Source organism: Halobacillus sp. A1 (assembly GCF_024189295.1).
Lineage (GTDB): Bacteria > Bacillota > Bacilli > Bacillales > Halobacillaceae > Halobacillus_A.
Map to the genome: position 1 here is coordinate 1 of NZ_JAIZEN010000020.1, position 53,804 is coordinate 53,804.

Genomic DNA, 53,804 nt, shown 5'->3' on the forward strand with positions numbered 1-53,804 from the left:
TGCTTCTTAAATTCATCAGTAAAGTTACGGCGATTCCTTGGGGTCATGTTTAGTCTCCTTGATTGAAATATTTAGTAAAGTGTAACTGACCTTAACGAAACTGTCCAAACAAGTGTAACCTTTCCACCTCACCTAACCCGCGTATCCCACAGGAGTCTCACCGTTTCCCTACGCCCTTGCGATATGAATTTCTCGGAATAACTGTCATTCAACCCTACCCTGAAAGCTGATTTGCTTCCTTAGGCTAACGCACTCGGAGCTTCACCAATTCCTGTTATTCAACAGTAATCCGCAATTCTTACATTTATAAAATATTTTATACCTCAAAGAAAATGTTTCACGTGAAAAAAATTGCTCTTTTTGGAGAAACGTACAGAAAGATGTTATTTCGTATACTTCATGAGACAAATCGCTCGTAGTAATTCACTTTATTTCGAAGTGTTGGTTGGGAAACTAAGAGAAACTATTTGAAAAAGGGAATGCCTTCGTTCAGCGGCGTATGGACTGGACTGAGCTGGTTGAGATAAAGTTAGCACGAAGACTTCAATCTCAGGGGGTTCGTTCATTCCCTTCCAATGGGCTGGTCGGGAAGAAACTAAATTATCAGCTGTACCGTTCTCTTAATAAAGGGATCTCGTGAAATATCGCTTCGCTCAGTTGTTTCCGTTATTCTCACAAAAGCAAGAAGGTCTTTGAGTTTTGATTGTTTTGTGCACTGTGCCAGAGTGTTTGTAATATGATGAACTCTTTACAGGGTTAAAAAAGTCTTGTTTCTGACATTTTGGTAATGGGGTCTTGGAAATGGTGAGACTCCTGCGGGAATGGATGGACTGGCTAGACCCCGCAGAGCGTTAGCTCGAGGAGGCTGGCCGTCATCCCCGCGGAAAGCGATCCATTTCCAAGACCCCATTTCTCCAATCCCAAAACACACCGATTTCCGATGTATAACCCTCCCATAAAGTGGACAAACTAGCAACCGTATAACACACATCACAAGGAGGAATACAAAATGAAAAACGCTCTACTTAAACTATTGACAGCCATGTTTGTGATTTCACTTCTAGGCGCGTGTGCATCTGAAGAAGAACCAGCACAAGAAGAGAACCAGCAAGAAGAAGAAGACATGCAGGAAGATGAAGACAACATGGAAGAAGATATGCAGGAAGACGAAGACGACATGGAAGAAGACATGGAAGAAGACGAAGACGCAACAAACGAAGACACCATGGACGAAGATATGGACGAAGACACAGAAGAATAAACGATATTCAGCCGCTCTTACTCAAAAGAAGCGGCTCTTTTTTTTTCCGAACCTTGCAAAAAGACGGCCAAAGCAAAGACCGTCAGTCCACCCACCGTCAAAAAAGGTATGACAAACGCCGGCCGCACGAACCAATCGACGAGAAACAAAGCGATCCCTACATAGAAACAAGCAAGACCAAACAGCGCTAAACGCATAGACACCTGCTTCACACGGCATCCCATCTTTCATATAAAATACCAGACAGCTTAAAGCCGCCTGGTACTCTATTACCCTTTTACATCAATCTGAAGTCCTTTGGATGGGTGGGGCGCAGCCGATTCAGAGAGCATCTCAATCATATCCGCGCCCTTTTCCTCGGTCTGGTCCTTCACTTTGTCCATAACTGCGAGGCTCGTCTGCTGCTGAACACCTACCTGACTCATCGCCATCGAGACGGCAGCAATATCCATAGGTCCACGCTCCTTTCCCTTTTACCATCGACCAACTTACGAAAAAATCAACAGAGTATTGGCATTACACCGCCTATTTCTGTAAAATAAAAAGAAAGTCCTAAAATTCCAGCACATTTTCCGAAATTGAAGTTTTTCGATAGAACTTGTGTGGAATAAGGGAATGAGAGGTGATTTCCGATGAAGTACAGAACAGCTGAAGACTTGAAACCATTACTATTTGATGAACAAGAAAGAGTCGTTAACCAAATTCCGCGTGAAAAAGTGGACGTGTACGCGTATCTCAATGACAACTTTGATAAATCCTACGTACCGGACGACAGCATTTACCAATTCGTCTTCCGCCATTTCTTCAAGCTTGATAACCCGAGTTTGACGAACGAATTCGAAGAGAAATACTTTATATTGATGGAACAACAACGAGACTTAGAACGACCGAACATCGTCAAAATTACAAAAGAGCTCTATGATATTAAGAACCACAAAGGCAACCCGACGATGCAGTTTCCTCTCGCAGCCGCTATGCTGCATGCGATCAATCCAGTTTTTCCATCCTATGATAGCGACATCGCGAAAGCATTCGACTTTTCATCCACCTATCATCTGTCTGGATTCGATAAAAAGATGAAACGGTATATCGGACAGTACCAGCACACCTTCAACACCTACAAACAGCTGCTGGACGACGAAGGCATCAAGCCGCTGATCGAGCACTTCGACGAGAAATTCCCGGACCACGTGAATCTCCCCGAAGTAAAGAAACTCGAACTCATCGTCGCACAGCTCGGACACAGCTTACAATAACGTACATAACCGTCGGCCTCGTGCCGGCGGTTTTTTCAGTTGCTCCTCCATACAACTGTCACATTCATCCCCGACAAAACCTTGCATAACCTAACAAATTCTAGTAACATTTATTCATACTGACCACATAGTCACAACCGACAGAGAGGATAATTTACATATGAAAATAAAGATGCTCAGCCTCCTGCTGATCACCGCCGCCACACTGACCGCCTGTAACAATGACGAAGAAGACGCAGAAACCCAGGAAGAACGCACCACCCCCGTTGAAGTCGCTGAAATATCCGAAGGTGACTTTACCGTTGATCGAAAAATAGCGGGGAGGGCCGCGTCAGATGAGCCCACTCCCGTCCTTCCGAGCGCGCCCGGTGAGTTAGTTACGTTAAACGTAGCCAAGGGAGACCGTGTTGTCGAAGGGGAGACGATCGGCGTCGTCACCCCGACGACCGAAGGCAGCCAGGTCGAATTGCAGGAGATCGCCGTCCGTCAGGCAGAGTCCCAGCTTGATGACGCACAGACTCAGTATGACCAGGCTTTAGAGGGTGTAGAGAACGCAGAAGAACAAGTCGATACCGCCCGTGAAGCTTCAAGCTCTGAAATCGATCAGACGATTTCTGCAGCGGAGTCTCAGTTCGAATCCGCCCAGCAGCTGGCTCAGGAAACGCAAAATCTTTTTGACGATGGGATCATTCCTGAATCACTGAACCAGCAGGCGCAAGGCCGCGCCGATCAGGCAGAGAGCCAACTTAATCAAGCGTCCGACCAAGGCGGCATGTCCTCCTCTGCGGTAGCTGAAGCAGAAGCACAATTGCGTCAGGCTGAACAAGGGCTCGCCCAGGCAGAATCCGCCGTTGAACAAGCCGAACTCGGCCTTGAGCAAGCGCAAATCCAGCTTGAAGATGCAGAGGAAGCATCTGAAAACGAAGCGGTCATGGCCGATGAAGCGGGAGAAATCGCTTCTGTCAATGCCAGTGAAGGCGACAACGTAACCAATCAGGAGCCATTTGCAACAATCGTCAGCTTAAATCCGATGACGATTACAGCATCTGTGACGGACGCCCAGCTGTCTCTTTTTGAAGAAGGAGAAGAGCTCGAAGTCGAAATTCCGACCATCGAAGAAACGGTCACAGCGACAATCGATTACGTGCCGTCTGTGCCTGGTGATACGAACCTGTACTCAGTGGAAGCAACGGTCGATAATGAAGAAGAAAATATTAAGCCAGGCATGATGGCTTCTTTCCTATTGCCGGAGACGATCGTTGAGGATAGTTTGATTGTGCCGAGTAATGCCGTTGTCGAACAAGGTTCTGAAACGTACGTCTACCAGCTTGCCGGTGAAGAAGGAGAAGAAGTGGAGCGCGTCGATATAGAAATCCTCGAAGCTCAGACGGATCGGACCGCGATCAGCGGAGACCTTGAAAGCGATGCGGAAGTGGTGACGAGTGGACAGCTCACCCTTACAGACGGAGCGAAGGTCGAAGTCATGAAGGAGGACGAATAAGTGAAGCTCGTCAACCTTTCCGTTAAACGGCCCGTCGGTGTCATCATGGTCGTAGCGGCGATTCTCGCGCTCGGCTTTGTTTCGCTGCGGTCGTTAACGATCGATCTTTATCCAGAAATAGATTTACCGGTAGCCGTCGTTTCGACGAGTTACGATGAAGCAGCCCCGCAGGAAGTTGAACGACTCGTCAGTCAGCCTGTCGAATCGTCCGTCAGCGCCATAGAAGGCCTGGAAGTCCTGCAATCTCAGTCTCAGCCCGGCGCCTCACTCATTTTTATGCAGTTCAGCACCGGCACCGATCTTGACAGTACCCTGCTTGAAGTGCGGGAAAGCGTCGATCAGGTGACGGAAGCGCTGCCTGAAGGAGCTGGCGAGCCGAGCGTGCTGCGTTTCGACCCACAGCAGCTTCCAATCATGACGATCGGGTTATCCGGAGATTCACCCGCTGAATTACAGCGCGTAGCGGAAGAGCAGCTCATCCCGGAAATAGAACGTCAGGAAGGCGTAGCTTCCGTCGATGTCGAAGGTGGAGAAACACGGCAGGTCGAAGTTCTGATTGACCGCGCTCAAATGGCCGAATATGAACTCGACACCCAGACGATCACCCAGACGCTCAACGCCTCGAACCAGGCGGCTTCTGCCGGCTCGGTCAATAAAGGCGATCAGGAAGTGCAGCTGCGAATCGACGGGGAATTCGAATCGATGCAGGATATCGAAGAAACGATCATCCAGTCGCCATCGGGAGCCCAGGTGACACTTGATCAAATCGCTGATATCGAAGAAACCTACAATTCGAGCACCGTCTCCGAAGTGAACGGAGAGGCGTCCGTCGCTTTATCGATTTTGAAAAAAACCGACGCCAACACGGTGGAAACCGCCAATAACGTCCGTGACGCTATGAGCGAAGTTCAAGGCGACCTGCCTGAAGATACAAATGCCGACGTTATCCTGGATACGAGTGAATTCATCCAGGTGTCGATCAACAGTGTCGTGCTGAACATCATTATCGGAGGAATCATTTCTGTAGGGATTCTCCTTCTGTTTCTAAAGAGTCTTCGTGCGACGCTCGTTATCGGGATTTCCATGCCGATCGCGATCATTTCCACGTTTACACTTATGTATTTCACCGGTGAGACGCTGAACGTCCTTACGATGGGCGGACTTGCGCTCGGAATCGGGATGATGGTCGACAGTTCGATCGTCATATTAGAAAATATCGTCAACTACCGGAACCGCGGCTATTCGATGAAGGAGTCCGCCATTAAAGGGGCCTCCGAGCTCGCGCCGGCTGTAATCGCCTCGGCGACGACGACATTAGTCGTTTTCCTACCGATCATATTCGTGGAAGGGATCGCGTCCGAGCTGTTCACGCCGCTTGCCATAACGATATCCTTTGCTCTGATCGCAGCACTTGCCGTATCGGTGACGCTCATTCCGATGCTGTCATCCAAACTACTGTCGAAACCGCTGCAGATGAGCGGCCGCCGCTACTGGTTCGACCGCTTTTTAGCCAAAGTGAATGACAAATACCAGGGCTTGCTCCGCCGCGTATTGAAGTGGAGAAAGATGACGATCGCCCTGACGCTCGCCGCCATCGTCGGCAGCGTCGCGCTGATCCCGAACATCGGCACCGAATTCATCCCGGCCTCAGACCAGGGACAAATCGAAATCGACGTCGAAATGCCAGCCGCCACCTCGCAGGAAGGCACCCAGGAAACGACCGCCCTCATCGATGAACGTTTGGAAAACTTCAGCGATGACATCGAAGTCAGCTACCTGACGATCGGAGGCGGAGAATTCGGGGGAGATGTCGGAGGCGGCACCGCCGACAATGCCTCTTACACCATCCAGCTGGTCGACCCGGATGACCGGGAGAACACCACTCAGGATGTCATGAAGCAAATGGATGAAGAATTAAGTCAGGTACCCGGAGCGGAAATCGCCGTGACAGAGCTTGATGCTGGACTCGGCACAGGCGCTCCGCTGCAAATCCAGCTGAACGGGTCAGAATACGAAGTGCTCGATGAACTGTCTGAGCAAGTGACGTACGTCATGGAAGACGTGGAAGGCGTAAGCGAACCGACGTCTTCCACGGAAGAAGGACGTCCCGAAATGCAGATCGACGTCGATCGTGATAAAGCCTCCCAGTACGGCATGAGCGATCAAGAAGTGATCAGCCAGGTACAAACCGCCTTCACCGGTCAGGTGGCGACACGCTACCGCGAAGCCAGTGAAGAAATCGACGTGCAGATGATTTTGCCTGAAGAAGAACGCGAAACGATTTCTGACCTGGAGAATATGTCACTGCAGACACCAAACGGCGAAATCATTCCGCTCGCAACAATCGCCGACCTGGAACAAGTACAGGGACCGGTCAACCTGCTGCGTGAAGATCAGCAGCCGCAAGTTAACGTCGAAGCAGAAGTACTCGACCGCGACCTCGGAAGCACAACCGAAGACGTCCGCGCCGCACTTGAAACGCTCAATTTCCCAGAAGGATACAACTATGAAATCGGCGGACAGGCGCAGGATATGGAAGAAGCGTTCGGAGATTTGGGTCTTGCGCTCATCTTCTCAATCTTCCTCGTGTACGCGGTCATGGCGATCCAGTTTGAGAACTTCCTGTTCCCATTCATCATCATGTTCTCGCTGCCTGCAACGATTGTCGGCATCTCGACCGGACTATTCGTCACCGGCATGCCGTTCAGTTTACCGGCGTTTGTCGGGATCATCATGCTCGCCGGGATCGTCGTCAACAACGCCATCGTGCTCGTTGACTATATCAACATCTTACGAAGAAGAGGATACGACAGGTACGAAGCGATTCTTGAAGCCGGCCCGAACCGGCTGCGTCCGATCCTGATGACGACATTTACTACCGTCCTCGCGATGGTACCACTCGCCATCGGCATCGGCCAGGGCGCCGAAGCCCAGCAGCCGCTCGCCGTCACGATCATATTCGGCCTGACGATCTCAAGCTTCTTCACTCTCGTTTTAATTCCCGTCGTCTACACGTATTTTGACGACTTGTCGAATAAAATTACCGGCTTTTTCCGCAGAAGACGCGACAAAGCCTGATGCATTTAACCCCCTGCCGAATGCGGCAGGGGGTTTTTGTAATCAGCAATATGACAAGATTGCATAAGGATTGATTTCGAGATATGGGAAGGAAGGGGTGCACATGAGATTATTTAGAATTTAATCCTTCGAATACCGAGCACCCTGAACAGTGATTAAGTCTTTTGTACCACTATCTAAATTCCATGATTAACCACCCCGGGTCTGGTGGTACATATACCCAAGAGGGTTTATATTTTAAAAGGAGGTAGAAAAATGGAACAAACAGAAATGAATCACCAAGTACAAATGCCAAGAATCGGAGATGACGCACCAACTTTTAATGCGGCTACCAGTCAAGGAAACATCTCGTTGGAAGATTATAAAGGCAAGTGGCTTGTCCTATTTTCTCATCCATCAGATTTTACCCCGGTATGCACGACAGAGTTTGTCGGGCTTCAGGAAATCTACCCTGAATTAAAAGAAATGAACACAGAACTGCTTGGATTAAGCGTTGATAGTGTCCCATCTCATATTGCCTGGATTAGAAGTATCGAAGAAAACTTTAATACGAACATTGAATTTCCAGTTATTGCTGATCTTGATAAACAAGTGGCTATGAAATACGGGATGATTATGCCAGGTGAAAGTCAGGTAGAAACAAGCCGCGCTGTTTTTGTTATTGACGATAAACAGAAAATCCGGTCTATCATCTATTATCCACTGACAACCGGAAGAAACATGCAGGAAATCCTCCGTCTGGTGAAAGCTTTACAGACGACGGATGAACACGGCGTATCCACTCCTGCTGACTGGCAGGAAGGTGACAAAGCAGTTGTTTCACCACCGAAATCCCAAGAAGAAGCAGCTAAACGTGCTGAGGAAGAAGGCATTGAATATATCGACTGGTATATCTCTAAAAAAGATGTATAACCAGGGAGGCAGGCTGTCCTAGTGGGCAGCCTTTTCTTTTTTTTTGCTTAGTAAAAGGTTATTGTCTTGTTTCGCTATCGGGAGCAAATCTTGAATGAATAGTGGTTGGTTCCCTTTCTAAATATTTAGACGAAAATATTGAACTCTAACGGAGCATTTTAACTCATTAAGTTCGAATAAATGAATGTGTAGTAGAGGTGAAATCAGAGTGATACATCGGAAATCGATCCGTTTCCTGGAGCTCCTAATCTCCCATTATGTCTTGAAGCTTAATTTCCTTAATTGGACTTGTCGCCTGAAACTTAAAAGGGAAAATAATTAACAGAAACGTAACAATTTTTTTCTAATTATTTGTGTGAAAATGTAGTATGATAGAACATAGATTGTTAGCGAACGAGTGCTATTTGACAAAGAGCAGTAAAGGAAGATTAAGGTGCCCTTATTACCCTGAGCTCGGGAAGAAATTACTTTTTTTACAAGTATAACGAACGTCAGCCAAGTACTTGATCCTAGCCTACTTTAAGCATAGGGGACACGTATATGATGAAAAACTTTTTGAAAGACTCACGCACATTCCTTTTATTCGCGCTCGTACTTATCGGCCTTCTCGCATTCAAACAAACCGACGTCCAGCCCGTTGAAGAACGTACCATCATCGAACACTTCGACAGTGAAGAGAGCGTCTACATGAAAGAAGAAATCCTTATTCAAAACTAGATACATACTCCACCCTGCATCTGCTTAGGCGATGCAGGGTTTTTTTATCGGACGGCTCCCATAAAGAACTGGAGAACTATGTATCGGATAAACTTATCCATTTCAACCATATGGCGGACCGCTTCCAGTGAGTGCGTTAATATTAGGAAGGTCGGACCTTTCCTATACTATTTCGGGGGAAATTTTTCTCCGCCCCATCGCTCAAAAAAACCGTTGATAGCAGCCTAAACGGTTTTTCTGCTGCAAGAAGAATCTTTCTTTTAGTCTAACCAGTTATGATCTATAGTTCCGCATCCTGCCCGAGAAAGCATCTTCCTTCCAAAGAGAAAAGGCCCTCTATAGAAGAGGACCCACCTTTCTTTCTTTTATGAAATAAAGAAGCTTATAACAAGAGTGATACTAAACCCGACCAGGGCGATAATCGTTTCCATTACCGTCCATGACTTTAGTGTGTCCTTCTCTGATAAACCAAAGAAGCGGTTAACCATCCAGAACCCAGAATCGTTCACGTGGGAAGCAATGGTTGCCCCGGAAGCGATCGTAATTACGAGCAGGGCTAGCATAGGGCCTTCTATACCGAGCGTATCGATAATAGGCGATATCAGACTGGCGGCTGTTACCATTGCAACCGTAGCTGAACCTTGGGCAATACGTACGGCTGATGCAACAATGAAAGCAAATACAATGATCGGCATGTTAAGATTACTCATCGTATCAGCGAGCACATCCCCGATTCCAGCTTCAACCAGCACTGTTCCGAATACACCGCCGGCGCCGGTAATCAAAATAATTACACCGGCAGGCTCCAGGGATTTCGTTGCAATTTCCTGAATTTCTTCCTTAGAGTATCCTCGGCGTGTACCTAATAAATAGAAAGTGACGAGTGCTGTAATAGTCAAGGCTACACCTGGGTCACCAATGAAAGTAAAGATAGATACCCATGTGCTTTCCTCCGAAAGTAGAAGAGACCCGAACGTATTCAGCAGGATTAAAAACAACGGCAGCAAAATCAGGCCGGCAATCATTCGGAAGCTTGGCAGGTCTTTTTCATATTGCTTACCTTTCGCTTCCTCTGCCATATTTCTCATCATCTCTTTTGGCACAGTCGCATGAATTTTCTTAGCGATATATGTACCAAAGATCGGCCCCGCAAGAATCGCTGCGGGTATACCAGCTATGAAACCGAATAGGATTACCCAGCCAATGTTAGCTCCAAGCAGGGAAGCCACTGAAATAGGACCCGGTGTAGGGGGAATGAAGCTGTGGGTAACGGCTAACCCGGCCAACAGCGGAATTCCATAGTACAAGAGGGATTTACCTGTTTTCTGAGCCAGGCTGTACAGAATCGGTACTAAAATTACAAAAGCGACATCAAGAAACACAGGAATGGAAATGATAAACCCTGTCAGAACCATCGCCCAGTTTATACGTTTTTCTCCAAATTTATTCATAAGCGTCAAAGCTAAACGTTCTGCTCCGCCGGAAGCTTTCAGGATCTCACCGAACATGGCGCCAATCCCGATAATGATGGCAACTTCAGCTACGGTTCCTCCCATACCTTCCGACACGGCATCCAATACTTCTCCAGAACTCATCCCAGAGAGAAGACCTACAATATAACTGACGAGAATCAAGGCGATAAACGCCTGTAACTTTGTTCTGATCACAAGGAAAAGTAATAGCGCGACACCGAAAGCGGCAAGCAATATTAATCCTGCTGCAGACATGTTAATCCGCTCCTTTCAATAGTAATGTAATTAGTTTCATAATCTGGCAGTTTATCATCTTTACCATTCGGCGACTGTACCATCGGCATGACGCCAGATTGGATTCTTCCATTGATGTGCTTCTTTGGAAGCTTCTTTCACCCGTTCTTCATTAATTTCAATTCCGAGACCAGGCCCCTCAGGCATATTGACAGCTCCGGATTGATAGCGGAACACGTCCGGATCCACCAGGTAATCCAAAAGGTCACTGCCTTTGTTGTAATGGATGCCGAGGCTTTGTTCCTGAATGATGCAGTTCGGTGTACATGCATCCACCTGCAGGGAAGCGGCCAGGTTGATCGGGCCAAGCGGGGCATGCGGAGCCACCGCTACATCAAACGTCTCGGCCATCGAAGCAATTTTCTTAGTTTCTAAAATACCGCCGGCGTGAGATAGATCCGGCTGGACGATATCCACTATTCCATCCATCAGCATCCGTTTAAATCCCCAGCGCGTATAATTTCGTTCTCCTGTCGCAATCGGCGTCGTCGTATGTTTGGCGATTTCCTTAAAAGCTTCAAGATTCTCTACGAGGACGGGCTCCTCGATAAACATCGGACGATAAGGCTCTAATTCCTTCACAAGAATTTTTGCCATTGCTTTGTGAACGCGTCCGTGAAAATCAATCCCGATTCCAAAATCATTCCCTGCCGTCTCGCGGATCGCCGCCACCCGCTCAACCGCCGCGTCTACTTTTGTATAGCTGTCAATGTAATTCATCTCTTCGGTTCCATTCATTTTGATCGCTGTAAAGCCGGCGTCAGCTTTTTCTTTAGCAGCGGCGCCGACGTCATCCGGGCGGTCCCCTCCAATCCAGGAATACACCTGGATATTGTCACGTACAGCACCACCAAGCATTTCATACACAGGCATATCGTGATACTTGCCTTTTATATCCCAAAGGGCTTGTTCAATCCCGGAAATCGCACTCATCAGAATGGGTCCGCCGCGATAGAAGCCGCCCCGGTACAGAACTTGAAAGTGATCTTCAATTTGGCGGGGGTCCCTGCCTATCAAATAATCCATCAGTTCCGTAACACAGGCTTCCACGGTATGAGATCGGCCTTCAACAACAGGCTCTCCCCAGCCGCTGATTCCTTCATCTGTTTCAATTTTTAAGAACAGCCAGCGCGGCGGTACTTGATAGAGTTTAAAATCAGTAATTTTCATAGGTTTCCACATCCTTTATCGCTCTCACAAATTGTTGAGCGCGCTTTGTTATATTGTTCAGTGCCTCGTCGTCTATCGTTTGATTCGTATTCACAAGGGCGCTCCCTAGACCGGCGGCAACCGCGCCTTTTTCAAAATACTCCCTGACGTTCGACAAATTCACACCGCCGGTCGGCATTAATGGGATATGGGGAAGCGGGCCGTGGATATCCTTCATATAGCCCGGACCCATAACCCCCGCCGGAAAGACTTTAATCAGGTCGGCTCCATGTTCATAAGCGGTTAGGATTTCTGTCGGAGTCATTGCACCCGGAATACTGACAACCCCATACCGCTTCGTCATTCGGATCGTTTCTCTATCGACGGTTGGGGAAAAAATAAAGTCAGCTCCAGCTGAAATCGCTGCTTTCGCCGTTTCCGGGTCGAGCACCGTTCCCGCACCAACCACCATGTCCTCACCGAATTCCGCGCTTACCCGTCGAATTAAATCAATGCATTCCGGCGTATCCGCAGTAATTTCCATAATGTGAACCCCGCCTTCATGCAGTGCTCGGGCGATCTTCACAACATCTTCACCTGCCGCGCCGCGAACGACGGCAACCAGTTTATGATTCATCATTTTCTGAAAAGTGTTTCTCACAAAAAGCTCCTCCTATCGGTCTACATCTTCTTTACTGACCTGGTTTTGAAAGTCAGTCAGCCTCTTCTTGTCCGGCAGCCCTTCGACATCGCCGTCAACCATCGTCACCATTGCCCCAACAGCGTTCCCGCGTCTGGCAGCATCCTTTAGTTCTAATCCATCAAGCAGACCCGAGATACATCCGGCAGCGAATCCATCCCCGGCTCCGACTGGGTCTGCCACGTGGTTCACAGGAAATCCTTCGATGTAACCCGAAGTCTGCTCAGAGTATACGTAAGCCCCCTTTTTCCCAAGCTTCATCACTACAGCAGCGGCTCCATTTTCAATAAATTGCCGGGCTAAATCCTCATGGCTTGAACGGCCAAATAGGAATTCAGCCTCGTCGATTCCCGGCAGTACAATGTCTGCGAGACCGGAGAGCTTCAGCAAAACTTCGCGCGCCTTCGTTTCTTTCCATAACTTACGGCGCAGATTCGGATCAAAAACCACCGTCACTCCATTTCGTTTCGCGTAATCCACTGCTTTTAAAACGGTTTCATAACAGCTGTCACTAAGTGCCGGAGTAATGCCTGTGACATGTAAATAATTCGCTCCGGCAATGTATTCCTCATCTATGTCTTCAGGCCTCATACGACTCGCTGCCGAATGCCGCCGGTAGTATTTCACTCTGATTTCATCAGCTGACAGTCGTTCTTTGAAAAAAATCCCCGTGTCAGCTTCATCGTCTAAGGTAACCCGGCTGACATCCACTCCTTCCCCGCGTATAAAGGCACGTACTTTTTCTCCGAATTCGTCATCTCCCAGCCGGCTGACCCAGCCTGACTCATGACCAAGCCTTGATAAAGAGATCACGACATTGGACTCGGCTCCGGCGATTTTCGTAGAAAAATCACCCGCATAGCGCATAAGCCCGGATGATTTTGAGGTGAACAAGACCATCGTCTCTCCTAGCGTAATTACATCCACATTACCCTTCCTTTCTAGTATCCATTACGTTGTGAAATGACCTTCGATGTATGCAGCAATTCTTCCGCTATGAACGAATGCCTCGAAGATACCCTGCTCTTCGGACCGGCCACACTAACTGCCGCAATCATTTCACCGGCAGCATTGTAGATCGGAGCAGCCAGGCAGAATAAGCCGGTTTCATTTTCTTCATCATCGATCGCATATCCCTGTGCCCGAAATTGTGGAAACTGAGCCTGTAATACGACAGGATCTGTAATCGTATTATTCGTGATCGCTTCCATATTGATGGAGGACAGTATATTGTCACTTACAGCCTCCGGCAAAAATGCAAGAAACGCCTTGCCAAGTCCTGTACAATACAGCGGCTTTCTCATTCCGATTTGAGCACTCGTCCGCACGGATCGGTAGTTATCTACTTTGGCTACGTAGACGAGCTCCTTCTCCATCAATACAGCCATAAAGATGGTTTCTTCCACTTTTTCCATTAACTCCCTAAGTAAGGGCTGAGCCTCTGTATTGACATCGAGCGTCTCTAACGCCCGCGTGCCGATTTGAATCAACTTTGGTCCGAGCTTGTACTGCTTTCGTTCCGTCATCGTTAACACCTGTCTGCTATGCATCGTCTGTATTAAATGGAACGCACTGCTCTGCGGCAGTGAAAGCTTAGCAGCAATTTCCTTCAAAGGGAGTCCACCCGGGTAATCCTTTAATAAATTCATAATATCTATCACACGGCCAGCTGATTTAACCGACATCCCGCACTCCTCCTTAATTCATATATGTGAATATAATTCATATATATGAATAATTATCCATAACTCTACCACAATAAAACGCTTTCATCAATAGAAAACAATAAGAAAAAAGCAGTTCCTCATAAATTCCAGGAGCTTCAGGATACCTTGGATTTCCTTAACCCTCAGAGCAGAAATTTAGCACGATCTCCCAGATTTTTCATTGAAAAAAACAAAAAAAAAAAAAATCTGCAAAAAAAGTGATCCAAACTTTCCGCCCATTCGATAGCTACACAAGAACACCAACAAAAACTAAAGGAGAGTGACCGAAACATGAAAACAACCAAACGAATACTTATCACGATCATGGCCATTATGCTGCTTACCCCATCCCTGGCGATGGCCCATGACCACTCAGAACCGACGACAAAAACGCCAGCCTCTGATTTGAGATCAACGCTGGATCAGCTGCTATCGGAGCACTTCGCTTTAGCAACAACCGCGATGATGAAAGATTATGACGATGCCGAAGACGCCGAGCAGGCTTATGCTGCACTTGATCAAAATGCGATGGATATGACGCCGGCAGTAGCTTCCGTATACGGCGATGAAGCAGCCGCTCAATTCGAAGAGATTTTTGTGAACCATAACGATTATTCTCCAGATTTCGTCGAAGCTGCGAAAAGTGGCGACGAAGCGATGCGTGAAGAAGCGGAAGCAGAAGTGGATGAATTCGTAGAGGAATTCGGTGAATTTTTATCAACAGCGACAGAAGGTAATCTTCCAGCTGACGCAGCAAAAGAAGTGCTGGCTGCTCATGAGGAAGATGTGATCAGCACGTTCGATCACTATGTAAATGAAGAATATGAAGAAGCGTATGGTGCGTACCGTGAAGGCTTCCACCGTATGTTCGATATTAGTAAAGCCTTATCTACAGCCATTACGACACAAATGCCTGATCAATTTGAAAATACGAAAGCCGACACACCAGCCGCTGACCTTCGTTCTACGTTGAACAGTCTGGCTTCTGAACATTTTGCATTAGCCGCTCTTGAAATGCAAAAAGGATATGACCAGGCGTCTGATTACGATTTCGTCACGTGGGCTGAAAATATGCACACAGAAGATTTCAAAGCAGCGATCGCTTCCATTTATGGAGATGAAGGAGCTGCTCAGTTTGAAAAAGTTTGGCAGCAGGATCACATCAATGCACAGTCTGATATCATTACAGCTGCATTAGAAGAAGATGAAGAAGCTCGTATGCAAGCGGAAGAAAGTCTGCAAATGTTCGCTGAAGAATTCGGAGCGTTCCTTGGATCAGCAACGGAAGAAAACCTTCCAGCTGAAGCCGCGACAGAAGCTGTATGGCAGCATGAAGAACAAGTCCTTGCGACGTTCGACAACTATGCAGCCGGCGATTATGAAGCTGCTTATGAATCGTACCGTGAAGGATATGGCTTCATGTTTGGAATTGGTGAAACATTAGGTGAAGCGATTGTGACGCAAATGCCAGATCAGTTTGCCGGAGAAGAAATGCCTGAAGAAATGCCGAAGACTGGTTTCGGTGGAGCAACTGATGCAAGTACCACGTGGATGTGGGTTGCTTTTGCAGTAACAGCTCTAGCTGGTGCTGGTTTCATGATCAGAAAGAATGCTAACCAATAACATGCTACACTAGAAAGAGAAACTTTTTTTAAAAAAAGGAGCGGAGGGCAATGAAGTGGAAAATTTATTTTACCGTAGTGGGCTTGGTTGCCCTGCTGCTCACGGCCTATAGTACCGATGTATTTGCGAACTGGACGAACAGTTCCGAGCCTGAAGAAGATACGAGAGGGGAACTTTCTTCGCAGTCGGACGAAAACCTTACGCCTCCTGAGGAAGACGTCCCGCTCGATGAAGAGTTCACCATCTTAAATGATCAGGAAACCTTAGAGAAATTCCAAACTGAAAAGAAACAGGAAGAAGGCATCACCCCGACACACATAAAGATTCCAAGCATCGACGTCGATGCCCCGATTGAACAAGTCGGCATCCTCGATAACGGACAGATGGGTGTGCCGCAGGAAATGGAGAAAGTCGGCTGGTTCGAGCCAGGCACGAAACCCGGAGAAAACGGGAATTCCGTGTTAGCCGGTCATGTCGATAGTAAAACGGGCCCGGCGGTATTCTTTAAGCTCGATCAATTGGAAGAAGGTGATGACATCATCGTTTCTGATGAAGAGGGCACCGAGCTGACGTATACCGTGAAGCGGATGGAAAGCTATCCGTATACCGATTCACCGATCGATGAGATTTTCGGGCAGACCGATCAAAAAAATCTCAACCTGATCACATGCACCGGAACCTTCAACCGTGAAGCCGGCACCCACGATGAACGTCTCGTCGTCTACACCGAGCTTGTCGAACCTGAACAGCAAGAAGAGGAAGAAGAACAGGAACTCGACATCCAGTCACCGACAAACGTTGAAGTAAGCGGCACGTTCATCACCTGGCACGCGGTTCGCGTAGAAGGCGTCGCCGGCTACCGTGTCTATAAAAGCACAGACGGGGAAAATTACGAAAAAGTCGCCAGTGTTTCATCCCACGAACGCAAATCGTTCACGGATGAAAAAGCGGCCGATCACTCGTATTATGTAACGACGGTGTACCTGGATGGGACGGAGTCGGATCCATCGGAGGTTGCACCTGAATAATAGAATAATGAGATTGACTAAGCAGTTCCGTATGTTGCGGATCTGCTTTTTTTGTTATCTGGAGGCGGATTACTTTATTCGTCCGCATATAACTGGTTCTCAAAAACAAGCGGTGAGTGCGGCACAAACCTATCTTGATTACTCATCTTTTTCAAGGCAGGGTTTGATCGACCAAAGGCAGGATGGATGACAAGTAGGATAATGAACTCCTGGACATAACCTCGTAGGGATGAAAATAAAAAAAGCACCCCAGAAGAGGTGCTTTTTACATCCATAGATATTTCTGCTAGTAATCGTTATCATGGTTCAAGGCTTCCGTTACTTCTTCGCCAACATAAGGCGCTAGTGTTTTTGCGTAAGTTCTCGTCATGTGGTGCCCGTCCTGATAAACGACTATATTTCCGATAACTGGATGACATACATCCTCTTCACAAAATTTATCCGTCAAATCCGCGTAATATACATTGTCTAAGTCAAGATCATTGATGTCATCGGATAAATCCTCAAGGTCATTCTTAGTCTGGCATTCTTCAGCATGTTTACCATGTTCATCTATACAAGTCGGAATATCGAACTCCGCTCTTGGGTTGTCCTTGAGGGCAAACACGTTTATATCGTGGTCATCAAGTGTTTCCCACTGATCCACATACCCCTCTGGTATTCCTTCCCATTCGGTAGCGTCCGCCGTGGTATAGACTAAGTCGGGTTGTTTCTCGATTAATTCATCCATCACGCTTTCATTCCACTCTCCACAAGTTTCTTGATCGAGTTCCGTCGTCAATAAATAAGATTCGCTGGAGAATCGGCAGGCACTTCGGGTATAGTTCAGGATTTTAAGATCTTGTTCCTCCGCGTATATTTCCAGTGGAGCTAACCAATGAGCGCTATGAGAACCCCCGACTAAGGCGACCGTGTGCTCCGGTTCATCCACTTCTCCATATTCGCACAAGATGACTTCTGTCTCTTCCATGTTCTGGTGACATCCATCACTATAACTTTCCGGCCGATCTTCCTCTGCCTCTAAGACGGTGGGTCTTATGGGTTCCTCTGTACTAAATTCTTTATCCGGTTCCATCGCTAAGGCTCCGGGATATTCCGTATCTGTTATTTCAACATTGGAAGATGCCGTTTGAGTACCTTGTACGTAAAAATTCCAGGACCCGTTTAAAATCACAACGGGAACAGCGATTGCAATTAAAATTAAGGCTAATTTTGGTTTGGATTGTATGTTTTTGTTTCTGATCGGCTTCTCCAATACATTCGTGGTCACATAGGACAACAGGACGGCCAATCCGATGATCAATAAACCGTGCGTAATGGAAACCGACTCACTTCCCATCATGTTGTAATACAATACCAATAACGGCCAGTGCCATAGGTAGAAACCGTATGAAATCCCGCCGAACTTAACTAAAGGCGTGGCACTTAAAAGATGATGGACGCCATACTTCCCCCCACGATTACCCGCAAGTAAAATCAACACGGCGCACGTCACCGGCCAAAGAGCCGCATATCCAGGAAAGACAGACCCCACCTGTAGAATCAGCCCACAGCTGATTAAACCAAACAAACCGATCCAGCCAAACGTGAGACTTGTCCATTTATGTAAGGAAATATGGGCGATGACCAAAGAAAGGATGCCCCCTGCGGCAAATTCCCATACTCTCGCAAATGTATCAAAATAGGCCCACGGTTGACGAACGGCAGTCATATACACGGAATAGCTGATGGATAGGATAAATATACCCACGAATGTATAGAAAAAAGATGTCCGGATCTCCCAATTTAATTTCCTTGCTATCGCGATGACGAGGAACAATACGAAAGTCCAGATGATATAAAACTGAAACTGGGTGCTCATGGCCCAGAAGTGCTGCACGGGACTAGCGGCATTATTTTGAGCCAGATAATCAACTGAGTTACTAGCCAGCTGCCAATTCTCCACATAGAGTAAGGAAGCGGCTACTTCTTTTATAATGGTGACCCATTGCGTTTGAGGTAAGAAATAAAAACTCGTAATGATCACAAATACGAGGACCGCAAAGGCAATGGGAAACAACCGCTTGCCAAGTTTAAGAAGGAAACCAAACCCGTCGATTTTCCCCGTTCTTTCATACATATGTAAAAGCGACGTTGTGATTAAAAACCCGGAAACAACGAAGAACACATCCACTCCACCTGAAACATTACCCAGCCATATGTGATAAACAGCCACTAATAGTGCAGCTAAAGCTCGTAATCCTTCTATCTCCGGCCTGAACTTCCTAGTCGTTTCTTTGGATAGATTCATCGAAAGCCCCCGTATTATGTCGTAACGCCACATATTTTATCATGAAACGGAGGGTAATGTTATATATTTTAGCGAAATCTGGGAGTTCTTTCTTTATCCGCAGTTACCTATTTGAAATTAATCATTGGGAATCTCTGAGAAATGATTTATCTAAACACTCAAAAAACTTCATTCATTAAAACCATCCATTATAAGTTCGCGGATAACTTGCTAAGGTTTCTTCGTCAACAATAGTCAAAAAGGAAAAATCAAACAGGTGTCGAATTTAAATAATATAATAAGCAATAATTGAAAAGGCTTGTTCTATATTAGTGAAAAAGGAAAGGAGAGAGGAGCAGTGCCTAATTATTTAATTGGCTATAAAGATCCCGAGAAAAACAAGGGACACGAGGATTCGCTATTGCATGAATTTACGTATGGTGATGTGAATAGATCTGGGGAGAGACTTTTAGGTCTGAGTAAGGGAGATTATCTATTCTTCCATAAAACAATATATGATAAAAAGTTCATTACAGCATACTATGTAGTTGAAGAAGTACATCGAGTTAAGGATATACTTGAAGACGGTCTAATTGTAAGAAAATATAATAACCCTCATTTACTAAGAGAGCGAAGTGAACTCCAGCCGAAAGAAACAGTAGTTTTTGGAGATCCGATTCGGTCAAAACGCCTAGAGATTCCTTTGGAAATTACTGAATGGCTATTATTCAAATTATCTAAACGAACGAATCTTAATCCAAAACAAGATCCTTTAGCAGCAAAATCATCAGCGCTTCGTGATTGGAAGCTGCTGAACAATGATGATGTAACCTTTTTATTCGATTTAATTGATAACAATGAGCAAGAAGGACGTCTGGTTAATGATGCAATATCAACTACAGAGATTTTTGAAATTCTTGAAAGGGACATTGAAAAATTCATACTAAATGACCCCTCAGTTTTAGGTGAAGGACTTCAACTAAAGAAAAGTCAATACTTCTTTGCCGATGGATCAAGGTTGGACCTCCTGCTTTATCAACCGGATGAAGAGAAATGGATTGTTGTTGAAGTTAAAAAGGACAAGGTAGGCAGGCAAGCTAAGAACCAAATTAAACATTATATGAAATTATGCAATAAAGAACTCGGGTGAAGGAATGTAGAAGGAATAATAGTTTGTAGTGGCGTCCTTCCTTATTTCGAAGATGAAATGTATAACGCCAAAAGAGAGGGCATTAAAATAAAAACCTATGGCTGGAAATTCGAAATAAATTAATGACTGCACTCATTTCAATTTTATGGATAATAGGAGGAAGGAATAAAGTAAGCAACCTAGGTAATTATGATAAGAGACTTCTCAAAAGGAGATTTAACTATTGAGGAGCTTTTTACATTTGTTGTGCTACATTCAGGTGTGCTTTTGTTAGATTTGAACCATTCTTTTCTTTACAAGTGTATTATAAAGAAAAAAACCAAAAATAATCCAATATTACCAAAAAATACGGTATAATATGACTATGTTTATATAACACCTAGAGGAGTTGGGGGAATGAACCTTTATTATCACGCTCTATACGAAGACCCTAGAATTGCCACTAATATGGTTAATGCTGTATCGGATAACTTAAGTAAGTTTGATAGGTATTTAAATCTCGCAATTAAGTCATTAAAAGATAAGAAACATATAAAAGCTCGTTGGGATAAAGTAGAGGATCCAACTGTTTTAAACTTTAAACCACTGGTTTATGAAATTACTGTATCTTCATCGACTGAAATAGAAGTTTATATGGAAGAAAGATACTTAGAGTTAGAGGTAACAAACTCAGTTCCATTTGACCCTTCCCAGGGCATTAGACTTGATAATAATTGGGTCCCAATATTACCTGAGCAGTTTAAGTTAATTACACTTTCAAACAACAAGTACTTAATTAGTTTAAATGATTGGAGTATATATAAAGGCGAGAAATCGGCTTTAACAATTGATGGGAGTATAGCAAAGGTATCTGAGTTCGATATTAAGTGGTTAAGTCAAAAAGACAAACATGTTGACATTACAAGTCTAAGGTATGACCAATTACGGGAGTGCTATTCCTTTACTATAAAAGGCGATGTTGATGATGATGAGGATTTACTCGTAAGTGGTCTTTTTATCGATCAAAACAATTGGTGTATCGTCAGTTCCAATGTTGAAGAATATAAGAATGAAAAGGGCCAACTCTTACCTATAAAGGCGAAAGAAGTTAATAAGTTTTATATCGACAAGTCATTCCCTAAACCTCTAGAAGTGTACCAGGGCTCATCAAAGATAAACTATACAATTCGAGATCCTAAAGTTCCTAACCAATTGGGTAATGGAGAGGAAGAAATACATGTAGATTCTGATAGAGGTATTTTTACTACTCTAGGGAATACAAGTTTTTTAAAAAATGGATACGAAGAAATTCATCCCTTACTTGGTATCCCTTTATTTAGGGTTAATATACAAACCAAAAAAGTAACGAAGAATGGCCATGGAAAACTTGCTATTCGTTTAAGAGATGAAGATGATGAAAGTGAGTTCTTATCAAAGTCAAACATTGATTATTTTTTTGATCAAGATGTTGATGAATTAGAAGGCATTATCAATAGACAATTAATTAAGTTGCAAATCGTTCCTCCTAGTAATGAGGATGAACGGATTTTATATGTTAAAAGTGCATTTAACAAGGGGAGTTTTACATATGAAGATATTCCCGAAGTATTATCAATTCGAGTGAATACTTATCAGTTGGAAATGCAAATTAAATCTCTTCAAAAGCTTAGGAATAAGCCTTTACATGAGCATGAAGCACTAATAAAACTTTCACAAAAAAAATCAATGAGTCAAGTATGGCCGGACAGTAAATTAGAGGAAATAGAGACTTGGTGTGTATTAACCGATTCAGATCGAGAAGGAATTGAGTCGCAAAGAAATTTTGTGAAGAAGGCCATATCAACTCCTGACTTTGCCTTACTAGAAGGACCTCCAGGATCCGGAAAGACCACTACAATTCTAGAATTAATCTTGCAGTTAGTGAAGCAAGGGAAACGCATTTTACTCTGTGGGTCAACCCACGTTGCGATAGATAATGTATTAGAACGCCTCAAAGTAAATAAGTTGATGGATGGAATTTCGCCTCTTCGTATTGGAGATATGGGTTCTGTTAAAGAAAGTGTTCAAGAATTTTGTATTAATAATTATACAGGACATGAGTATGACCGTTTAATGATTGAGTCCTCTAATTTAGTTTGTGGAACAACAATTGGGATTCTCAAGCATCCATTATTCAATCTACAGAGCGACGAGCCCCCTGTTCCCTATTATGATTACTTAATTATTGATGAATCAAGTAAAACTACCTTCCAAGAATTCCTTATACCAGCTCTTTATACAAAGAAATGGGTATTAGTTGGTGATATTAAGCAACTCCCGCCATTTAATGACCGAGAGCAGATTATAGCAGGTATTGATGATAACGATAAGTTAAAGCCACCACTTAAAAGGGCTGCATTATTAATTTACCAGTACATTTATAACTTTAAAGTGAAGATGCCAGTTTGTATTGTTGAGTCTGAAGAAGTTATTAAGGAAGTACAGAAAGAGTTAATTGCAACAAAAACTGAAGACATAAAAAAAAGGATTGCCGTCATTGATAAAGAGTTTCTAAGCGATTCAGATGCTTTTGCGTCTATTTCTGAAGAGAATATTCAAAGGCAAGACCACATTTTATGGGGATTAAATGGGATAAATGTAATTTTCGTTAACGAAAAGATATTTAATCAAATTGAACTTTATATTCCGACAAATATGGTCGTGCTATCACAACACTGGGAAGATTCAGATCATCGTTATCAAGTAAATGCTTATTATGATGAGTATCCAAAGAACCTCAACAAAGCCCTTGAATTTACATGGAAGCATAATCGTCACAGAGATAAACTTCCAATTGATTTCTTATATGAACAGCAGAAATTTTTAAAAGAACGAAGTTGGTCATCTGAGTATGGCTGGCGTTTAGTTCGCATGTTCGAACTCGAAAATGTTGAGAATTCTAATACTAGAGAAAACTATAAGAAACAACTCGAGTTACTTGCACCGAAGTCTGCATCAGCATATAGCTTAAGTGCAATTAAAAACGTTAGTGACATTGCCCTCCCTTCTATATTACAAGCGCTTCAAGATGGTGTTGGAAAGAATAGAGAAAAGTCATTAGTGACAACTTTAAACTCTGGATTCAATGAGAAGGAGAAGTCGAGTCGCTTTGTTACTTTAGACTATCAACATCGTATGCATCCAGATATATCAGATTTCCCAAGGAAGCAATTCTACAATGAAACGTCACTATTAAATTCAAAGTTTGTCACACTCAAAAGACAATGGACTTATGATCGCTATCAATCTCGATCTATATGGTTAGATGTTAATGGAAAAATGAAAAGGTCTTCGAATGAAGCTGAAGTGAAGGCGATTATGAAAGAGTTACAACATTTTATAAGTTGGGCAAAATACCAATTTAATGAGGATCACGAAAAAGGTAGATGGGAAGTTGCCTGTTTGTCTTTCTATAATGGTCAACGAAAGCTGTTCGCAGAAAAGTTGAAAAAACTTTCAGGACAAACTAATAAAATATCAAACTTTCAGGTTGGCAATGTAGATATTAAGAACTACACCGTTGATAAATTTCAAGGGCAAGAAGCTGATATTACCTTCTTGTCTATGGTAAGAACAGAAAGAGGGATGGGATTCATGGATAACCCTAACCGTTTAAATGTAGGGATAACTAGGGCTAAATATCAAAGAGTAATTGTAGGTAAATATCACTATTTCTTAAACAATAACCGATCTGAACAACTTCAGGTACTTCCTAGAGAATCTGTACGTTTTACGAATTACTAACTTAGATAGGAGGTTCGGAAATGAGATTAACTCTTCGTAGGAAAGGACAAGTCAAATCATTTGAATCTATATTAACAATTGAATCGATGGTATCTAACCGACAAGATATAGTTGAGTTGGTGAAATTTATTAAGACAAATGGTGGCTTGGCGAACGAAACCCTTCTTCAATCCAAAATGGGCGAAGGAGTTCCAAAAATTTACATTAGTGGCATATTAAATCATCTTAAATCGATAGGGTTGCTAAACCCAAATGGCGAGCTATCTACAAGAGGATCTCGTATAGCTTCAACAGGATTAGTACCTGTTGAAGGGAGAGGACAATTTGCCATTTATTTTATTGAGGATGAGATTTTGAATCACTTAGTACTCTACCATGAACGAAGTAAAAACTTTAATAAAAGCGGTGGAACAAAATTAGATAGTGATCCTTTTGTGGGTAATTCTTATAGGTCTGTTATAGATTCTGCAGAATTTAAAATAAAGCATTTCGAATCAAAAAATCAATCCGCTTATCTAAATCAAGATAGCGGGATTTATGAGTTAGTTTGGGAAATTGATGTAGACCAGACTGTACATTCTAAAATTTATTTATCAGGCGAATTAAAATCCGTATCCAGAAACATTTTAAGGTATAGATCTCATGAATTAGAAGGAATGAATGATCGTACTACCTCAAAGTTAGTATATAAGCTAATTGAAGATCATAAACAAGAAGGAATGCGGTGGAATGATGTCACAGAATGTCTGGAAGTTCCTTTAGATGGTCTTAGTAAGGAACAGTATGAAAATTTAAGTCTATCCCTAAATATCCCGAGTCTTTCAATAAAAGGGTTAGGGGAATTTGAAGCAACAAAAATTCATTCGATTGCGATTGGCCCTAAACATGATCAAGATGCAAAAAAGTGGATCCTCTTATTGGTAGAGAAGTTTTTGGAGAATGGATATAAAAGCAGTCACGAGATACTCGGTTATCTTGATGAGTTGAGACAACATCGAGCTTTTATTAACTATCAATACATTCTTGACACAATTAAGATTGATGAATTGGCAAGAGAAGTAAAAGAACGAAAAAACTATAATTCATATTGGAATATACAAGCACCACTTGATTTATTCATGGATGTAGATGAACGATTTATTGTACGTAATAGAAGAGTGGACATTACCCCTGGAAAAGAACTATCAATGATGGAACTTGTTCAAGAAATAGTTCATGTTGAGAAACCTGAAACGCTTGTTTTTTCTTCTAAATTTGTGAAAAATCCCGCTCAGATTAAGAAGTTCATCTTATTTGTAGAATCCTTTAGATCCAAAGGAGTAAAAGATGTTTTATTAGTTACTAAGGAACCTGTTGAGTTAAATGATAATACCATTCAACTCAAGTTGTATGACGACGTGTATTCAGGAGTTATTCAGCCGCATGATCGTTATTTTGCTTACCAATCTGAGGGGGGTTGGCATCGATTTAAAATGACTGCTGAATTAGATCAATGTAGGTATAGGAGCTTATTAAACGTGGACATTCATACAAAAGGTGTTTGGCAGGATATTAGTTTTATGGAGGTTACGCCTGAAATATTTCCGGTGAAATTAAATGACAAACTTAGTGAAATTGAGGGGGTTCATCATCTGTGACTACGGACACCAGCTATATAAAACATTTTGAACAAAAACTTTCAAACAGCCAATTAACTTTGGAAAATATATGGGAAAGGCTTAACGAATCAAAGGTCTTTGTTCAATATGAACCACTTAAACAGACAGTAATTAGTAAGCTCCGAGATGCAGAGGAACTAGTTTGTATATGCAGCAGCAACAAAATACCTAAAGAAATACTACAAGAGATCCCAAAACTATCGAAAAGGGGAGTTAGGGTTTATATTCTCACAAGTTCCTATGAAGAATTTTATCAAGATTTCATTAGTGAAAAAGCTATTCTGCGAGTTGATACTAATGTTACGGGTTTCATGATTATGATAGACCCTAAACCTAAACTCGAAACTAAAAGTGGATATCTTGCAGGTGCCAATGGATTAGATGTAGAAGGTGGATTAGGGTATTTAGGAGCTTTTAATGGTGAACAGCTAAAGGAAGCATATCACTATTTTATTTGGAGGTTTTGGAATGCTTCAGAAGAGTATAGAGGCTATCGTGAGGCTAACACTGCGTCACTTCGCTCACCATTTGACATCTATCCTTTAATAGATCCTGATAGCTTTTTCTATAACGGTTGGGAGCAAGAGTATCTGTCGGAACGGATAAAGAGTGTTATTGAATCGGCGAATTTTGAACTGCATATAGGCATTTCCAACTATAGAGAGTATAACGATCTTATCCCTCTAGTTGTTAGTAAGGCCAGACTTGGTGTGAAAGTATCGGTTTATACAGACTTGGCAATTGATCATTCTTTTATAAAAGAGTTTGAAGACGTTGAAGGTATTCAATTTTATTCAATGAAGTCTTTTGATAGTTTTTTTGTTCTTGCGGATCAGCAAAAAGGAATTCTACTAAGTGGAAATCAATCAAAGCAATATGAAACAGGGATAGCGTTAAGCCCAAAGGGTGTAGGAGACTTAAGAAGTCGCTTAAAAGCTAGTAAAAGTGAGTTATGGATTTTTAGGAATCAAACAACTTTAGATCAAGTTTCAGGTTCTAAGGTTATCTTTGAGGGGTTTAAACAAAATTTAGAAGAAAAGAATATAAAGGAGTCAGAAGTTGTCGATTATGGGACAATTGAAGTAGCGAACCTTCGTAATTATTTTGAAGGTATTATTAAACCGGAATTAAATCAAGACAAAGTATTAGCACGAACAATTATCCATAAATGGAGAATTTCTCCTAAGATGCTAGACCCAAAAGCTAAGATTGACCCACTATATGCTAAGTGGGAAAAGGAAAAGGATAAGTTTATCAAATATTTGGAGCAAGTAGTTGAATATGCAGAAATGGTTAGTAATGAACGAAAAACGGTTTTTGCATCTTTACTTGGAAGATTTTTTCAAAAAGATGATTCAACTGACATTGACCAGATTAAAAAGGAATTAGAAGCGGCTTTATCTGAAATTAAATTAGGCGTGTATAACTGGCAGGAAACAAAGACACTTGTTGAAACTATTAAATCTTATTCAAATAGCTTGCTACAACAACAATTTGAACTACATGAAAAACAAGAATACTATGAGAAAAAAGAATTGTGGGAAAAAGAAAATAAGGAACTTAGTAAAGAACGGAAGCAACTTGACGTTGCTATCGATCAGAAGAAAGAAGAAATAGCTTTAATTGAATCTCAATTAACTGAAGTGGGACCTGAAGCAGCAAAACACCTAAAAGAACTAGAGAAAGAAATTATGCATTTGGAAGAAGAAATTGTAACAACCGAATTAGAAAACGAAGAATTGATTTATTTTAAACAAATAGAGCAGAAAATCTTGGATATATGTGCGGATCTAGATGATCGGATCAAAAAGTTTGGTTCATTAAAAAAGAAAGAAAAAAGAAATTACTACAATAATAAAGTTAAGCCTGGCTTAATAGAGAATTTCGAAGATCTTGGGGAAATAGAGTTATTCAATCAAATGATGGAAAATAATATTTCAGATTCAAAAGAAATAATGAAGTATATTATGAAAGAATTAGCTACTAATTCTAAATTCAGGGTAGATACTGATGAAGATCAGGAAGCAATTCTTATACAATATGAGCAAAACAAAACGGAAAAAATTGGACTAGAGAATAAAGTGAAAGCTATTCAGCAGCAAAATCAATTTGGAAAGAAAGATGTGCAAAAAAAACTTCAACAAACGCAAAAAGAATTGAACAAGTTGGAACATGAATTACAAAAGGTCGAGAAAAAACAGGAGAGAATAGGAAATGAGTTTTCATTTACACCTTCAAAAAGGCAAGATTTTAAGATTCCTTTTTCAACGAATTTCTCACTAAACTTTCCTAATGAAGACTTACCAAAGACTGGAACCCTATATCATATAGGGAATACAAGACAATTAGCCATAAAAAAACAAGAAGAAATCGCAATTGGGGAGCTTGAATCGGATCGACTAAATGCTGAATTAGTTCTAAGTTAAAAAACGCAATATAAAAACAGTCATTACCATCAATAGTATTGACTGTTTTTATATTGCGTTTTTCAGCTAACTTGAATAAGTATTTTTAACACTTATACCTAACTTGAGAAAAAGTAAGGCACCAGCAACTATGTTAATGCCAGGAATAGATAGCGCAGCAATTATAATTGTAACCTTTGATAATTTAGCACCACAATAAATAGTCATAAATTGAACATAGGTTTTTTTATCAATTTGTTTTTTTATGTAACGCTTAGTTAATGAAGCTCCAATCAATGCTATAGACCATGCAGATAAGTAAGGGATATAACCCCAAAGACTTTGGTCTTCTAATAATTGATCAACTGTATATTCTACATCAGCTGTGAGTTGTTCATTTGTTATACCGGAAGACTTGACGCCCATTTTCTCAGCGAGTTCCTCAGTTAGTATAACCTGGTCTGCACCTACACCTTCAATTGCATCATTGGCATATGAAGTGGAATCAGTTGCTTTTAATTGAAAGCTTGTAGAAGTTCCATCATCATTATTTACCACAATGTCATAATCCTCATGGTTTGTATCTTCAAACATGAATGCTTGTACCGTGTCCCCATTATCATTTTCAGCTTCTACATAATAGATTTCATGGGCAATTCCCTTAACGTTTGAAGCCAGACCAGGCAATTGGTCTTCATCTAACGATTGAACATAGCTATGCAAATCATCTAAATTTGCATCTTGTAAGCTAGAATTACTTTTTTTAAGTGCCTCTATTACGTACCCATGCTGTTCCATATCTATATCTTTTCCTTGAGTATAGAAGTGGCCCAGTGCGGTGGCGATTCCAATCTCATCCCAGTTTTTTTTGATAACCCTTTTAACCTTTGTCATTAAGGTCCTCCATTTGCTTTTTTACATCATCATTTGAAATGTTTTTCCCGGTCTTTTTACCCAATTTGAATGCATTAATTATATCACTTTTACTCGGCTCTCTTCCCTTAGCTTTTTCAATGAAATACAGATCTATTGCTTTTCCCAATCCAAATGTAAGTCCAGCAACTAGAGGGATTGTCATTAATCCACCTATCCCAGGCAATCCTATTTTGTAAAGGCCGATAGCTGTTTGTTGTGCTGCAAATCCCCCGCCAATTACCCCGCCAATATACTTTATAACCTCTTTTACACTTTCTTCTTTTAGATTAATGCCCCTAACCTGTGCAATCTTGTGACCCATAAATGCTTGTATGGGTGTCAGAATGAAAATGTCAGCAAATGGTATCGGTTGTATGGCAACAGCAGCGCATAAGATAGATGTGGTTGTAATAATTTTGGTGACTTTTTCATCTGACGTAAGAAGATTATTTTTTTCAATCTCTAAAAACTCTTTTGCTAGTTGAGCTTTATACTTATGGAAAATACTTTGTGCTTCTACTTTCTTTTGGTTCTCCATTATATTCCTCCTTTCCATGTTTCTAATTAATATTATAAGGTATACAACAGTACGATTGTGCCTTAACTCTTGTATTTCTTGTAAATTTATATCTTGTATGTTGAAAAACTAGGGTCCTTCTACATGCTCTATTATTGATCTGCTTTACACTGATTCTTGCCATTTTTTATTATATGGTTGAAAAGAAAAAAGGAGGAAGAACATTGAAAACCTACATCATCCTATTTATCGTCATCATCGCCATGCACGTCATGACATTCGTAAACACCACCATTTTTGACGGAGAATGGAACGGCATCGTATTAATGATCTCTAATGCCCTGTTTCTAATCGCTGCCATATTTTTTGGAACAGAATTTCGAGCGCGCAAACGAGTGGAGGAAAAACAGTAAAGGAATTCTCTTCCTTTTAGCGAATGCTATATATAGGAAGAAAGAGGGGGATTTATTATGAGTTCGATTTACATAGAAAAGCATGATTTGCAGGATACAAAGGCTATTGAAGCGAAGCTTGAGACTTTCGTTCAGCTGCCTTTCCATACGTTAGCCGACGTGGAATCGTGGCTGCTTGAGGTTTCGGATTTTTACGATGAGCTGCGGGAGGCTCTTGATGGGCACTACATCGATTTCCAGGCACATAATCAAGATGAAGAAGCGAAGCGGGCGTTTGAACATGATCAGGAGAAGATTGAGCCGTTAATGAAAACGTACACGGCGAAGCTTGATGATAAGCTGATGAGCTCGCCTTTTAAGGAGCAGCTCGATAAAGATAAATACGGCCGGCTTCTGCGCAGTAAAGAAAATGCGATGGAGCTTTTTCGTGAAGAGAATATTGGACTTGAGGTGGAAGAGGATCGTCTCGCTACCCGTTATTTTGAGCTGACGGGCGGCTTGTCAGCGGACTGGAATGGCGAGGAAAAAACGATTCCGGAGCTGTTTCCTTATTTAGAGGATCCTGACCGCAATGTGAGAAAGTCTGCTTTTGATAAAATCTTTCAAGCGCTGACGACGGTGGAGGATGAGCTGCAGGAGATCATGAGTGAGTTGATGGGGCTACGTGAGAAGAAAGCGGCGAACAGCGGTCTCGCGAATTATCGCGACTATATGTTCAAAAAATATGAGCGCTTTGATTATACGCCGGATGATTGCAAGGAGCTGGCGGCTTCTATACGCCAACATGTCCTGCCTGTAGCTGAAAAAATTGAAAAACAGAAGCAGGAGGAGCTGGGCGTCGAGGTGCTTCGTCCTTATGACCGAAGTGCTGTACCCAAAGGCCGCACGCCTCTGAAACCATTTTCCAAGCGGGATGAGCTTGTCGATCGCACGTCGAAAGCTCTACAACAAATCGATCCCCGTTTCTCTGAATTGATTGATCTAATGGATGACAAAGGAATGCTCGATTTAGAAACGCGTAAAAATAAGTCTCCGGGCGGTTTCTGCACCCCGCTGCCTGTATCCCAGCTTTCCTTTATCTTCATGAATGCTTCCCACACGCACGGTGATATGATGACGCTATTCCACGAAATGGGCCACTGCATTCATAACGATTTGAAGCTGCAGCAGCCGTTAGCCTACGATCGAGAAACGCCGATGGAATCATCTGAGCTCGCCAGCATGACGATGGAGCTGTTTTCGATCGATCAGTGGGATCACTTTTATTCAAAAGAGGAGCAGCGGCAGGCTAAGCTTGATCTGCTGCGCGACATCGTGACGTTCCTGCCAGGCGGGATCCGTGTCGATCAGTTCCAGCACTGGATGTACGAAAATCCGAAGCATACGAAGGAAGAACGGATGGAGAAATTCGCTGCCCTGTCCAAAGAGCTGTCTTCAGGAGTCGTCGATTGGAGCGGCTATGAGGACGCGCGCAGGAAAGAATGGCTGTTCATCCTTCATATCTTTGAAGTACCGTTCTATTATGTGGAGTATGTCATCGCCCAGCTCGGCGCGGTGCAAATGTATAAGCAATACAAAGAAGACCCTGAAGGAACACTGGACCGTTACAAAAAAGCACTGGCGCTCGGCAATACTAAATCATTAGCCGATGTGTACGAAGCGGCCGGCATTCGTTTTGATTTCTCTGGAGAGATGATTCAGGAGTTGATGGATTTTCTACAGAAGGAAATAGAAGAAGTAGAAAATATGCAGGTCTAGCACTATAGAAAAAGCAGTTCCGTAAGTTACGGAGCTGCTTTTTTGTTTTGTAGGATTAGCGAATAAAAATATATTGAAAGATTGCTTTAATTATCCATGATCCAACCGATATAAGATATAACATCAAGGAGGATGGTTAAGTGGCACTTGTAATTGGTAGAAATCCCGGTGAGAAGATCATTGTAGAACATAAAGGAGAAACCCTTGTGATCGAAGCGATCAAGACAGAGGACGGTTTACTAAGAATCGGACTCGAAGCAGCCTCATCATTTAAAATTGCTAGAGAAGAAATTCATGGTAGGAACTCATAACGAGTTTTTATAAATTAAAACGAGCATAAGGACGTGCTCTAAACAAACACGGAGGTAATGATAATGAGAATTAATCACAACGTTGCAGCGTTAAATACACACCGCCAAATGGGCGAAGCAAACAAAGGGCAACAGAACTCTATGGAGAAGCTATCATCAGGTCTTCGCATTAACAAAGCCGGAGACGATGCAGCGGGTCTTGCGATCTCTGAAAAAATGCGTGGACAGATCCGTGGTTTGGATCAGGCGTCTCGTAACTCTCAGGATGGTATTTCTATGATTCAAACGGCTGAGGGTGCTTTGAACGAGACTCATGATATTTTACAGCGTATGCGTGAGTTGTCCGTTCAGTCTGGGAACGATACGAACACGGATACAGATCGTAAAGAACTCCAAAAAGAAGTTGATCAACTATCTGAGGAATTGACTCGTATTTCTGATGACACTGAGTTTAATACACAGAAATTATTAGATGGTGAATTTGAAGGAACTCTTCAAATAGGTTCGAATGAAGATCAAAACATTGATATTTCAATTAAGGATATGGGAGCAGAGGCTCTTGGAGTTGCTGGAACTTTAGAAACTGAAGATCTAAGTTCTAATCCTATTCAAATTGATGGTGAAGAATTCACAGGTGATGCTCTATCAGTGAATGGTAATGTTGCTGCTGTTGATATAGATGGAACTATGTATGCGGTAGACGATGTGGAATTTGATGATTCAGATGCTGATGAAAGCAATCACGAATTTGTTGCTAAAGCAGGAGTCGAAGAATTCGAAGGTACTGCAGGTGACAGCTATGGTGGAATCAATATATCCACTCAAGAGGATGCTAACTCATCGATTGCAACGCTAGATGATGCTATTGAAGATGTATCTGCTGAGCGCTCTAAACTAGGTGCCGTACAAAACCGCCTAGACCACACCATCAACAACCTTGGAACATCTTCTGAAAACCTTACAGCCGCAGAATCACGTATCCGTGACGTAGACATGGCCGAAGAAATGATGAACCAAACGAAGAACTCAATCCTTGGACAAGCATCACAAGCTATGCTGGCTCAAGCAAACCAGCAGCCACAAGGTGTTCTTCAACTTCTACAATAATTAAGCACATAAGAAAAAGCCTGCTATTATTCGCAGGCTTTTTCTTATAATATAACCTTTCAATTTATAACTGCAAAACTGGTTCATGGGCTATTTACAGTTAGAGCTAATTCTCGCGGGAAAACCTAGATAGGACCTAGTTTAAACATCATCTTCCAAAAGGTATTCATAATCGGGGTGACTCGGATGAATATCTACATTTCCGTAATTATCAATTGGAATTACAGGTTTATCAGGCAGGGCGTCCATATCGATGGTAGCAGCAATATCATCTAGCTTTTGTTGTCTGATCATTCGATAGCGATTTTCTACATCTTCTCGAGCTTGTTTCGGGGATTGAGACTTAGGCATGTTTGGTCCTCCTTTTTCACTTAACCAATAAACACGCACTTATTTCTATTCAGTTTATGTGAAAAGTGAGTGAGGTACAAGTTTTTTCCATTATTAAGTAAATGTATTATCACTGCTGCGTTGTAAGCTGAGTCAATCAACCCTTAACCAAAGAAATTATCTCTGGTCAATCATCCTCAACATCCAACTCATAACTCGACCCATCTCTCCCTGGAGTAATCACCGAAACCCTCCACAAATCTTCCCCCACATCAAAAGCAACAGATTCAATAATTCGCACATCCTGCTCAACCTCTTCCAAAGCCCTTCTAATCACTTCATCCTCCGACAAATCTGCTCCCTCAGGCGCTTCCGTGGATTGAACTTCAACTTCCTTAATATCCGCCTGCCCGGGATAGGAGGTTTCCACTCCCTCTTTAACCCACACTTCTACATACTGTCCGATCTCTACGTCGTCAGGAGCATCCGAACCCCAGAGAGCATCATAATAATCGTCTTCTCCGTTTCCATTTGCATCTTCTGGTTCAGGATCAGTGACTAAAATTCGGTCATCTTCTTGATTGGTGACATACCCTTCGATTTCCGGCTTTCCTAAGTCTTCTTGTTCCTCATCGGAAGAACAGCCTCCCAATAAAAAAAGCACAGTAAACAACCCAGCCGTAACGTTCTTCATGAAACCCTCCTAAAGAGTTCTTTAAGTCAATCCTACACTCAAAGCATCTGCTGGTCCACCAACTCCCGGTACCGCTCATTCTCCCGGTACAATTCCTCATGCCTTCCTTGGCCCGTAATCATACCGTCCTCCAACATCAACAGCTGATCCGCATCAACCACCGTCGATAAGCGGTGGGCGATCACTAAAGTCGTGCGGCCTTCCATCAGCGCTCGCAGGGCATCTTGCACAGCAGCTTCGGATTCAGAGTCGAGATTCGACGTCGCTTCATCAAGCAGCAGCACCGAAGGGTCACGAAGCAGGGCGCGGGCGATGGCGATGCGCTGGCGCTGGCCGCCGGAGAGTTTGATGCCGCGTTCTCCGACCCAGGTGTGCATGCCGTCTTCCAGCTGAAGGACGAAATCATAGGCATTCGCCTGGCGCAGCGCGGCCTCGACCTGTACGTTGGCTGGGTTTCCTTTCAGCCCGTAGCAAATATTATCGCGGATCGTGCCGGACATGACCGGACTGTCCTGGGACACGTAACCGATCGATCGCCGCCATTCTTCCAGGCCGATCGACTCAAGATCCATATCGCCGACGGTAATCGTACCGTCTGAGGGTTCATAAAATCTCTCAATCAATGAAAATACCGTCGTTTTCCCGGCTCCGCTCGGCCCGACGAGTGCCACTGTTTCCCCGGGATCGACAGAAAAGCTCAACCCTTTCAAAATCACCCGTTCCGACCCGTGATAGGCGAACGATACGCTTTCAAACCGCAGACCTTCGCCGGTAATGTCGGTGCCTGGCTTCAACCGTTCGACAGGCAACTCATGCAAATATTGAATCCTCTCTGTCGCTCCCATCGCTTTTTGGAACGCGGTAAAAAACGTCGCCATCTGGCTGAACGGCACGATAATCTGAAACACGTAAATGATCACAGCAACCAACGATCCGGCACTTAACGCTCCTGAAGCGACGCGCACGCCGCCATAGCCGATCAGGACGACGAGCACGACCATAATGATTGTCGTGACAAAAGGGGAGATGATCGCCTGGATGCGGGCTTCCTTCAGTCCGTATGTAAACAGCTGTCCGATGCCGCGCGCGCCTTTATCGCTTTCCGCTTCTTCGGCATTGGACGATTTCACGAGCCTGATTTCACTGAGCACGCGTCCGAGGTTGGCACTGAAATCGGCCATTTCATCCTGCAGCTTGCGCGACACCCGGTACATGACGCGTCCTAACGGCATCAGCACGAACAGAGCGACAGGCACCGACGACAGCATGATCAGCGTCATCCGCCAATCGATCGTAAGCAGAATCGCCACAGCCCCGATGATCGTAATGATCCCGGTAATAAACGACACGAGATGGTTCGTGATCAAATTTTTCACCGTTGTCGTATCCTGTGTAATGCGGCTCATCGTCTCGCCCGATTCATGTTCGTCAAAATACGTCACAGGCAGCCGCAGAATATGATTCCACAGTTTTTGCCGGATATGGGCGACGATATGCTCTCCGATGTACGCCAATATATAGTAGGAAAATCCGCCCGACACCGTCTGAATTAAAAACGTCACCGCAAGAAACACAATCAGTCCGGTACTCAGCCCACCGCCGGCCAGCTGATCGACCAAATCACGGGCAAACAGCGGCACGATCAGACTCGCGGCCGTTTCCAGAAGACTGAGCAAAAGCGCGACAGCGACGAGCCACTTCGCCGGCAGCCCCGCTCGTATATAGGAAAAGAACTTTTTAACCGAACGCTTCTGATCACTCATCACCGGACACCCCGGCATCGACTTTAATCAAATCCCAAGCTGTCACAATCCCGAGCGGGGATTCATCGCGGCAGCCGCTTTTCGTCAGCAGCACCGCTTTTAATTTATGGCCGTTCGCATGGCTGCGCTCATATACATCCTCGACCTCAAAGACGGACTCATCCTCGGGCAAAAAGACGGCCTCACGCATCGATTCATCCTCGAGCAGGTCGCTCACTTTCACGCCCTCCATGCATACGGAACCGTCGACAACGTTATGGCTCATCCACCTGACGATCGCCGTGTCCGTCAGCAAGCCGAGAAACAATCCTTGAGGCCCTTCATAAATCGGAAACTGGGACACGCGATGCTCTCGGAACTCTTTCATCACGTCAAGCAGATCCGAGTCTGCATAGAAGAACATCACCGGACAAGACGCAATTTCCATAGCTAACGGAGGTTGGTCAAGCGTCCGTTTAATTTTCTCAAGCTCTTCGACGACCTCCTCGTGGGGGGAAGCGATATAATACCCATCACGCACCCGCTCATGAACGATCGCATTCCGCAGCTTCGCATACTGGCGAAGGGAATCGAAATGCTCCTTGATGATACTGCGGTCCCGCGATCGCTGCAGCAGTTCGACGAAATTATCATTTTTCGGGTAGCCGTTCATTTCCTTCAGCGTCTGATGGATTTGATTGAACGCCATTTCAAAACGCTTCACTAATTCACTCACGACCTTAACACCACCTTTATGATCTACTCATAGTATACCGAAACTCTCCACCACTCACACATGTAAACTATAACGAATCCATCAACCCATTGTAAAAAATCACAGAAATAGAAGAACACCCCTATCAATCGCCCAGCACCCGGATGTTCCTTGTGGATATACTATAGAACGAGTAAAATACGCAGAAAATTGGTAACAATTGCTCACAAAAAATGTCGTGCTTTAAATAGAACGTCTGAACAAAATATGCTACACTCTATATATACAGTGAAAGAAGGTGATAGGATGATCGGTGATCGCATCCAGCACATCAGAAAAAATCGACAATTATCGCTATCAGAGCTAGCCGAACGAGCAGGGGTCGCCAAATCCTATTTGAGCTCCATAGAACGTAATCTCCAATCCAATCCCTCGGTCCAATTCTTAGAAAAAATCTCTAGAGAGCTCGACGTTTCGATGAACTACCTGTTGCATGGAGACAACGCAGAGAAAGATGTTAACTTAGATGACGGTTGGATTGAACTCGTACAGGAAGCTCAGGACTCCGGCATCTCCAAAGAACAATTCCGCGAGTACTTGGAATTCAATAAATGGCGGACGAACAAAAAGAATTAATCGTAAGACGAATCACTTCCACAAACAGGGGAGTGATTTTTTTATGTCCATTCGACAAAAAAACAGAAAAACACGTTCCATTTTATGACAAACAAAAAACCCCTGGGGGTGATACGATGAAAAAAGAAATAGAAATATAAGAAATAAGGGGAGAACGAACGTGATCGATCTACATAGCCACATCCTGCCTGGAGTAGATGACGGGGCACAGTCTTTAGAGGAGAGTATGGCCATGGCTGAAGCAGCTCTGCAGGAAGGCATCGATACCATAATAGCAGCACCAAATCACTTGAACGGATCCTACGTGAATGACAAACCGATCATTTTGAAAAAAGTGAATGACTTACATAATGAACTTCAAAAAAGAAAGATGGGGCTCACCGTGCTGCCCGGACAGCTGACTCGCCTAAACGGAGAGTTACTGGATGACTTAAAAAACGGCACGATCCTCACCATCAACCGGACGAGTCCGTACGTATTGATCGAATTACCAGGAGATCACGTGCCGCAATACACAAACCATCTCCTATTCAACCTGCAGATGGAAGGCTATCAGCCAATTATCGCGAACCCTGAACGGAATGAATATATTCAAAAGCATCCGAACGCCCTCTATACACTCGTGAAAAATGGAGCATACTCCCAAGTGACGGCTGCCAGCCTATGTGGCAGACACGGCAGAGCCGTGCGTAAACTCGCTCACCAGCTGATTGAAGCGAATCTCGTTCATGTCATAGCATCTGACATTCATCAACTTCAGAAAAAGAAAGGCTTTCATATGAAAGAAGCGTACCGCCAAATCGAAAAAGTTCATGGCAGCTCGCACGTGTATTTATTGAAGGAAAATGCGCATTCCATAATAGAAGGACACGCTTTCATTACAAATCCGCCGGAACATGTAATAAAGCGTGAATTATTTTCCAATTTTTTATGATGGTATCGACATAATTCCGCTATTTGTGACAAACAATTAGGCATTTTTTCATAGCGTCGTTGCCGACCGAGAACTAAGTAGCAGGACAAACCTCATGATTATGAACTTCGATGGTGTGCATTATCATGGATTTTGCACAAATGTCATTTCTTTATAAGAAACGATAATTCGATATATTGGAATCATCGTTTGATTGTGATATTATAATAAAAAAGTCTTATGTATTTACCAACTTCTAAGTAGTTTAGCAAACAGAGAGACAGACGCATTAAAAGCAAAAGTAGGTGAAAGCAGTGATTGGTGATCGAATCCAGGCATTAAGAAAAAGCCGAGGGATGTCCATGTCTGAACTCGCGGTCAGGACAGGCTTTGCGAAATCCTATATCAGTTCGATCGAACGCGGTGTCCAGTCCAATCCGTCGATTCACTTCGTAGAGAAGATATCGGAGGTTCTCGGGGTTTCTGTGAACTACATCGTCCTTGGAGAAACAAATAACCCGGATATTCCGCTGGATGATGATTGGGTGGAGTTAGTGCTGGAAGCAATGAACTCTGGTTTATCCAAGCAGCAATTTCGCGAATATCTCGAATTCAATAAATGGCGTCTTCAAAAAGAAGACGAGTAACTATATATAGGTTTACATGATATCTTTAAAAGGATAAATTGAAAGAACCTTTAGACTTATAAGCAGGGAATATAAAAAGAGAACCCTTGCTTTCCAATATATTATCAAGGGAAGGGGCATTAGCAAATGATTGATATTCACAGCCACATTTTACCGGGGGTAGATGATGGTGCACAAACGATGGAAGAAAGCATTGAAATGGCGCAGGCCGCAGTAGAAGAAGGAATTACGACCATTGTCGCAACTCCTCATCATAAGAATGGAGAATACGACAACTACAAGCACGACATTATTATCCAAGTGAACGAGCTTAACCGTGTGCTGAAACAGAAAGGGATTGAGCTCAACGTATTACCTGGACAGGAAACAAGAATGAATGATTCCCTGATTGAAGGCCTTAGAAAAAATGAGGTGCTTACTTTAAATGTCGACAGTACGTATGTATTTGTGGAATTTCCAAATGACCATGTTCCACAATATGCGACGAAATTGTTATACAACCTCCAGCTGGAAGGGTACCAGCCAATCATCGTCCATCCGGAGCGGAACGTAAAAATACAAGAAAACCCCAACATTCTGTATTCCTTCATCAAAAACGGGGCCTTCTCCCAAATTACGGCGTCAAGCATCGCTGGAAAATTCGGCAAAACAGCAGAGAAAGTTTCCCAACAGCTCATTGAAGCCAACTTGACTCACTTGGTTGCTTCGGATGCTCATGACAGTAAACGCCGTACGTTCAATATGAAAAAAGCGTACAGCAAAATAGAAAAGCAGTATGGCTTATCATATGTTTACTTTTTCCAGGAGAATGCGGAATATGCTGTCTCTGGAGATACGTTGGCCAGCGATGAACCTATGCACGTGAAAAAGAAAAAGGTATTTGGCTTATTTTAATAGATAGAAAGAAGAAGGAGCTGATCATCAGCTCCTTCTTTTTTTGATAATGGGTGTAAGCGGATACGCCAAATTACCTATTGAAAACATAAAAAAGTTACAGTAAGTCTAAACGTTGGTATCATCCTATTTATCGTGTAAATTTTACAAAAATAGAGTTAATATAATAAATATTCCCTATAATTGAACGAATAAACCTGATATACTTATACCATTATAAACCATCATAGAGAACGAACTGTGAAAATTTGAAAATATTAGGAGAGGAGCCGGATTATTGATCGACATACATAGCCACATACTCCCAGGGATCGATGATGGAGCTCAGACGATGGATGATAGCATTCTCATGGCGAAAGCCGCAGTTGAAGATGGAATCCATACCATAATCGCCACACCCCACCATAAGAATGGGCAATATGATAACTACAAAACACAAATTATAGAACTCACCGCCGAACTCAACCACCAACTACACATACATCACATTCCATTAACCGTTCTGCCTGGTCAGGAAACACGAATTCACGGAGAGATGGTCGAAGGAATACGCTCGGAAGACATTTTGACCTTGAACAATCAAGGAAGTTATGTTTTCGTCGAATTTCCTTTTGATGCTGTCCCAAGATACGCGAAGCAGCTGCTGTTTGATATCCAGCTGGAAGGCTATCAGCCGATTATCGTCCATCCAGAACGGAATAGACAAATCATCGAACATCCCGACATTCTATACAGTTTAGTGAAAAAAGGAGCATTTACTCAAATTACTGCAGGCAGCGTGACCGGGCAATTTGGCAAGAATGTTCAGAAATTCACCCGCCAGCTAATCGAAGCGAACCAGACCCACCTGATTGCATCTGATGCCCACAACACCGAGAGCCGAGGGTTCTGTATGACAGATGCATATGAGGAAATAAGGGAGAACTATGGGGCATCCATGGTTTATTTGTTTGCGGAGAATGCAGAGTATGTGGTGAATGGGGAAAACTTGGCTTCGGATTCACCGAGTCATATTAAGAAAAAAAGGAAGTTATTTGGAGTTTTTTGATAGATTTTAATTTTATAAAAAAATGTACATATAAAAATAAGGAGTTAAAAAAATGTTAACTAAAGAAGAAAAGTCTAGTAGAATTAATGAAACCTCTATTACAGTAGATAGAGCCTTTTACGAAAATCATATTAATTACAAGGTTCAAATGTATAATCAATTAAAAAATATTATTGATCTTTTCATAGCGATTATCGGATTAATTATTACATCACCGATACTAATTCTAACTGCAATAGCAATTAAAATAGAATCCAAAGGCTCTGTATTTTATGCCCAAGAGAGAGTTGGTATTCATGGAAATACTTTTAAAGTTTTAAAGCTTCGTTCAATGGCTATGGGAGCAGAAAAAAATGGTGCACAATGGGCCACAGATAACGACCCTAGAGTTACGAAGGTAGGCAAGTTTATTAGGAAAACTAGAATAGATGAAATTCCTCAATTTCTTAATATTATTATAGGTGATATGTCTTTAATAGGACCTCGTCCGGAACGACCGATATTCACTGCAGAGTTTAATAGGGAGATACCTGGGTTTGTAAATAGACTATCTGTAAAACCGGGTCTTACGGGATGGGCTCAAGTAAATGGTGGATATGATATTACGCCTAGAGAAAAGTTGCAACTAGATATTGAATACATAAAGAACATGAATCTACTGTTGGATATGAAAATTATTTTATTAACAATAAAAACTGTGCTAACTGGAAACGGAGCAAGATAGGGAGTGTTCATAATATGGAAAAAGTACTTGTAACTGGTGGATGTGGATTTATTGGATCTCACATAGTGGAAAACCTTGTTGAATTGGGTTACAAAGTAACGGTTATTGATGATTTAAGTTCAGGGGATTTAGACTACATTGATGAAACAAATGTGAAATTTTATAAACAAGATGTAGCCAATTCAGAAGTAATAGAAATAATTGAAAATGAGGCACCTGATTATATTATTCATCAGGCTGCGCAGGTAAGTGTATCTAAATCAATATTAGACATTAATAAAGATAGTAAAATTAATATCCAAGGGTCAGTAAATCTCATAAAAGCAGCTGCACAGAGCAATGTTAAAAAAATAGTTTTTGCTTCTTCTGCAGCGGTATACGGGAACCCTGAAAAATTACCAGTAGAGATAGACCATTCAATAAACCCGCTATCACCTTATGGATTGTCTAAATATACAGTGGAACGGTATTTAAAGCTTGCTAAAGATTATTATAACGTTAACTATTCAATATTACGGTATAGCAATGTGTTTGGGCCAAGACAAGACGCAATCGGTGAGGGTGGAGTAGTAGCAATATTTGCTGATCGAATGATTAATAATTTGGATATATCCATTCATGGGGATGGGGAGCAAACAAGAGATTTTGTATTTGTGAAAGATGTTGCAGATGCTAACGTTAAGGCTTTATATAGAGGTGATAATTCCATCTTTAATGTATCTTCAGGAGAAAGGATTTCTGTAAATGAACTTTTTAATTCTATGAAAGAAGCTAGCCACTACAGTAGAAAAGCAATTTATTCTGCTCGAAGACTAGGTGATATAGAACATAGCATGTTGGATAATGAACAAACTATCGCTAATTTAAATTGGAACATCAATTATTCTATCAAACAAGGAATTGAAGAAACTGTTGATTTTTATAAATCTACTAGCTTGTCTAGTGAAAATAGCGTACAGTTTCAAAAGTGAAAAAGCATTAATTATAGATGATTAGAGATGGAGGATTTAACGTGAGTAAAATCAAAAAAGCAATTATTCCTGCTGCAGGGTTAGGAACTCGTTTTTTACCTGCGACTAAAGCAATGCCAAAAGAAATGCTTCCAATAGTAGACAAGCCTACAATTCAATATATTGTAGAAGAAGCAATTGAATCAGGGATTGAAGATATCATAATCGTTACTGGTAAAGGTAAGCGTGCGATTGAAGACCACTTTGATAATAATTTCGAACTAGAAGATAATTTAATGAAAAAGGAGAAGTTTGACTTACTAGAAAAAGTCAATGAAACGTCAAACGTTGATATTCATTATATCCGTCAAAAGGAACCAAAAGGGCTGGGACATGCTGTATGGAGCGCGCGTAAATTCATCGGTAACGAACCATTTGCAGTGCTTTTAGGTGATGACATTGTAGAATCAGAAACACCTTGTTTAAAACAATTAATAGACCAGCATGATGAAACCGGTTCTTCTATTATAGGCGTTCAGCAAGTAGAGGATAACCAAACTCATCGATATGGTATCATCGACCCTTCTGATAAAAATGATCGTCTCTATCAAGTGAATACTTTTGTTGAGAAGCCGAAGCGAGGTACGGCGCCATCTAATTTGGCAATTATGGGACGGTATGTACTTAACCCTGAAATTTTCAATTTTCTAGAAGAGCATAAAACAGGAGCTGGTGGTGAGATTCAGTTAACGGATGCTATCCAAGCATTAAATCAACTGCAAAACGTATTTGCTTATGACTTTGCCGGAACTCGTTATGATGTGGGTGAAAAATTTGGTTTCATTAAAACCACGATTGAATTCGCTTTGAAGAATAAAGAAATTGGTGGGGAAGTCGAAGAATTGCTAGAATCTCTTGTTAAAAGTAAAGCTATTAAATAATTTAATTAGAAAGCTTTAAAATTCAGTCAATCAAAACATCTATAAGTCGTCAAAACATGAAATATACAAGTTACCATGCTGAATTTTTTAATAAGTTGTTAGTGGTTTATAACTATATTTTTATTATTCTAAAAACAAAGTATAGTTTAATAAGTAATAGCGGGATGGTTAATTGGTTTGTTGACATTAATAAAAAAATTTAAGACTATGGGCTAGTAAGCTATATTGAATTATGGGAATGAAATTAAGAGGAATAATAAAGTGCGTTTTTAGGGGCGGGTTATGAAAAGAATCTATTTACATTTAAGATTATTTATAAAGGGTGTAGTTTTAAACATTTCATATTTAAAACTGAGAGAGAGAAAGGTATGAATAAAATAAAATATAGTGTTCTAATGTCAGTTTATAATGGAGAAAATGAAGGTTTCTTAAAATCTAGTATCGAAAGTATGTTTAAACAAACCCAGATGCCAGATGAAATTGTAATAGTAGTAGATGGCCCTATCAATGATAAGTTAATTTCTGTGATTAAATCATATGATTTAAATTACCCCGGTTATTTAACGGTTGTTGAATTAGAAAAGAATGTTGGATTAGGAAAGGCGTTAAATATAGGTTTAACAAGATGTAAAAATGAATTAGTTGCAAGAATGGACACAGACGATATCTCGTTGTCTAATAGATGTGAAAAACAAATTAAAGAATTTATAAAGGATCCAGAGCTATGTATAATTGGTTCTAATATTGATGAATTTTACGATAACCCAAATGAAGTCTTTTCCTCTAGGGTAGTACCTTCTCAATACAAAGAAATATTAAAATTTTCAAAAAGGAGAAATCCTTTTAATCATCCTACCGTAATGTACAAAAAATCCACGGTATTAGACCTAGGTGGGTATGGTGACTTCCGAAGAAATCAAGACTTAGATTTGTTTGTTAGAATTCTACATAATGGACATAAAGCAAAAAATATAAATGAATCGTTATTACTGTTTCGAGCTAATATAGACAATTTGAAAAGAAGAAAAAGTTGGAGGAAATGTACCAGTTATATCGTATTAATATATAATTTTTGGAGAATGGGTCATTCTAGTATTCTAGATCTAATAATAGTATTTATTAGTCAAATTGTAATTCTTATAATGCCAATATGGTTTCTCGAAAGAGTATCAAGCAAATACTTAAGAAAAGAAAAAACAAATTAAAATAATTAAACTTATATAATAGGAGATAGTAAATATATGAAACCAAAATGAATAACTTCTCTTATTAATTACTTTGTGCGTTTTAAAGATTCCACTTTGACCAATTTTTTATTATATCAATTGCAGACAATATTTTTTCATGTGCGCAAGTAATTAGTATGAAGAAGAAACGCTATATTTTTGCTTAAAATGAAATAATGGCGAGAATTTTGCACCTTATTTTAGTATATTTTAAAAAATGTAGTCTTTTAGAAACTAAAATTATAATAAATACAAAGGATCTCTCATTCTGTCAGTATATATCCTAAAGGTTTTTATTGTACAAACTCCCAGACTCTAATTAATTGGAGATGTTAAAATGATTGTTTTACATATTGCGCCAATAAATACTACCAGAGTTAATGGCTTTCGCTTTTCAGTCCCTGGGCTAATTGAAGCTCAAAATAAGTTGGGAATTCAAGCTGCCTTGCTAAACATAGAAAAAACTAAAATGTTCAGTGAAGAAAACTTGGAAAAAAATAATTTTAAGATATACCACTATGAAGGATTTAATTTAAATAAAATTAAACCGCCATTTAATAAACCAGATTTAGTAGTTTTTCATGGCGTATACAAGGTTGAATATATTAGCTTATACAAATGTTTATCAAAATTAAATATCCCGTATATTATTGTACCAAGGGTGAGCCTCACTAAAGGAGCGCAAAACCAGAAATCCATTAAAAAGAAAATATCAAATCTTTTGCTTTTTAATAAATTTATTTATAGCTCCTCTTCAATCCAATATTTGACAGAGAATGAAAGAAAGCTATCCGATAACTTTAACAAAAAAAACTTTGTAGTAGGAAATGGTGTGGATTTACCGGTATCTAACGATAAAATAATTAACAAGAAAATCAATTTAACTTTTATAGGGAGGTTTGATATTAATCATAAAGGGTTGGATGTACTCATGTTAGCTATTATACAGCTGAAAGAGTTCTTAGAAAAATATGATGTGAAAGTGAATTTATATGGTTCTGACTTTAATAATGGAAAAAAACAATTATTACGGTTAACTGAAGAAAATAACTTAGAGGATATTTTAAGTGTTAACAATGCGGTTTTCTTAAAAGAGAAAGAAGAAGTCTTAAGAAAAACGGATGTATTTTTGGCGACCTCAAGGTTTGAAGGGCACCCAATGGCTGTTATTGAAGCCATGTCATATGGAATACCTTGTATTTTAACTGAAGGGACCAATATGTTAGAAGAGCTTGAGAAGTATGATGCGGGTTGGAAAACAGAATTAGATCCTACTAGAATTTCTGCAAGTATTGCTGAAGCCATTCAGAATCCTACAGAATTAATTGTAAAAGGCCAAAATGCCAGAAAATTAACAGAAGAGAACTACACGTGGGAAAGCATTGGAAAAAAAACAATTGAATTCTATGAGGAAGTAATTAGCGGTGCATGAGCATAGCATTTTACTTTGAATTCATATCGAGGTAGGTATTAAGCTTTTATGAACCATAAGGTACAGTGTAACAATACAAAAACTTGGGATAGTAAAATAGATCTTAGTGTCTTGACTCTTATGTATATAGCGGGTTCTCTTGGGGTTATCGACAGAGAATTACTAAGTTTTAGTTTCATTATAATACTTAAGTACTCAATAGTCATAATGGGATCTTTATATTTTATTATTCAATATATACGTAAATACTACCGGGGAGATGGACGGGTAGCTTTATCTTTTCAAACGAAAAGCTGGGTTTTATATTTTTTGTGGATTTTGTTTTCTTTAATTGTGATAGTGTCACAATCATACAATGGGTATTTACCCTTAGAGGGAATTGCATACTTAATTTTTAATCCAATAGTATTTTTTATTGTAATACCAATGAGTCTAACCAATCCCGAATCAACAATTATAAAGGCTTCGTTTTATGGTAGTTTTATTTATTTGCTACTGTCAGCTTTTTATGAGCCTATTAATTTCGGGAGTTTCTACACTGGGGTTACATATAATCCAAACAGTATTGGTCAACTTTCTGTCCAAGCTGCAGTTTCTAGCTTTTGTATATTTCTATATACAGTAGGGAGTATTAATAAGGAAAAACGAAAAACTTTTATTTATTTAATGTTTTTTATAATTTCTTTAGCTTTTATATTCCTATCACAAAGTAGAGCATCTCTTATGGCGTTTTTAGCTCCGACTATTTTCACAATTATGATTTTTATCATAAGTAAAAAAATAAAATTAAGAAAAATTATATTACCTTCTATTTTATTCGTTATAATATATTTTCTCAGTTTAAAAGACTTTTTCGAAGCCAGTATTTTGGGGAAATTCAATAGATATAATAATGACAACCTGCTAAGTGGGCGAGATAACATATGGAATATGATTATAAACGACATTACACTATTAGGTCATGGACCAAATTACTTTTTAGATGTTATAAATAAGGGAGCTCATAATAGTATATTAGAAGTTTTTGGTAATTTTGGTTTGTTAGCTGGTGGAGTTCTAGCATTATTTTATCTTGCTTCAATAATAATATCTTTTAAGTATGCAATATTAAACAGAAAAAAACCCTTTTTTTATGTTCCCTTAATGGTGGTTCTTACTTTTATAATATTAAGCATGACTGAATCGATGTTTGGTGTAGTAGGGAAAAGCATGACTTTAGTATATTTTAATATTATTGGCCTTTTAATATTTCGAAAATTAACCAACAGGACTATATCGGTAAAAAATTAAAAGTGAAAGAATATGATAATAAGTACAATTAGGGGGGGTAAATTTGAAGAAAATAATGTTTTTTATGTTTTCATTTAGTGGTGGGGGAGCAGAAAGAACTGTCGTAAATATTGTTAATAACTTAAGTCGGGAAACATACTGCCCGATTCTTGTGATAGGTACTAATAAAGATGCACCTTATTTAGATGATTTATCTACAGATGTGAGAGTTATAAACTTAAGAGCAAAAAAGTTGATGACTAGTCTAATTCCTTTGTGTAAATGTATAAAAAAAGAAAAACCTGATGTTTTATTTAGCACCGTTAATCAAAATAACATTGTTCTTTCTTTAGCAAAAGTCTTATCATTTAAACAAAGTCAATTAGTAATTAGAGAAGCTAATAATAGAACACAATCTGGAAATATTAGCTTTTTTAATAAATTCCTCACTTTTTTAACATATAATTTAATATCTAATCAGGTTATCGCTTTATCAAACGGTGTAAAAAAAGACTTAGTAGAAAATTTTAGAATATGGAAAAGTAAAATTACAGTAATACACAATCCAGTTGAAGTAAATAAAATAAAGAAATTATCACATGAACCGGTGAAAGATTTTAATTTTGATAATGGTCAAAGGATAATAATAGCTGTGGGTAGGTTAGTTGATCAAAAAGATTATCCAACATTATTAAAAGCAATTAAAAAAACAAAGGGAAATGATCAACTGCTTATTTTAGGTAAAGGGGTTTTAGAACATAAACTTAAGAGAATGTGTGTAGAATTAGGTATTGAAAATAAAGTTTCTTTTCTTGGATTTAAAAAAAATCCTTATAAATATATAAAACGGTCGGATGTATTTGTTTTGTCATCGAAATGGGAGGGCTTTGGACATGTAATAGTAGAGGCAATGGCGACTGGTGTTCCAGTAATTTCTACTAATTGCAACTCGGGTCCAGCTGAGATAATTGGTGATAATAAGTATGGATTAATAGTTCCAACAGAAAATTCTTGTATATTAGCTGAGAATATTGAAAAAATGATATATGATAATAAATTAAAAGATAAATATGCAGAATTAGGGTTGCAAAGGGCTGAGGTGTTTAGCGCAACTTCCATTATAAAAGAATATGAAAAGGTTTTTTCTAGCTAAAGTATAAGAAGTAATAAAATTATTAATAGTATAAAAGATATTAAATATCATATGATTTTAAGGCTTTTTTGTAGAAAGGCTTTAAGTTACAGGGTGATTTTTATTATATTAAAAAAAATTAATCAAAGTCGTATTGGAAAAAGTATATTTTTAGTTGCTGGTGGTACTGTGTTTGCCCAATTAATTCATTTAATTTTCACCCCTATTATAACAAGGGTCTATTCTCCTGATGAGTTCGGTGTTCTAACTACTTACACTACTATTTTGGGCTTATTATCACTAGTGGCTTTTAAATATGAAATAGCTATACCAATTGCTAAAAGCAATAAAATTGCAATTAATATATTAGCATTAAGTATAATCATATTAAGTGTTTATGTAGCTGCTATATCATTTATATTGTTTTATATGGGTGATTGGTTATTAAAGTTCTTTAGTTCAGAAACAATAGTTAATTATTGGTACGCAATTCCAGTTGGGATTTTTTTACTAGGGCTTTATAAAATATTATATTCATGGGCTTCTAGAGAAAAAGACTTTAGTTCTATTTCAAAGACAGCAGTTGGACAAAGTTTAGCTGGTAATTTATTTAAAATCTTTACAGGTATTATGGGTGCAGGAGGTTTAGGGTTGATATTGGGCAATGTTATAGGCCAAAGTGCAGGAACCCTAACTTTATCTCGAACGTTATTAAGAAAAAATAATCTTTTAAAAAATGTGAATGGTAGAAGGATGAGATGGTGTATAAATAGATACAAAGATTTTCCTATTTATAATTTACCAACTCATATTATAAGCACATTAGGAGAAAAAGCTCCTGTGTTATTTTTTACCAGCTTTTATGGTACTCAAGTTGTTGGTTTGTATGGTTTAGCATATATGATTGTAAGGTTACCAATGAGTTTAATTGGTAAGGCGGTTGGTGATGTATTTTATGCGGAAGCTGCAAGCGAAGGGAGAAAGAACCCCAAAAAACTAAAGATATTATCAAACAAGATACTATTCAAATTGGCATTAGTTGGTTTAATTCCCTTAATAGTATTGTTGTTATTTGGTCCTTTTTTATTCAGTTTTGTTTTTGGAGATAAATGGTCTGAGTCAGGAGAATATGCACGTATTATATCAGTTTCTTTGTTCTTTATATTGGTCTTTGCGCCTGTAAGTAGAGTATATGAGGTATTTGAAAAACAAAGGCTAAGATTTTCAATCGATATTATTAGGTTAATATTAATATTAATAGCCTTCTCAGTCACTGCATTATTCGATTTGAATTCATATACATCTATATTGTTATATACAATAGTTATTTCTTTTATTCATATTTTAATATTTATATTAGGACAAAAAATTATGAATGAAGAAATAAAAAAATGGAATTTTAGATAATGATAAATCATATTTAGCTATTTAAATATGATTTTCAATATTTGGTTTTTTCGATATTCTTTAAAAACTAATTTTTATAAATTGAATAGAAAATTATTATTAGAGAGTGGGATATAATGAAAAAAAAACCTTTGTGTTTAGTGGCTTTTGTCTATGGCAGTTACACACAATATATACCGTTTTACGTATACAGTATATTAAAAAGTTATCCAAATTATTACGTTAAAATATTTGTAAATAAGAAATTAAGTAAAGTAGAGAATGATTGTCTTGAAATGATAAGAGACCGCCTATCAAGTAATTTTGAGATTAAAGAAAATTACTTTAAAGAGTTCGACATAGATAATTTAGAGTTATCTGAAGAAGGTAAAAAAGCGATTAGATTCCTCATTCCTCGAAAAGAATTTATTGATTTTGAAAATGTGTACTTTGGAGACATTGATATTCTTATTGTAAATGAATTGCCGAGCCTTTTAGAAGGTCATCTTAAACATTGTGAAAAGACTGGGTTGCCATACAGTAATTTAGTAAGAAAAAACTCAAAACGCCTAACAGGTTTACACTTTTACAAAGTAAAGGAATACTATGATAAAATGGACGAAATATTAGACGATTATTTAATGAATAAAGATAAATTGGTAAATCAATTATTAGAATATAGATGGGACGAAGAATTCTTGTTCGATATTGTAAATGATGGTATTGGCACAAAAGGATTAAGTGGCAATGACTATCGGCCACATCATGGTTTTCATATTGGTACTATAAGACATGGTAAAATTGAAAAGGGTTATCTTGAAAATGGCCAAAATAATGTAGTTCACCTGTTACCTAATTACCCTGAACTTAAAAGTAAGTTAGCAGTTTATTATAGAGACCCACTTTTTTTGGATATTTTAGAAAGAATTCAAAATCTAGGTATTATAAAATTATCTGAAATAATAATAGATAGGGACACAGATCAAAGACTAAGAAAAATGCAAATTAGAAATAAATATAGAATACTAAAACACAATTTTACCCGAGCTAGAAAAAAAATCTCTAAAATAATCAATGAAAAATTATTTAAATAATAAGTATAATTCTATTAATAATATTTAAGCAAAAACGTAGGTGAGAGGGAAGTGTATTGATGTATAATATTGCAGTAGCAGGAACAGGATATGTTGGCTTAGTTGCAGGCGTGTGCTTTGCTGAAATGGGTCACCTAGTAAAGTGTGTAGACATTGATGAAGACAAAGTCAAACTTATGAAATCAGGCGTTTCTCCAATCTATGAAGAAGGATTGGAAGAACTGATGCAGAAAAATTATGCTGGTGGACGGATTGATTATACGACAGATTACCAAAGTGCTTATAAAGAAGCAGATGCTATTTTCCTTGGTGTAGGGACACCAGAAAATCCTGATGGGTCTGCAGATTTATCGTACATAGCTACAGTTGCCAGACAAATAGCTGAATCGGTAGAAAAAGATTGTTTAGTAGTTGTTAAATCTACAGTACCTGTAGGAACAAATGACAAAGTTGAACAGTTCATCCAAGATTTTTTAGTGAATAATGTAAACGTGGAAGTAGCTTCCAACCCCGAGTTTCTTGCTCAAGGTTCAGCTGTACACGACACTCTTTATGCAGAGCGTATTATTATGGGTACGGAAACCAAATGGGCTGAAAATATTCTACAAAAAATTTATGAGCCTTTTCATCTGCCTGTTGTGTCAGTTAATAGAAAATCGGCAGAAATGATTAAGTATGCTTCGAACGATTTTCTTGCCTTGAAGATTTCTTATATGAATGACATTGCCAACCTTTGTGAAATTGTTGGGGCAGATATAAAAGATGTAGCTAAAGGGATGAGCTACGACGAACGTATCGGATCCAAGTTCTTGAATGCCGGAATTGGTTTTGGTGGATCATGTTTCCCTAAAGATACTCAAGCTCTCGACTATTTAGCAAAACAAAACGGCTATAATTTGAAGACAGTTAAAGCTGCCATTGATGTAAATAAAAATCAAAAGACCGTTCTTTATAAGAAAGCAAGCAATCGATTGATTACATTTAGCGGTTTGAAAGTAGCAGTTCTTGGACTTACATTTAAACCTGGTACGGACGATTTAAGAGAATCTCCTTCTTTAGATAATGTTCCACTGTTTCTGGATCAAGGGGCAGATATATATGCTTATGATCCAGTAGGCGCTGACAACTTTGCTAAACTCTACCCAGAGGGGGTCAACCGTCAAGGAACAATCACATATGTAAAAAATGTAGAGGAAGCTTTATATGAAGCGAATGTTTGTTTCCTGTTCACAGAATGGCAAGAAGTGAAAGCTGTTACTCCCAAGCAATACAAACATTTGATGAGAACTCCTTTAGTTTATGATGGTCGTAATATTTATGATATTGATGAAATGATAGAGGCTAGAGTAGAGTATCACTCCATCGGCCGGAAACAAGGAAATTTCGCATTGACAAAGGAGCCCGTATATGAATCACGAAACTCTTAATAAGGAAAAAACATATCTAATTACAGGTGCCGCAGGATTTGTAGGTTATTATCTTGCCAATAAGTTACTAAACTATGGATGTCATGTTATTGGTATTGATAACGTTAATGATTACTATGATATTACCCTCAAACATACGAGGTTAGAGTTGCTTGAGCAGTATGAAAAATTCACTTATATAAAAGGAGATATTTCTGACAAGGGTGTAGTGACACGTATTTTCAAAGAAGAGGAACCTGAGATTGTAATAAATCTTGCTGCGCAGGCTGGAGTTCGTTACTCTATTGAGAATCCCGATGCTTATATCCAGAGTAACATTCTCGGATTCTACAATATATTAGAAGCTTGCCGTCATTACCCTGTGGATCATCTTGTGTATGCATCTTCAAGTTCCGTTTATGGCGAGAACAAAAAAGTCCCATTTGAAGAGTCTGACTTTGTAGACCACCCAGTATCTCTTTATGCTTCAACGAAGAAATCGAACGAATTAATGGCTCACGCATATAGCCATTTGTATGATATACCTGCGACAGGGTTGCGTTTCTTCACGGTGTATGGACCAATGGGAAGACCGGATATGGCATACTTCGCCTTCACTGATAAGTACTTTGCCGGCGATGAAATCAAGATTTTCAACAATGGTGATTTTGAAAATGATTTGTATCGTGACTTTACCTATATTGACGACATTGTGATCGGGATTGAAAGACTGTTGAGTAATCCACCTGTAACAGAAGGAGCTCCACACAAAGTCTTTAATATTGGTAATAACAGCCCTGAGAAACTAATGACGTTCATAGAATCGTTAGAAATTGCTCTTAGCGATGCTCTTGGAAGAGAAGTAGAGTTTAATAAAAAATTTGAACCTATTAAACCAGGAGATGTCCCGGCAACATATGCATCCACAGAACAGCTGCAACAAGCGGTTGGTTTCAAACCAGAAACTTCTATTCAAGAAGGATTAAAGAATTTTGCTGACTGGTACGTTAAGTATTATGAGAAGAAATAAATATTTGAACACTATACTGAATAGGCGCCATTCCTTGAATCTTGGAGTCTGACCCCGGGTACGTTAGAGAGGTGATTAAAAGCGTAACACCAATAGATTTCTATTGGTGTTACGCTTTTTTCATGTGCTCATACAATGGAGCCATGCTTTTTCATTGACCGGCTATTTAATAATATAATTCTCTTTCAGCATTTTCACCATTTTCTGCAAAGCTACTCCTGTAAACGCTAAACTAGAGTTAACAGTTTTCAACATTTAACTTTCAACAGATTTCCACAAATTGTATTTGGCAAGAGAAAAATGCATAAAACGGAAAACCTGTAAACGCTAGAATAAAGTTGACACTTTTTGCTCGATAGGATTTTACACTTTTGCTCAATCAACCTACTACTTTAGTAAAATAGATTGTGAAGTTATTTTACTGGAGGTTAGGATTTTGGAGGAGAAGTTAGTGTTATACATTAAGATTCAGGAATTATATAAGAGAAAGTTTAAAGTAGCACAAATGTAAACGCTAAACTAGAGTTAACAGTTTTCAACATTTAACTTTCAACAGATTTCCACAAATAAGATTAAACAGTTCTGGCTATTACTAAAACACTTTCAATATACTTATTTTAGTTAATTGAAAGT

General features: G+C 40.4%; 47 protein-coding genes. 33 read left to right on the plus strand and 14 right to left on the minus strand.

Annotation, left to right across the window (positions count from 1 at the left end):
* Window positions 1–1,009 precede the first annotated feature (1,009 nt).
* Window positions 1,010–1,261 carry a hypothetical protein gene (locus LF817_RS16305; RefSeq protein ID WP_253936876.1) on the plus strand — a complete coding sequence of 84 codons (252 nt, stop codon included), beginning with the start codon at window positions 1,010–1,012 and terminating at the stop codon, window positions 1,259–1,261.
* A 17-nt stretch (window positions 1,262–1,278) separates the two neighbouring features.
* Here the strand turns inward: LF817_RS16305 and LF817_RS16310 are convergent, their stop codons facing one another.
* Both LF817_RS16310 and LF817_RS16315 read right to left on the minus strand, forming a co-directional pair.
* Window positions 1,279–1,473 (minus strand): hypothetical protein, encoded by a 195-nt coding sequence (locus LF817_RS16310; RefSeq protein ID WP_253936877.1) that lies wholly within the window; start codon window positions 1,471–1,473, stop codon window positions 1,279–1,281.
* Between the two features lie 57 nt (window positions 1,474–1,530).
* Window positions 1,531–1,713 (minus strand): YjfB family protein, encoded by a 183-nt coding sequence (locus LF817_RS16315; RefSeq protein ID WP_253936878.1) that lies wholly within the window; start codon window positions 1,711–1,713, stop codon window positions 1,531–1,533.
* Window positions 1,714–1,893: 180 nt separating this feature from the next.
* Here LF817_RS16315 and LF817_RS16320 point away from each other — a divergent pair, with 180 nt between their 5' ends.
* The 5 genes from LF817_RS16320 (at window position 1,894) to LF817_RS16340 (ending at window position 8,725) form a co-directional block, all read left to right on the plus strand.
* Window positions 1,894–2,517, plus strand: coding sequence for a hypothetical protein (locus LF817_RS16320; RefSeq protein ID WP_253936879.1), 624 nt, complete (start codon window positions 1,894–1,896; stop codon window positions 2,515–2,517).
* 160 nt (window positions 2,518–2,677) lie between these two features.
* A complete protein-coding gene (locus LF817_RS16325; protein ID WP_253936880.1) occupies window positions 2,678–4,018 on the plus strand; it encodes an efflux RND transporter periplasmic adaptor subunit in 1,341 nt (446 codons plus the stop codon).
* On the plus strand, window positions 4,019–7,096 hold the full coding sequence (locus tag LF817_RS16330; RefSeq protein WP_253936881.1) for an efflux RND transporter permease subunit: 3,078 nt from the start codon (window positions 4,019–4,021) through the stop codon (window positions 7,094–7,096).
* 255 nt (window positions 7,097–7,351) lie between these two features.
* On the plus strand, window positions 7,352–8,008 hold the full coding sequence (locus LF817_RS16335) for a peroxiredoxin (protein WP_253936882.1): 657 nt from the start codon (window positions 7,352–7,354) through the stop codon (window positions 8,006–8,008).
* Between the two features lie 540 nt (window positions 8,009–8,548).
* Entirely contained in the window at window positions 8,549–8,725 is a 177-nt protein-coding gene (locus LF817_RS16340; protein WP_253936883.1) for a hypothetical protein, read from the plus strand.
* A 365-nt stretch (window positions 8,726–9,090) separates the two neighbouring features.
* On the opposite strand, the gene LF817_RS16345 is transcribed toward LF817_RS16340, so the two are convergent.
* The 5 genes from LF817_RS16345 to LF817_RS16365 are packed head-to-tail and all read right to left on the minus strand — an operon-like array spanning window position 9,091 to window position 14,025.
* Window positions 9,091–10,452 carry a GntP family permease gene (locus LF817_RS16345; protein ID WP_253936884.1) on the minus strand — a complete coding sequence of 454 codons (1,362 nt, stop codon included), beginning with the start codon at window positions 10,450–10,452 and terminating at the stop codon, window positions 9,091–9,093.
* Window positions 10,453–10,512: 60 nt separating this feature from the next.
* A complete protein-coding gene (gene dgoD / locus LF817_RS16350; protein ID WP_253936885.1) occupies window positions 10,513–11,661 on the minus strand; it encodes a galactonate dehydratase in 1,149 nt (382 codons plus the stop codon).
* On the minus strand, window positions 11,648–12,280 hold the full coding sequence (locus LF817_RS16355; protein WP_253936922.1) for a bifunctional 4-hydroxy-2-oxoglutarate aldolase/2-dehydro-3-deoxy-phosphogluconate aldolase: 633 nt from the start codon (window positions 12,278–12,280) through the stop codon (window positions 11,648–11,650). The genes dgoD and LF817_RS16355 overlap by 14 nt, the downstream gene beginning before the upstream one ends.
* Before the next feature lie 33 nt (window positions 12,281–12,313).
* On the minus strand, window positions 12,314–13,267 hold the full coding sequence (locus LF817_RS16360) for a sugar kinase (RefSeq protein ID WP_253936886.1): 954 nt from the start codon (window positions 13,265–13,267) through the stop codon (window positions 12,314–12,316).
* A gap of 14 nt (window positions 13,268–13,281) precedes the next feature.
* Window positions 13,282–14,025 carry an IclR family transcriptional regulator gene (locus LF817_RS16365; RefSeq protein WP_253936887.1) on the minus strand — a complete coding sequence of 248 codons (744 nt, stop codon included), beginning with the start codon at window positions 14,023–14,025 and terminating at the stop codon, window positions 13,282–13,284.
* A 312-nt stretch (window positions 14,026–14,337) separates the two neighbouring features.
* On the opposite strand from LF817_RS16365, the gene LF817_RS16370 reads away from it, so the two are divergent.
* The 3 genes from LF817_RS16370 (at window position 14,338) to LF817_RS20440 (ending at window position 16,887) form a co-directional block, all read left to right on the plus strand.
* Window positions 14,338–15,669, plus strand: a complete 1,332-nt coding sequence (locus LF817_RS16370; RefSeq protein WP_253936888.1) for a copper amine oxidase — start codon at window positions 14,338–14,340, stop codon at window positions 15,667–15,669.
* A gap of 83 nt (window positions 15,670–15,752) precedes the next feature.
* Window positions 15,753–16,697 carry a class F sortase gene (locus tag LF817_RS16375; RefSeq protein ID WP_253936889.1) on the plus strand — a complete coding sequence of 315 codons (945 nt, stop codon included), beginning with the start codon at window positions 15,753–15,755 and terminating at the stop codon, window positions 16,695–16,697.
* 31 nt (window positions 16,698–16,728) lie between these two features.
* A complete protein-coding gene (locus LF817_RS20440) occupies window positions 16,729–16,887 on the plus strand; it encodes an Ltp family lipoprotein (RefSeq protein WP_371925082.1) in 159 nt (52 codons plus the stop codon).
* Between the two features lie 96 nt (window positions 16,888–16,983).
* Here LF817_RS20440 and LF817_RS16385 read toward each other — a convergent pair whose 3' ends face one another.
* The gene (locus LF817_RS16385) at window positions 16,984–18,987 is read right to left on the minus strand and encodes an acyltransferase family protein (protein ID WP_253936891.1); all 2,004 of its coding nucleotides are present in this window, start codon (window positions 18,985–18,987) and stop codon (window positions 16,984–16,986) included.
* Between the two features lie 337 nt (window positions 18,988–19,324).
* Between LF817_RS16385 and LF817_RS20445 the strand changes: the two genes are divergently transcribed.
* From LF817_RS20445 to LF817_RS16405, 4 genes are all read left to right on the plus strand, one after another.
* A complete protein-coding gene (locus tag LF817_RS20445) occupies window positions 19,325–20,116 on the plus strand; it encodes an endonuclease NucS domain-containing protein (RefSeq protein ID WP_253936892.1) in 792 nt (263 codons plus the stop codon).
* 396 nt (window positions 20,117–20,512) lie between these two features.
* Complete coding sequence (locus LF817_RS16395; RefSeq protein ID WP_253936893.1) at window positions 20,513–23,878, plus strand: AAA domain-containing protein; 3,366 nt, start codon at window positions 20,513–20,515, stop codon at window positions 23,876–23,878.
* A 20-nt stretch (window positions 23,879–23,898) separates the two neighbouring features.
* On the plus strand, window positions 23,899–25,515 hold the full coding sequence (locus LF817_RS16400) for a hypothetical protein (RefSeq protein ID WP_253936894.1): 1,617 nt from the start codon (window positions 23,899–23,901) through the stop codon (window positions 25,513–25,515).
* Entirely contained in the window at window positions 25,512–27,962 is a 2,451-nt protein-coding gene (locus tag LF817_RS16405) for a synaptonemal complex protein 1 (RefSeq protein ID WP_253936895.1), read from the plus strand. Before LF817_RS16400 ends, LF817_RS16405 begins: the two co-directional genes overlap by 4 nt.
* Window positions 27,963–28,028: 66 nt before the next feature.
* Here the strand turns inward: LF817_RS16405 and LF817_RS16410 are convergent, their stop codons facing one another.
* A complete protein-coding gene (locus tag LF817_RS16410) occupies window positions 28,029–28,835 on the minus strand; it encodes a hypothetical protein (protein WP_253936896.1) in 807 nt (268 codons plus the stop codon).
* Window positions 28,822–29,394 (minus strand): YcjF family protein, encoded by a 573-nt coding sequence (locus LF817_RS16415; protein WP_253936897.1) that lies wholly within the window; start codon window positions 29,392–29,394, stop codon window positions 28,822–28,824. Before LF817_RS16415 ends, LF817_RS16410 begins: the two co-directional genes overlap by 14 nt.
* Before the next feature lie 203 nt (window positions 29,395–29,597).
* On the opposite strand from LF817_RS16415, the gene LF817_RS16420 reads away from it, so the two are divergent.
* The 4 genes from LF817_RS16420 to LF817_RS16435 all read left to right on the plus strand — a co-directional run bounded on the left by LF817_RS16420 (window position 29,598) and on the right by LF817_RS16435 (window position 32,962).
* The gene (locus LF817_RS16420) at window positions 29,598–29,786 is read left to right on the plus strand and encodes a hypothetical protein (RefSeq protein ID WP_253936898.1); all 189 of its coding nucleotides are present in this window, start codon (window positions 29,598–29,600) and stop codon (window positions 29,784–29,786) included.
* A gap of 57 nt (window positions 29,787–29,843) precedes the next feature.
* Window positions 29,844–31,544, plus strand: a complete 1,701-nt coding sequence (locus LF817_RS16425) for a M3 family oligoendopeptidase (RefSeq protein ID WP_253936899.1) — start codon at window positions 29,844–29,846, stop codon at window positions 31,542–31,544.
* A gap of 140 nt (window positions 31,545–31,684) precedes the next feature.
* On the plus strand, window positions 31,685–31,855 hold the full coding sequence (locus tag LF817_RS16430) for a carbon storage regulator (protein WP_253936900.1): 171 nt from the start codon (window positions 31,685–31,687) through the stop codon (window positions 31,853–31,855).
* Window positions 31,856–31,918: 63 nt separating this feature from the next.
* Window positions 31,919–32,962: a flagellin N-terminal helical domain-containing protein gene (locus LF817_RS16435; protein ID WP_253936901.1), complete on the plus strand. Its 1,044-nt coding sequence runs from the start codon at window positions 31,919–31,921 to the stop codon at window positions 32,960–32,962.
* A 141-nt stretch (window positions 32,963–33,103) separates the two neighbouring features.
* Here the strand turns inward: LF817_RS16435 and LF817_RS16440 are convergent, their stop codons facing one another.
* The 4 genes from LF817_RS16440 to LF817_RS16455 all read right to left on the minus strand — a co-directional run bounded on the left by LF817_RS16440 (window position 33,104) and on the right by LF817_RS16455 (window position 36,464).
* Window positions 33,104–33,313: a hypothetical protein gene (locus LF817_RS16440; protein WP_253936902.1), complete on the minus strand. Its 210-nt coding sequence runs from the start codon at window positions 33,311–33,313 to the stop codon at window positions 33,104–33,106.
* A 166-nt stretch (window positions 33,314–33,479) separates the two neighbouring features.
* A complete protein-coding gene (locus LF817_RS16445; protein WP_253936903.1) occupies window positions 33,480–33,986 on the minus strand; it encodes a DUF3221 domain-containing protein in 507 nt (168 codons plus the stop codon).
* A gap of 38 nt (window positions 33,987–34,024) precedes the next feature.
* Window positions 34,025–35,749: an ABC transporter ATP-binding protein gene (locus tag LF817_RS16450; RefSeq protein ID WP_253936904.1), complete on the minus strand. Its 1,725-nt coding sequence runs from the start codon at window positions 35,747–35,749 to the stop codon at window positions 34,025–34,027.
* Window positions 35,742–36,464 carry a CBS domain-containing protein gene (locus LF817_RS16455; RefSeq protein WP_253936905.1) on the minus strand — a complete coding sequence of 241 codons (723 nt, stop codon included), beginning with the start codon at window positions 36,462–36,464 and terminating at the stop codon, window positions 35,742–35,744. The genes LF817_RS16450 and LF817_RS16455 overlap by 8 nt, the downstream gene beginning before the upstream one ends.
* Before the next feature lie 285 nt (window positions 36,465–36,749).
* On the opposite strand from LF817_RS16455, the gene LF817_RS16460 reads away from it, so the two are divergent.
* The 16 genes from LF817_RS16460 to LF817_RS16535 all read left to right on the plus strand — a co-directional run bounded on the left by LF817_RS16460 (window position 36,750) and on the right by LF817_RS16535 (window position 53,171).
* The gene (locus tag LF817_RS16460; protein WP_253936906.1) at window positions 36,750–37,079 is read left to right on the plus strand and encodes a helix-turn-helix domain-containing protein; all 330 of its coding nucleotides are present in this window, start codon (window positions 36,750–36,752) and stop codon (window positions 37,077–37,079) included.
* Window positions 37,080–37,239: 160 nt separating this feature from the next.
* Window positions 37,240–38,013: a tyrosine-protein phosphatase gene (locus LF817_RS16465; protein WP_253936907.1), complete on the plus strand. Its 774-nt coding sequence runs from the start codon at window positions 37,240–37,242 to the stop codon at window positions 38,011–38,013.
* Between the two features lie 293 nt (window positions 38,014–38,306).
* Window positions 38,307–38,639 (plus strand): helix-turn-helix domain-containing protein, encoded by a 333-nt coding sequence (locus LF817_RS16470; protein ID WP_253936908.1) that lies wholly within the window; start codon window positions 38,307–38,309, stop codon window positions 38,637–38,639.
* Window positions 38,640–38,765: 126 nt separating this feature from the next.
* Window positions 38,766–39,533: a tyrosine-protein phosphatase gene (locus tag LF817_RS16475; RefSeq protein ID WP_253936909.1), complete on the plus strand. Its 768-nt coding sequence runs from the start codon at window positions 38,766–38,768 to the stop codon at window positions 39,531–39,533.
* Window positions 39,534–39,810: 277 nt separating this feature from the next.
* Window positions 39,811–40,581, plus strand: a complete 771-nt coding sequence (locus LF817_RS16480; protein ID WP_253936910.1) for a tyrosine-protein phosphatase — start codon at window positions 39,811–39,813, stop codon at window positions 40,579–40,581.
* A 52-nt stretch (window positions 40,582–40,633) separates the two neighbouring features.
* A complete protein-coding gene (locus LF817_RS16485; RefSeq protein WP_253936911.1) occupies window positions 40,634–41,305 on the plus strand; it encodes a sugar transferase in 672 nt (223 codons plus the stop codon).
* A 14-nt stretch (window positions 41,306–41,319) separates the two neighbouring features.
* Window positions 41,320–42,276 carry an NAD-dependent epimerase/dehydratase family protein gene (locus LF817_RS16490; RefSeq protein WP_253936912.1) on the plus strand — a complete coding sequence of 319 codons (957 nt, stop codon included), beginning with the start codon at window positions 41,320–41,322 and terminating at the stop codon, window positions 42,274–42,276.
* A gap of 41 nt (window positions 42,277–42,317) precedes the next feature.
* Window positions 42,318–43,196, plus strand: coding sequence for a UTP--glucose-1-phosphate uridylyltransferase GalU (galU, locus tag LF817_RS16495; protein WP_253936913.1), 879 nt, complete (start codon window positions 42,318–42,320; stop codon window positions 43,194–43,196).
* Window positions 43,197–43,564: 368 nt separating this feature from the next.
* A complete protein-coding gene (locus LF817_RS16500; RefSeq protein WP_253936914.1) occupies window positions 43,565–44,401 on the plus strand; it encodes a glycosyltransferase in 837 nt (278 codons plus the stop codon).
* Window positions 44,402–44,759: 358 nt separating this feature from the next.
* On the plus strand, window positions 44,760–45,854 hold the full coding sequence (locus LF817_RS16505; protein WP_253936915.1) for a glycosyltransferase family 4 protein: 1,095 nt from the start codon (window positions 44,760–44,762) through the stop codon (window positions 45,852–45,854).
* A gap of 48 nt (window positions 45,855–45,902) precedes the next feature.
* The gene (locus tag LF817_RS16510; protein ID WP_253936916.1) at window positions 45,903–47,144 is read left to right on the plus strand and encodes an O-antigen ligase family protein; all 1,242 of its coding nucleotides are present in this window, start codon (window positions 45,903–45,905) and stop codon (window positions 47,142–47,144) included.
* Window positions 47,145–47,187: 43 nt separating this feature from the next.
* A complete protein-coding gene (locus LF817_RS16515; protein WP_253936917.1) occupies window positions 47,188–48,276 on the plus strand; it encodes a glycosyltransferase in 1,089 nt (362 codons plus the stop codon).
* Window positions 48,277–48,327: 51 nt separating this feature from the next.
* Window positions 48,328–49,662, plus strand: coding sequence for a lipopolysaccharide biosynthesis protein (locus tag LF817_RS16520; RefSeq protein ID WP_253936918.1), 1,335 nt, complete (start codon window positions 48,328–48,330; stop codon window positions 49,660–49,662).
* Between the two features lie 116 nt (window positions 49,663–49,778).
* A complete protein-coding gene (locus tag LF817_RS16525) occupies window positions 49,779–50,735 on the plus strand; it encodes a hypothetical protein (RefSeq protein ID WP_253936919.1) in 957 nt (318 codons plus the stop codon).
* Window positions 50,736–50,794: 59 nt separating this feature from the next.
* Entirely contained in the window at window positions 50,795–52,162 is a 1,368-nt protein-coding gene (locus tag LF817_RS16530) for a UDP-glucose dehydrogenase family protein (protein ID WP_253936920.1), read from the plus strand.
* Complete coding sequence (locus tag LF817_RS16535; RefSeq protein ID WP_253936921.1) at window positions 52,143–53,171, plus strand: GDP-mannose 4,6-dehydratase; 1,029 nt, start codon at window positions 52,143–52,145, stop codon at window positions 53,169–53,171. The genes LF817_RS16530 and LF817_RS16535 overlap by 20 nt, the downstream gene beginning before the upstream one ends.
* Window positions 53,172–53,804: the final 633 nt, after the last annotated feature.

Excerpts from the sequence above, each read along its gene's own strand:
- LF817_RS16305 (WP_253936876.1), top strand. The coding sequence starts at position 1,010 with ATGAAAAACGCTCTACTTAAACTATTGACAGCCATGTTTGTGATTTCA.
- LF817_RS16315 (WP_253936878.1), bottom strand. The coding sequence starts at position 1,713 with ATGGATATTGCTGCCGTCTCGATGGCGATGAGTCAGGTAGGTGTTCAG.
- LF817_RS16320 (WP_253936879.1), top strand. The coding sequence starts at position 1,894 with ATGAAGTACAGAACAGCTGAAGACTTGAAACCATTACTATTTGATGAA.
- LF817_RS16325 (WP_253936880.1), top strand. The coding sequence starts at position 2,678 with ATGAAAATAAAGATGCTCAGCCTCCTGCTGATCACCGCCGCCACACTG.
- LF817_RS16335 (WP_253936882.1), top strand. The coding sequence starts at position 7,352 with ATGGAACAAACAGAAATGAATCACCAAGTACAAATGCCAAGAATCGGA.
- LF817_RS16340 (WP_253936883.1), top strand. The coding sequence starts at position 8,549 with ATGATGAAAAACTTTTTGAAAGACTCACGCACATTCCTTTTATTCGCG.
- LF817_RS16345 (WP_253936884.1), bottom strand. The coding sequence starts at position 10,452 with ATGTCTGCAGCAGGATTAATATTGCTTGCCGCTTTCGGTGTCGCGCTA.
- dgoD (WP_253936885.1), bottom strand. The coding sequence starts at position 11,661 with ATGAAAATTACTGATTTTAAACTCTATCAAGTACCGCCGCGCTGGCTG.
- LF817_RS16355 (WP_253936922.1), bottom strand. The coding sequence starts at position 12,280 with ATGATGAATCATAAACTGGTTGCCGTCGTTCGCGGCGCGGCAGGTGAA.
- LF817_RS16365 (WP_253936887.1), bottom strand. The coding sequence starts at position 14,025 with ATGTCGGTTAAATCAGCTGGCCGTGTGATAGATATTATGAATTTATTA.
- LF817_RS16370 (WP_253936888.1), top strand. The coding sequence starts at position 14,338 with ATGAAAACAACCAAACGAATACTTATCACGATCATGGCCATTATGCTG.
- LF817_RS20440 (WP_371925082.1), top strand. The coding sequence starts at position 16,729 with ATGTTGCGGATCTGCTTTTTTTGTTATCTGGAGGCGGATTACTTTATT.
- LF817_RS16385 (WP_253936891.1), bottom strand. The coding sequence starts at position 18,987 with ATGAATCTATCCAAAGAAACGACTAGGAAGTTCAGGCCGGAGATAGAA.
- LF817_RS16395 (WP_253936893.1), top strand. The coding sequence starts at position 20,513 with ATGAACCTTTATTATCACGCTCTATACGAAGACCCTAGAATTGCCACT.
- LF817_RS16400 (WP_253936894.1), top strand. The coding sequence starts at position 23,899 with ATGAGATTAACTCTTCGTAGGAAAGGACAAGTCAAATCATTTGAATCT.
- LF817_RS16410 (WP_253936896.1), bottom strand. The coding sequence starts at position 28,835 with ATGACAAAGGTTAAAAGGGTTATCAAAAAAAACTGGGATGAGATTGGA.
- LF817_RS16415 (WP_253936897.1), bottom strand. The coding sequence starts at position 29,394 with ATGGAGAACCAAAAGAAAGTAGAAGCACAAAGTATTTTCCATAAGTAT.
- LF817_RS16425 (WP_253936899.1), top strand. The coding sequence starts at position 29,844 with ATGAGTTCGATTTACATAGAAAAGCATGATTTGCAGGATACAAAGGCT.
- LF817_RS16435 (WP_253936901.1), top strand. The coding sequence starts at position 31,919 with ATGAGAATTAATCACAACGTTGCAGCGTTAAATACACACCGCCAAATG.
- LF817_RS16440 (WP_253936902.1), bottom strand. The coding sequence starts at position 33,313 with ATGCCTAAGTCTCAATCCCCGAAACAAGCTCGAGAAGATGTAGAAAAT.
- LF817_RS16445 (WP_253936903.1), bottom strand. The coding sequence starts at position 33,986 with ATGAAGAACGTTACGGCTGGGTTGTTTACTGTGCTTTTTTTATTGGGA.
- LF817_RS16450 (WP_253936904.1), bottom strand. The coding sequence starts at position 35,749 with ATGAGTGATCAGAAGCGTTCGGTTAAAAAGTTCTTTTCCTATATACGA.
- LF817_RS16460 (WP_253936906.1), top strand. The coding sequence starts at position 36,750 with ATGATCGGTGATCGCATCCAGCACATCAGAAAAAATCGACAATTATCG.
- LF817_RS16475 (WP_253936909.1), top strand. The coding sequence starts at position 38,766 with ATGATTGATATTCACAGCCACATTTTACCGGGGGTAGATGATGGTGCA.
- LF817_RS16485 (WP_253936911.1), top strand. The coding sequence starts at position 40,634 with ATGTTAACTAAAGAAGAAAAGTCTAGTAGAATTAATGAAACCTCTATT.
- LF817_RS16490 (WP_253936912.1), top strand. The coding sequence starts at position 41,320 with ATGGAAAAAGTACTTGTAACTGGTGGATGTGGATTTATTGGATCTCAC.
- LF817_RS16500 (WP_253936914.1), top strand. The coding sequence starts at position 43,565 with ATGAATAAAATAAAATATAGTGTTCTAATGTCAGTTTATAATGGAGAA.
- LF817_RS16505 (WP_253936915.1), top strand. The coding sequence starts at position 44,760 with ATGATTGTTTTACATATTGCGCCAATAAATACTACCAGAGTTAATGGC.
- LF817_RS16510 (WP_253936916.1), top strand. The coding sequence starts at position 45,903 with ATGAACCATAAGGTACAGTGTAACAATACAAAAACTTGGGATAGTAAA.
- LF817_RS16520 (WP_253936918.1), top strand. The coding sequence starts at position 48,328 with ATGATTTTAAGGCTTTTTTGTAGAAAGGCTTTAAGTTACAGGGTGATT.
- LF817_RS16525 (WP_253936919.1), top strand. The coding sequence starts at position 49,779 with ATGAAAAAAAAACCTTTGTGTTTAGTGGCTTTTGTCTATGGCAGTTAC.
- LF817_RS16530 (WP_253936920.1), top strand. The coding sequence starts at position 50,795 with ATGTATAATATTGCAGTAGCAGGAACAGGATATGTTGGCTTAGTTGCA.
- LF817_RS16535 (WP_253936921.1), top strand. The coding sequence starts at position 52,143 with ATGAATCACGAAACTCTTAATAAGGAAAAAACATATCTAATTACAGGT.